The sequence below is a fragment of the Paenibacillus sp. TSA_86.1 genome (assembly GCF_052691815.1).
Genome location: NZ_JBQZGE010000002.1, coordinates 346,029 through 403,699 on the forward strand (window position 1 = coordinate 346,029; position 57,671 = coordinate 403,699).

General features: G+C 43.4%; 45 protein-coding genes and 2 pseudogenes (1 of these 47 only partly in view). 13 read left to right on the top strand and 34 right to left on the bottom strand.

What is annotated here, in order from left to right:
- Positions 1-171, bottom strand: the 5' portion of a protein-coding gene (locus tag ACUTVW_RS07650) for a winged helix-turn-helix transcriptional regulator (RefSeq protein ID WP_445645216.1). The gene continues 150 nt to the left of window position 1, outside the view; 171 of the gene's 321 nt are visible here — the first part of the coding sequence; the start codon lies at positions 169-171; the stop codon falls past the left edge of the window.
- Between the two features lie 296 nt (positions 172-467).
- On the opposite strand from ACUTVW_RS07650, the gene ACUTVW_RS07655 reads away from it, so the two are divergent.
- The 3 genes from ACUTVW_RS07655 to ACUTVW_RS07665 all read left to right on the top strand — a co-directional run bounded on the left by ACUTVW_RS07655 (position 468) and on the right by ACUTVW_RS07665 (position 2,748).
- Positions 468-1,394 carry an NADP-dependent oxidoreductase gene (locus ACUTVW_RS07655; protein ID WP_445645217.1) on the top strand — a complete coding sequence of 309 codons (927 nt, stop codon included), beginning with the start codon at positions 468-470 and terminating at the stop codon, positions 1,392-1,394.
- 278 nt (positions 1,395-1,672) lie between these two features.
- Positions 1,673-2,113 (top strand): GNAT family N-acetyltransferase, encoded by a 441-nt coding sequence (locus ACUTVW_RS07660; protein WP_445645218.1) that lies wholly within the window; start codon positions 1,673-1,675, stop codon positions 2,111-2,113.
- Complete coding sequence (locus tag ACUTVW_RS07665; protein WP_445645219.1) at positions 2,110-2,748, top strand: YczE/YyaS/YitT family protein; 639 nt, start codon at positions 2,110-2,112, stop codon at positions 2,746-2,748. Before ACUTVW_RS07660 ends, ACUTVW_RS07665 begins: the two co-directional genes overlap by 4 nt.
- Before the next feature lie 175 nt (positions 2,749-2,923).
- On the opposite strand, the gene ACUTVW_RS07670 is transcribed toward ACUTVW_RS07665, so the two are convergent.
- The 10 genes from ACUTVW_RS07670 to ACUTVW_RS07715 all read right to left on the bottom strand — a co-directional run bounded on the left by ACUTVW_RS07670 (position 2,924) and on the right by ACUTVW_RS07715 (position 16,769).
- Positions 2,924-4,255, bottom strand: coding sequence for an extracellular solute-binding protein (locus tag ACUTVW_RS07670; protein WP_445645220.1), 1,332 nt, complete (start codon positions 4,253-4,255; stop codon positions 2,924-2,926).
- A 39-nt stretch (positions 4,256-4,294) separates the two neighbouring features.
- A complete protein-coding gene (locus ACUTVW_RS07675; protein WP_445645221.1) occupies positions 4,295-5,464 on the bottom strand; it encodes an efflux RND transporter periplasmic adaptor subunit in 1,170 nt (389 codons plus the stop codon).
- 38 nt (positions 5,465-5,502) lie between these two features.
- On the bottom strand, positions 5,503-6,390 hold the full coding sequence (locus tag ACUTVW_RS07680) for a carbohydrate ABC transporter permease (protein WP_445645222.1): 888 nt from the start codon (positions 6,388-6,390) through the stop codon (positions 5,503-5,505).
- Positions 6,391-6,398: 8 nt separating this feature from the next.
- Positions 6,399-7,265, bottom strand: coding sequence for a carbohydrate ABC transporter permease (locus ACUTVW_RS07685; protein WP_445645223.1), 867 nt, complete (start codon positions 7,263-7,265; stop codon positions 6,399-6,401).
- 500 nt (positions 7,266-7,765) lie between these two features.
- Positions 7,766-8,761: a glycoside hydrolase family 43 protein gene (locus tag ACUTVW_RS07690; protein WP_445645224.1), complete on the bottom strand. Its 996-nt coding sequence runs from the start codon at positions 8,759-8,761 to the stop codon at positions 7,766-7,768.
- 665 nt (positions 8,762-9,426) lie between these two features.
- Positions 9,427-11,118 (bottom strand): dihydroxy-acid dehydratase, encoded by a 1,692-nt coding sequence (gene ilvD / locus ACUTVW_RS07695; RefSeq protein ID WP_445645225.1) that lies wholly within the window; start codon positions 11,116-11,118, stop codon positions 9,427-9,429.
- 18 nt (positions 11,119-11,136) lie between these two features.
- Positions 11,137-11,802 (bottom strand): GntR family transcriptional regulator, encoded by a 666-nt coding sequence (locus ACUTVW_RS07700; protein WP_445645226.1) that lies wholly within the window; start codon positions 11,800-11,802, stop codon positions 11,137-11,139.
- A gap of 223 nt (positions 11,803-12,025) precedes the next feature.
- The gene (locus tag ACUTVW_RS07705; protein ID WP_445645227.1) at positions 12,026-12,985 is read right to left on the bottom strand and encodes an L-threonine 3-dehydrogenase; all 960 of its coding nucleotides are present in this window, start codon (positions 12,983-12,985) and stop codon (positions 12,026-12,028) included.
- Between the two features lie 37 nt (positions 12,986-13,022).
- Positions 13,023-14,213: a glycine C-acetyltransferase gene (locus ACUTVW_RS07710; protein WP_445645228.1), complete on the bottom strand. Its 1,191-nt coding sequence runs from the start codon at positions 14,211-14,213 to the stop codon at positions 13,023-13,025.
- 258 nt (positions 14,214-14,471) lie between these two features.
- Positions 14,472-16,769, bottom strand: a complete 2,298-nt coding sequence (locus tag ACUTVW_RS07715) for a PAS domain S-box protein (protein ID WP_445645229.1) — start codon at positions 16,767-16,769, stop codon at positions 14,472-14,474.
- 254 nt (positions 16,770-17,023) lie between these two features.
- Between ACUTVW_RS07715 and ACUTVW_RS07720 the strand changes: the two genes are divergently transcribed.
- Together ACUTVW_RS07720 and ACUTVW_RS07725 are read left to right on the top strand one after the other, a co-directional pair.
- The gene (locus ACUTVW_RS07720; protein WP_445645230.1) at positions 17,024-18,787 is read left to right on the top strand and encodes a methyl-accepting chemotaxis protein; all 1,764 of its coding nucleotides are present in this window, start codon (positions 17,024-17,026) and stop codon (positions 18,785-18,787) included.
- Between the two features lie 237 nt (positions 18,788-19,024).
- Complete coding sequence (locus tag ACUTVW_RS07725) at positions 19,025-20,581, top strand: glycine betaine uptake BCCT transporter (protein WP_445645231.1); 1,557 nt, start codon at positions 19,025-19,027, stop codon at positions 20,579-20,581.
- A gap of 350 nt (positions 20,582-20,931) precedes the next feature.
- Here ACUTVW_RS07725 and ACUTVW_RS07730 read toward each other — a convergent pair whose 3' ends face one another.
- A complete protein-coding gene (locus ACUTVW_RS07730) occupies positions 20,932-21,093 on the bottom strand; it encodes a hypothetical protein (RefSeq protein WP_445645232.1) in 162 nt (53 codons plus the stop codon).
- Between the two features lie 196 nt (positions 21,094-21,289).
- Positions 21,290-23,998, bottom strand: a complete 2,709-nt coding sequence (locus ACUTVW_RS07735) for a glycosyl hydrolase family 95 catalytic domain-containing protein (RefSeq protein ID WP_445645233.1) — start codon at positions 23,996-23,998, stop codon at positions 21,290-21,292.
- Between the two features lie 129 nt (positions 23,999-24,127).
- Here ACUTVW_RS07735 and ACUTVW_RS07740 point away from each other — a divergent pair, with 129 nt between their 5' ends.
- Entirely contained in the window at positions 24,128-25,027 is a 900-nt protein-coding gene (locus ACUTVW_RS07740; protein WP_445645234.1) for an AraC family transcriptional regulator, read from the top strand.
- Between the two features lie 95 nt (positions 25,028-25,122).
- Here ACUTVW_RS07740 and ACUTVW_RS07745 read toward each other — a convergent pair whose 3' ends face one another.
- The gene (locus ACUTVW_RS07745; protein WP_445645235.1) at positions 25,123-25,686 is read right to left on the bottom strand and encodes a GNAT family N-acetyltransferase; all 564 of its coding nucleotides are present in this window, start codon (positions 25,684-25,686) and stop codon (positions 25,123-25,125) included.
- Positions 25,687-25,824: 138 nt separating this feature from the next.
- Positions 25,825-27,333, bottom strand: coding sequence for an MFS transporter (locus ACUTVW_RS07750; RefSeq protein WP_445645236.1), 1,509 nt, complete (start codon positions 27,331-27,333; stop codon positions 25,825-25,827).
- Between the two features lie 132 nt (positions 27,334-27,465).
- Here ACUTVW_RS07750 and ACUTVW_RS07755 point away from each other — a divergent pair, with 132 nt between their 5' ends.
- Complete coding sequence (locus tag ACUTVW_RS07755) at positions 27,466-28,287, top strand: MerR family transcriptional regulator (protein WP_445645237.1); 822 nt, start codon at positions 27,466-27,468, stop codon at positions 28,285-28,287.
- Positions 28,288-28,408: 121 nt separating this feature from the next.
- Here the strand turns inward: ACUTVW_RS07755 and ACUTVW_RS07760 are convergent, their stop codons facing one another.
- From ACUTVW_RS07760 to ACUTVW_RS07790, 7 genes and pseudogenes are all read right to left on the bottom strand, one after another.
- On the bottom strand, positions 28,409-30,034 hold the full coding sequence (locus ACUTVW_RS07760; RefSeq protein ID WP_445645238.1) for a hypothetical protein: 1,626 nt from the start codon (positions 30,032-30,034) through the stop codon (positions 28,409-28,411).
- On the bottom strand, positions 30,018-30,764 hold the full coding sequence (locus ACUTVW_RS07765; protein WP_445645239.1) for an ABC transporter ATP-binding protein: 747 nt from the start codon (positions 30,762-30,764) through the stop codon (positions 30,018-30,020). The genes ACUTVW_RS07760 and ACUTVW_RS07765 overlap by 17 nt, the downstream gene beginning before the upstream one ends.
- Before the next feature lie 378 nt (positions 30,765-31,142).
- A pseudogene (locus tag ACUTVW_RS07770) lies at positions 31,143-31,232 on the bottom strand (SDR family NAD(P)-dependent oxidoreductase); the annotation flags it as partial.
- A gap of 226 nt (positions 31,233-31,458) precedes the next feature.
- Positions 31,459-32,421 (bottom strand): threonine ammonia-lyase, encoded by a 963-nt coding sequence (locus ACUTVW_RS07775; protein ID WP_445645240.1) that lies wholly within the window; start codon positions 32,419-32,421, stop codon positions 31,459-31,461.
- A gap of 13 nt (positions 32,422-32,434) precedes the next feature.
- On the bottom strand, positions 32,435-33,439 hold the full coding sequence (locus tag ACUTVW_RS07780; RefSeq protein ID WP_445645241.1) for an ornithine cyclodeaminase family protein: 1,005 nt from the start codon (positions 33,437-33,439) through the stop codon (positions 32,435-32,437).
- Between the two features lie 520 nt (positions 33,440-33,959).
- Positions 33,960-34,088, bottom strand: coding sequence for a DUF6254 family protein (locus ACUTVW_RS07785; protein ID WP_445645242.1), 129 nt, complete (start codon positions 34,086-34,088; stop codon positions 33,960-33,962).
- Between the two features lie 129 nt (positions 34,089-34,217).
- Positions 34,218-35,144, bottom strand: coding sequence for a ketopantoate reductase family protein (locus ACUTVW_RS07790; RefSeq protein ID WP_445645243.1), 927 nt, complete (start codon positions 35,142-35,144; stop codon positions 34,218-34,220).
- 163 nt (positions 35,145-35,307) lie between these two features.
- Between ACUTVW_RS07790 and ACUTVW_RS07795 the strand changes: the two genes are divergently transcribed.
- Positions 35,308-35,859 (top strand): TetR/AcrR family transcriptional regulator, encoded by a 552-nt coding sequence (locus ACUTVW_RS07795; RefSeq protein ID WP_445645244.1) that lies wholly within the window; start codon positions 35,308-35,310, stop codon positions 35,857-35,859.
- Positions 35,860-36,119: 260 nt separating this feature from the next.
- Here the strand turns inward: ACUTVW_RS07795 and ACUTVW_RS07800 are convergent, their stop codons facing one another.
- Positions 36,120-37,028 carry a LysR family transcriptional regulator gene (locus tag ACUTVW_RS07800; protein ID WP_445645245.1) on the bottom strand — a complete coding sequence of 303 codons (909 nt, stop codon included), beginning with the start codon at positions 37,026-37,028 and terminating at the stop codon, positions 36,120-36,122.
- 87 nt (positions 37,029-37,115) lie between these two features.
- On the opposite strand from ACUTVW_RS07800, the pseudogene ACUTVW_RS07805 reads away from it, so the two are divergent.
- Positions 37,116-38,012, top strand: a pseudogene (locus tag ACUTVW_RS07805) (alpha/beta hydrolase fold domain-containing protein); the annotation flags it as partial.
- Between the two features lie 181 nt (positions 38,013-38,193).
- On the opposite strand, the gene ACUTVW_RS07810 reads toward ACUTVW_RS07805, so the two are convergent.
- From ACUTVW_RS07810 to ACUTVW_RS07825, 4 genes are all read right to left on the bottom strand, one after another.
- Positions 38,194-39,579 (bottom strand): erythromycin esterase family protein, encoded by a 1,386-nt coding sequence (locus ACUTVW_RS07810; protein ID WP_445645246.1) that lies wholly within the window; start codon positions 39,577-39,579, stop codon positions 38,194-38,196.
- Between the two features lie 204 nt (positions 39,580-39,783).
- Positions 39,784-40,278, bottom strand: coding sequence for an SMI1/KNR4 family protein (locus ACUTVW_RS07815; RefSeq protein ID WP_445645247.1), 495 nt, complete (start codon positions 40,276-40,278; stop codon positions 39,784-39,786).
- A 352-nt stretch (positions 40,279-40,630) separates the two neighbouring features.
- Positions 40,631-42,223 (bottom strand): xylulokinase, encoded by a 1,593-nt coding sequence (locus ACUTVW_RS07820; RefSeq protein WP_445645248.1) that lies wholly within the window; start codon positions 42,221-42,223, stop codon positions 40,631-40,633.
- A 371-nt stretch (positions 42,224-42,594) separates the two neighbouring features.
- Positions 42,595-43,773: an MFS transporter gene (locus ACUTVW_RS07825; protein WP_445645249.1), complete on the bottom strand. Its 1,179-nt coding sequence runs from the start codon at positions 43,771-43,773 to the stop codon at positions 42,595-42,597.
- A gap of 124 nt (positions 43,774-43,897) precedes the next feature.
- On the opposite strand from ACUTVW_RS07825, the gene ACUTVW_RS07830 reads away from it, so the two are divergent.
- On the top strand, positions 43,898-44,788 hold the full coding sequence (locus tag ACUTVW_RS07830; RefSeq protein ID WP_445645250.1) for a LysR family transcriptional regulator: 891 nt from the start codon (positions 43,898-43,900) through the stop codon (positions 44,786-44,788).
- A 93-nt stretch (positions 44,789-44,881) separates the two neighbouring features.
- Here the strand turns inward: ACUTVW_RS07830 and ACUTVW_RS07835 are convergent, their stop codons facing one another.
- Together ACUTVW_RS07835 and ACUTVW_RS07840 are read right to left on the bottom strand one after the other, a co-directional pair.
- Positions 44,882-45,235, bottom strand: coding sequence for an SH3 domain-containing protein (locus tag ACUTVW_RS07835; RefSeq protein ID WP_445645251.1), 354 nt, complete (start codon positions 45,233-45,235; stop codon positions 44,882-44,884).
- A gap of 46 nt (positions 45,236-45,281) precedes the next feature.
- On the bottom strand, positions 45,282-45,941 hold the full coding sequence (locus tag ACUTVW_RS07840; protein WP_445645252.1) for a TetR/AcrR family transcriptional regulator: 660 nt from the start codon (positions 45,939-45,941) through the stop codon (positions 45,282-45,284).
- 121 nt (positions 45,942-46,062) lie between these two features.
- Here ACUTVW_RS07840 and ACUTVW_RS07845 point away from each other — a divergent pair, with 121 nt between their 5' ends.
- Complete coding sequence (locus ACUTVW_RS07845) at positions 46,063-47,631, top strand: FAD-dependent monooxygenase (RefSeq protein ID WP_445645253.1); 1,569 nt, start codon at positions 46,063-46,065, stop codon at positions 47,629-47,631.
- 70 nt (positions 47,632-47,701) lie between these two features.
- On the opposite strand, the gene ACUTVW_RS07850 is transcribed toward ACUTVW_RS07845, so the two are convergent.
- From ACUTVW_RS07850 to ACUTVW_RS07865, 4 genes are all read right to left on the bottom strand, one after another.
- Positions 47,702-49,288, bottom strand: coding sequence for a glycoside hydrolase family 43 protein (locus ACUTVW_RS07850; protein WP_445645254.1), 1,587 nt, complete (start codon positions 49,286-49,288; stop codon positions 47,702-47,704).
- A gap of 81 nt (positions 49,289-49,369) precedes the next feature.
- On the bottom strand, positions 49,370-51,430 hold the full coding sequence (locus ACUTVW_RS07855; protein ID WP_445645255.1) for a YjhG/YagF family D-xylonate dehydratase: 2,061 nt from the start codon (positions 51,428-51,430) through the stop codon (positions 49,370-49,372).
- A 17-nt stretch (positions 51,431-51,447) separates the two neighbouring features.
- A complete protein-coding gene (gene gucD / locus ACUTVW_RS07860; RefSeq protein WP_445645256.1) occupies positions 51,448-52,914 on the bottom strand; it encodes an alpha-ketoglutaric semialdehyde dehydrogenase GucD in 1,467 nt (488 codons plus the stop codon).
- A 46-nt stretch (positions 52,915-52,960) separates the two neighbouring features.
- Positions 52,961-53,836, bottom strand: a complete 876-nt coding sequence (locus ACUTVW_RS07865; protein ID WP_445645257.1) for a fumarylacetoacetate hydrolase family protein — start codon at positions 53,834-53,836, stop codon at positions 52,961-52,963.
- 171 nt (positions 53,837-54,007) lie between these two features.
- On the opposite strand from ACUTVW_RS07865, the gene ACUTVW_RS07870 reads away from it, so the two are divergent.
- The gene (locus ACUTVW_RS07870) at positions 54,008-54,931 is read left to right on the top strand and encodes an AraC family transcriptional regulator (protein WP_445645258.1); all 924 of its coding nucleotides are present in this window, start codon (positions 54,008-54,010) and stop codon (positions 54,929-54,931) included.
- A 166-nt stretch (positions 54,932-55,097) separates the two neighbouring features.
- Here the strand turns inward: ACUTVW_RS07870 and ACUTVW_RS07875 are convergent, their stop codons facing one another.
- A complete protein-coding gene (locus ACUTVW_RS07875; protein WP_445645259.1) occupies positions 55,098-56,519 on the bottom strand; it encodes a family 43 glycosylhydrolase in 1,422 nt (473 codons plus the stop codon).
- 57 nt (positions 56,520-56,576) lie between these two features.
- Between ACUTVW_RS07875 and ACUTVW_RS07880 the strand changes: the two genes are divergently transcribed.
- The gene (locus tag ACUTVW_RS07880; RefSeq protein ID WP_445645260.1) at positions 56,577-57,344 is read left to right on the top strand and encodes a helix-turn-helix transcriptional regulator; all 768 of its coding nucleotides are present in this window, start codon (positions 56,577-56,579) and stop codon (positions 57,342-57,344) included.
- The last annotated feature ends 327 nt before the right edge of the window (positions 57,345-57,671 follow it).

Here is a 57,671-nt window from a genome sequence, read left to right on the forward strand (position 1 = left end):
CAGGGCATCAGTGAGAGATTTTGTGCTTATCTCTGTACTCCTTCTTAATTCATTAAAACGTTTAGGTTTTGAGTTTAACTCTCCCATGATCACAAATGACCACTTGCTGCTAAAGATATCTGTAATTGTTTTTATAGATATAAGACAGATATCATCTGAATTATGGTTCATCTTGTTTACCTCACAAAGATAGTATAGTTTTATAAGTTTACAATCCACATTTAGTAACAAAATGTTTGTAGGTATAATATTTAAACTAACATTCTATTAAAAGCTTGTCAATGTAGAGTTTTAGTTCGAAATTTTATAGAAATAGACATGTGTAGATACCCGTAAATTAGAACCAATTGATCGTATATAGGTTTAAAAAAGTACACCTAGTTTAAAAAAATTGCGTACTTTACTAAACTGAAATACCCCAATAGAATGATTCTGTACTTAAAACGATATAAAGGGAGTGAAAGTCGATGCGTGTAGTGGGAATGAATGATTTTGGAGGACCTGACAAGTTAAAAGTCTTTGATATAAAAGAGGTACATCCTGGTCCCGGAGAAGTACGAATTCGAGTGTATGCTGCGTCTGTTAACCCTGTAGACATTGCTTTTCGATCTGGACAAATGGGAGGATTCGCTGGAAGAGTACGTCCTTTAATTCCTGGAAAAGAGGCAGCAGGTGTTATCAGTGAAGTGGGAAGTGGAGTCAAATGGCAGGTTGGTGATCGTGTGATGGCAATCGCAGCTCCATTCAGCCCCTATGGCGGTGCCTATGCTGATGAGGTTGTGGTTCCTGCTGAGCATGTATCCCGCATGCCTGAAGGTTTAGATTTTGCAGCGGCAAGCACATTACCAATGAATGGTGTTACAGCTCATACGACAATGGATCAACTTAATCTTGCACCAGGACAGACTTTGGCAGTGACCGGTGCGGCTGGAATCGTGGGTGGGTATATCATTCAACTTGCCAAAAAACGGGGTTTACGTGTTATCGCTGATGCTACCGCTGAAGACGAACAACTTGTTCGTGACCTTGGAGCCGATGAGGTTGTTCGTCGCGGCGAAGAGATCGGTCATAATATTCGAAAAATTGTTCCTGGTGGTGTAGACGGTCTCGCAGACTCCGCTGCTCAGATGGGAGCGGTCGTTCCAGCCGTCCGGGATAATGGACGGATTGCGTTTCTAAGACCTTGGCCAGGGCAACCGGGTCGAGGAATTGTTGGAGAATATGTGTCTTTAACCAGTTACTATTCGTTACGTTATATTAGTGAAGAAGTTGAAAAGGGAATTTTGACTCCCCGAGTGGCAGACATCTTTCCAGCAGAGCAAGCTTACAATGCACACCGTCGCTTTGAAGCCAAGGGCGTTCGGGGTCGTCTCGTGCTTGATTTCAGTAAGTAGTCGATAGTGGCGCAGGAAAGCCCGCAGCGATATAAATGTTACAATGATCTTTTCCATTTTGGCAATGGTGCAGTGTTCTTGTACCGCGACATCCCACGTAAAGACTGTCCCAATCCATCTATTGGTTACATGGATTGGGACAGTCTTTCGTAATCGTAGTCCTTCAGTTTCTCTTTTTTTGTTGTATTTACAACAAAAATATTATCATTTATAATCATTTAAAAGAACGTTTAATTTGTTTATGATTACAAAATGAATTTCTGAAAGGAATATAAGAAATGAAATCAAAAAAAATTGACTCCATTGAGGAGCTCAACATCGCTTTTCAAATAAGAGAAGAAGTGTTTGTGAAAGAACAAAATGTACCACTTGAAGATGAGTTTGATGATTATGATAATTTAGGTGGACAGTGTGAGCACATCCTGGTCTGTTTTAATGAACTACCCGCCGGAACAGGCAGAATTATTTTTCGAGACGGCGTAGGTAAATTAGATCGAATATGTATCTTAAAACCTTATCGCCAATATGGTCTAGGTAAATTAATCGTTACATCACTGGAGGAAATTGCAGAAAATAAAGGAATATTCAAAGTTAAATTACACGGACAGACACATGCAGAGGGATTTTATCACAAGCTAGGATACCAGACTACCTCCAATATATTTATGGAAGATGGAATTCCGCATTATCTAATGGTAAAAAATTTATTATCGAAATGATGCCGTTATCACGTGTAAATCAATATTTAATTTATGCAATAGGTATCTTTATTCTAACTCTTGGCATTACGTTGACCATACAATCAGAGCTTGGAAGCTCTCCATTCGACGCTCTTCTGGTCGGATTGTCCCTAAACGTAGGTCTAACTGTTGGCAGCTGGGAGATTATCATTGCTCTAGTTATGATATTTTTTAATTCGTTGCTACAAAAACAGAACCCTGAATATTTGGGCTTAGTAACTGCCCTTATAACAGGTATTTGTATTGATTTCTGGCTGTTATTGTTACGGGCTTGGGTGGCACCTGATCTATTGTTTTTCAAATTTTTGTGTTTCGGCTGCGGTTTGGTTGTTGCAGGATTAGGAACGGCCATGTATCTACAGACCAATTTTGCACCGATTCCGATCGATCGGTTAACACTCTCACTACAAAAAATAACTCGAACGAATATATTTTTTGCGAGAACTCTGATTAACGTTGTGCTCCTGTTCATGGCATTCATTTTTAATGGGCCCATAGGTATAGGAACTGCACTGGCTGTCTGCTTCAGTGGGGCCATTTTAAATGTTTTTATGCCATGTATTGCTAAGATGATAGAAAAATGGAGTTCAACAGAACCAGGAAGTAATGCTTAGTTATAAATTAAATAACAAAGAAAGCAGCCGATCACACGGGTCAGCTGCTTTCTTGTTTTAAGAAGTGATATTTTCCGTTAGGTTGGAGGAACAAACAGTAGACTGAGCGTTAATAACTTTTCAATGGATTTTCTGCTCGGGTCAATCACCCCCATGATCAGTCCATGGCGTTCAGCTATTCGTTTAGATATGTGGTGACCCGGTTTTGGATCAGCTTGGCTACTTCTTCTGCCGTTTTCTGTCCGCCAAAGAATGCGAGAGACTCTTCTCCGGCAATACTTAACACTTTAACGTCCAGATCTACATATTGATCGGCGGATTGAACAACTTGTTCAAACACGGTGAACTGTTCATCCGGTACTTTTGCTATCTCCGCATTCGAAAGCTTGTATTCGCCATTTTTTACTTTTTCCTGGAGCTCCTCGATCTTCTTTTCATTCACGGATTTTAGCATCGAGAATCCTTGTCGATCTTGCAGCATCTGCACTTCTTCCGACAATAAGAAGCTAATGAACTTCCAGGCTTCATCTTTTACGGGTGATTTGGCATGAATTGCGAATTGTGTCATGATAGAAACTCGTGAGCCTTTGCGATTTACGTTTTCTCCTGCTTGTGGTGATTGCAACAGCTTGGGTTGATCAAATAGCATGTAGGGCCCTTCAATCAAATCCATTGGCGAAGTAATCGACGTTGAACTAAATATTTGGTTGCCCCGCTTTGCCTCTTCCGATGTCATAATCTTATCCTGGTACATTTGTTTAACTTGCTCCAACATATTCACAAATTCAGGAGAATCAAATGTTGCTTTTTGGGCTGAGGGATTGACGAATGCCGCATAGTTCTCAAAAAGCATCTCTTGAAAAAGGAACTCCGGCGGGTAGGATGCTAATGCATAAATCTTATCCTGGCCGCTTTTCTTTTGAATAATATCCTTTGAAACCTTCTCGAATTCCTTCCAGTTCCAGGTCTTATCATCAAATTTAGCATCGGCTTTATTCAGCATCGCCTCATCTCCTACAAATACTCGTAACATGTACCCCAAAGGAAGGGTATACAATCCATCATTCATCTTCAAACCGTTCAAGATATTCATTTGCACATTGTTTTTATCCAATGTCTGATCTTGCTTGAGCAAATCGTTCATGTTGAGAAGAAAACCTTTGCTCACATATTCTTTAAGTGGCAGGTTGTCAATTTCAATGATATCCATGCTTTTTCCCGATAACATGGCTGTATTCATTGAATTCCGGTATTTTTCGAATTCGCCTTGGCCCCATTGCTCGCCCGTTTTATAAGCATTGATCTGCAAATCGATATCCGGGTATTTCTCTTCGAATTTTTTCTCCACCGTTTGATAAAATGGACTTGACTCTGTCAAGGACAGCGTAAGTACTGTTCTGCCATCTTTGGATTTCACTTTATCCGCTGTAGTGCTTTCCTCTGAACCGCATGCGGTTAAACTCGTAATGATTGTCCCCATAGCAAGGATCAAAAGCCACTTTTTCATTCTAAATTCCTCCTGATTTCTTTTTATAATTACGTCTCCCTATTCCAAGCGAATACGGTCGCCATCCTGCATCGGCTCGCTGCTGTTCAAAATAATTTTGTCCTCTGCATAGATGCTGTCGGTCTGGATCATCGTTTCTTTGTCATTCTTCTCGCTGGACTTAATGTCAACTTTACGGACAACAAATACATTACCAAGTGCACCAGGTCTCTGGTCCACTACAAAAACATAAGTGCCTTGCCGGTCCTGATGAATAGCTCCATTGGAAACAAGCAGACCTTGATCAAGAGAACTTTTCTCGATTCTGATCCGAGCCTGCTCACCTCCTTTCAGTTTGGGATCAAGGAGCTTAATGCGGAGAATCTTTTGAGGCATGGTTATCATCCCCGCTCCTTCATTAGATTCCGATTCCGATGCCCCCTCTATAAGTGGCTTCTCATTATTGATTTCTTCAATGAGGCCATCCATGCTTCTGGCTTGCTGCTCTTGATCTGTATCTACCTCTACCTTGATCCGTTCTCCGATGGATATGCCTAAGGTAGATAGACGCTTTGCATCCGCTCTAACCTCGAATCTGTACCCTTGGCTGCTTTTCGAGACAATGATATCCGGCTCGCCTGCGGAACCCAGTCCTTCTACCGCGTTCAACTTCGTTATAATACCTTCGAACGGAGCGGTCAGCACCTGATTTTTGGACACATGCGCTCTCATTTCGTTGATCTTGCGCTCCTGTGCGGCAATATCCAGTTTGCCTTTTTCAATATCACGTTGTGCACTGCGCCGCTTGAGTTCATCTTCTTCAAAAGACGCCAGGATAAACTGGTCCTGATAACTCTGCTGCTCGATCTTCTGCTTTTCCAGATTCGTTACTTCAACTTCAATATCTTGTTTTGCCGGTTTACTGTCATAAGTGATAAGCTTCTGTCCTTTCTTGACACGATCCCCTTCTTTCACATGAATCTGCTGAGTTTTCCAGTTGGTCGAGCCGGATAACTTCGCTTCAGCGATCGGCTGAAGGACTCCACTACCTTCGACAACTAACGGGATACCTCCCTTTTTCGGCTGCTCCGTGGTCACTTTCGGTAAGGTCAGGGATTGCAGCGTGTTGCTGAACAATGTGAAAAACAACAACAATCCCATAAAACCGATGAACACGACTACAATGATTCGCTTTCGTCTCTGCTCGGCAGTCCTTGAACCTAACTCCATGTCCTTTCTTCTCTCCTCCCAAAACCTGCTTTGAAAAGTTAACCTTTAACGCCGGATAATTGAATACCCTCAATGAAATACGATTCCGCATACAGAAATACCATCACCATTGGGGCCATATAGAGCATCGATGCAGCAAAAGCCATCCCCCGCTCACTTTGATTAATGGTGGATAAAAAGACGGATAGCGGCTGTTTGAACGGGTCATCCAAAAAAATAAGCGGCTGTTCCACCATATTCCAATAATCAACGAAGAGCAGGATCACAAGAGCCGCTAACCCTGGCTTGATCATTGGAATAATCATCGTAACAAAAATCCGTAAATGACCCGCTCCGTCCATTTTGGCAGCTTCAATATAAGCGTAGGGAATGTCCAGCATGAATTGTCTGAGCATAAATACACCAAAAGCTGCAAAGATGCCAGGAACAATGATGGCACTTATACTATTCAGCATCCCAAGCCGATCTACCATAATATAATTCGGCACCAGCGTGACCTGGAATGGCATGAGCATCGTCATGACATATACCAAAAACATGGAGTCTCGGCCGCGAAATTTTAGCTTGGAGAAAGCATAGGCAGCCAGAGCCGCGACAAGAGTCTGACCTGCAATAATCGGCACCACCATGAACACCGAATTCCAGAACATCATCAGATATTTTGGATTGTCGATAAATAGCTTCCCGTACTGTGCCAAGGACACCTTATCCGGAATCAGTTTCAGGTTCGCAAATATACTATCTCTACCGACTGCTGCTTCCGTCATTTGCCCAATCGAGCTATAGTTGATTCCAATTTCCTGCTCTGTCATCAGTGAATTTGTGAATATAATCACAATAGGTGATATTAAGATGAGGGCAATAATAATCAGACCGAATGTTAATACACCATTTTTCAATATGTACACTACTCGCACAGACTTCATTTCACCTCCTATTCCATGTACTGCCGATGCCGACGCTCCATCGCAAACAGCACCAGAACGATCAGTAGTATACTGACAAACATCAAGGTTGCCGCTGCCGTTAGTTTCTGAATGTCAAGTGATATGAACATGTTGTTCATATAGTGCTGCAGCATGTAAATACTGTCATGGGGATAATCGCCTGCAATCAGATATGTTTCCCGAAACACTTTAAATGAGTTGATAATCGACATAATCACAACAAAAAACATGGTCGAGGTGATGTAAACCAGTGTAACACTCCGGAATTGCCGTAAACGACCAGCACCTTCAATTCGTGCCGTTTCGTAGTAATCCTTTGGGATTTGCTGCAGTCCGGCAAGGAATAGAGTGACGTTATATCCTATGTTCTTCCATATATACACGATAATCACGACTGTGCGTGCCGACTCGGACTTCATCCAATCCACCCGATTGTATCCGAAACTGTGCAGCCAAGCGTTCAGGGAGCCGTTCCAATCAAAAAGGATCTGCCAAATCATGATGATCGAAGCGGTGGGCACAACAAGGGGCATAACATATGCTGTTCGAAGCCATTTTTGGATATAGACATTTTTGTGCAAAAGCATCGCGAGTCCCAATGACAGTATGATCATAAGTGGAACACTGATCGCGCTGAAATATAACGTGTTGGAAGCTGCTTTAAGGAAAGAAGCACTTCCGAGTAGCTCACGATAATTATTGAGACCCACAAAATGACCATCTACCGAATGGCTCATAAACGAATAATACACACCCATGGCGAACGGAATAAGGTAAAAGAGAGCAAATCCGATGCCGCTTGGCACAAGGAAGAACATGGCCGCCGATGCATCCTTACGGAGCCATTTTTTCATGGTTTTCTAGATTCATCCTTTCACTGTCAATTTGTTTTTCATTCGGGTTTCTGTTTCGCCTCCCTCTGGATTCAATTTTAGAAAAGATTGCTTAAGAAAATAGTGGTAAAGTATTAAGGATTTCTAAAGTTTCTTACTGATTGTGCAGTTTCTTAAACACCGATTCTACATCCGAGAGTGACTTTCAGTCACTTTCTATTGTCTTTGATCAGATCCATCTATTAAACCGACAAGGTTTCATCCCATTTCTTTACTTCTCTTCCCTACCGTCTCCATCCAAACACTGAAGAAATTCTTACTGAACTCTGTAAGACCCGTTTTTCATGAATCCAGGAAAGCTCGGGAATTCAGCTTGTTCATCTGTTTTTTGAGTTCCATTAGTTGAGAAATACAATGTCTATGTTCATCCAAAACCTGCTATCAAAAAAGCAGCCCCGTAAGGAGCTGCTTCATATTATACCTTTTCTTGTAATCTGATCTGTTTCCGCTAACCCGTCAGCTTACTCGGCATCCGGATAAGGATTGATCTTCTGGATCGTTCCGTCTTCGTTGTATTGTAGCTCGGAATATTTAACGCAACGCTTGTGGTTGACGCCCTCCGACATGGAGCTGTCGTGATAGAACAGATACCACTTGTCTTCAACTTGCACAATGGAGTGATGGGTTGTCCAGCCGATAACCGGAGAGAGAATCTCGCCCTTGAACGTGAATGGTCCCATCGGGTTCTTGCCAATCGCATATACGAGCTTATGCGTGCTTCCTGTAGAGTAGGACAGGTAGTAATAACCGTTATATTTATGCATCCATGGGCCTTCAAAATATCTTCGGTCCTCATCCCCGGCCAGAATCGGATTCCCGTCTTCATCGACAATCGATATCTCGGCAGGCTTGCCCTGGAAGGACAGCATGTCGTCACTAAGCAGTGCAACTTGCGGTCCAAGCGCAGGCTGGTCAGGAGCCGGTCCTTCCGCATCTGGCACGAAGCTGCCAGTCTGCCATTTCTCCAGCTGACCACCCCAGAGTCCGCCGAAATAGATGTATGACTGATTGTCGTCATCCACCAGCACGGCCGGATCGATACTGAAACTGCCTTCCATATAATTCGGCTGCGGTGTGAACGGTCCTGCCGGAGACTCTGATGTTGCCACACCCAGACGGAAGATACCGTCATGGTCCCGTGCTGGGAAGAACAGGTAATAGGTATTGTTCTTATAAGCTGCATCCGGTGCCCAGAGCTGCTTGGAGGCCCACGGAATATCTCTCAGATGCAGCGCTTCGCCGTGATCGATCACCGGGGAATCGAAGTTGTCCATCGAGAGGACATGATAGTCTTCCATTTTATACTGGTCGCCATTATCGTTGCTCGGCTCGTCATGATCGAGGTCATGGGAAGGATAGATGTAGATTTTGCCCTCGTAGACATGGGCGGACGGGTCCGCAGTGAAGATGTGGGTTACGAGCGGCTGGTGGGGTTTAGGTGGTTGTTGTTGATTCATAAGGCATCTCCTTTGGTATTGTAATAAGTGAATTCCTCATAATAAGTGGGGTTGGCGTTCTTTGTACCGTTGCCCGCCCCTTAATCTGAAATCAAAGCAAGCGTTTACAATCTCTAATGTAATTGTACAAGTCCCGCTTGTACTTTCCTATACGCATACTAAAGATCTTACCCCTAAAAAATGTACTATTCCTACCTATCCGATATGACCTTCAAATTCAGAATATAGGACAAGAACTCCAACGGCACGTACACATATCCATTTCTGGTACCACACCGAGCTTGCGTGGAGTTTTTTTTCAAGAAAATAGCTGTTCTTGTTCAAAAGGCGATACCAAGTACAATCCATCATTATTTTCCTAACCTAGATCACGTTGGTCTTATCTACCCACACTTATAATACCATATAATGGAACACCCTGCCTGTTAGCATAATGAAAAAGTTGTAAACTTCAATTAGGTATCCATCTAATTGGTAATTGGGAACATGTTCTTGTCCCTCGATAATTTCTAGACATACACATCATCATTTCATTTCCATCCTGGTCAACAAAAACCCGCTAATCTTTTCTGATTAGCGGGTTTTTAAACTTTAATCTTTTTATATACGACTGTTGTAGCAGCCTCTACCGTCCCATTTTATATGCAGTATCGATGGTTATTTGTCTACTCCATCCAATCGGTTACTGCCCCTTTGGAAGCGGAGGAAACTAATTTGGCGTATTTGGCAAGTACACCGGATTTTACTTTCAGTGGAGGTTGTACCCAGGCTTTCGCTCGAGCGGCTAACTCTTCTTCTGACACTTCAACCTTCATCTCTTGGATGTCACTATCAATCGTGATAATATCCCCATTTCTAAGCAAACCGATCGGTCCACCGACTTGTGCTTCAGGTGATACATGCCCGACTACAAATCCATGTGAACCACCCGAGAATCGACCATCTGTGATGAGGGCGACTTTCCCACCGAGTCCTTTTCCTACGATAAGTGCTGTAACAGAAAGCATCTCAGGCATACCAGGTCCCCCCTTCGGACCACAATAACGTATGACCACGACGTCTCCTTCTTTAATTTCATCATTCATAATCGCTACTGTCGCTTCATCCTCGCTGTCGTATACCTTTGTGGGACCGGAAAACTTCTGTATCTTCATGCCTGACATTTTGGCAACAGCGCCTTCAGGAGCCAGATTTCCTCGAAGTACAACCAGAGGCCCATTTGGCTTAAGCGGATTATTGAGTGGTCGTATAATCTCTTGATCACTTTCAAGTGGATCGGATTCCGCTAAATTCTCCGCTAACGTTTTACCTGTTACCGTGAGGCAATCTCCATGTAGTAATCCCTCAGCGAGCAACAGTTTCATTACTCCTGAAACGCCGCCGATATCATTCAAATCCTGCATCACATATTGACCACTTGGCTTCAGATCTGCCAAATGAGGAACACGCAAGCGAATACGCTCAAAATCATCCAGGGTTAGATCTACTTCAACCGAGTGCGCAATAGCTAGCAGATGGAGAAACGCATTGGTTGACCCACCTAGAGCCATAACAACCGTGATCGCATTCTCAAATGCTTTCTTCGTCATAATGTCTCTTGGGTAGATTTCCTGTTCAAGAAGTGAGATGACCTGTTTACCGGCTGCTTCACATTCCAAAGCTTTATCCGCTGAAATCGCTGATGTCGAAGAAGAACCGGGTAAACACATGCCCATTGCTTCTGCAGCTGCTGCCATCGTATTAGCGGTATACATGCCTCCGCAAGCGCCTGGACCTGGACATACGCTACATTCGACCTTATGCAACTGTTCATCTGTTATTTTTCCATCCTGATATTGACCCACAGCTTCAAAAGCCGAAACGATATCTACATTTTTACCATCGAGATTACCAGGTTGAATCGTTCCTCCATATACATAAACGGAAGGAATGTTCATCCGTCCAATAGCCATCAGACATGCAGGCGTATTCTTGTCACAACCGCCGATTGCAACAACGCCGTCAAAACGCTCGGCTCCGGTCACAATTTCGATCGAATCAGCTATAGCTTCCCGACTTGGCAGCGAGAACAACATCCCGCCATGCCCCATCGAAATCCCGTCCGAAACGGTAATCGTATTAAAAATTAGTGGAGCACCGCCATTATCGCGTGCACCCTGCTTGGCTTGCACTGCTAAATCATTGATGTGCATATTACATGGTGTTACTTCACTCCACGTACTCGCTATGCCGATCATTGGCTTTTTAAAATCCTCATCTTGAAAACCAACTGCACGCAGCATCGCTCTGTTCGGTACCCGGTTAGCACCTTCACTGATTACCTTGCTTCGAATACGAAGATCTTTTTTATTTCCCATGTTCTTTTACTCCTCATTTCAAAATATTTCATTCAGTTCCTGCATTGGTCGGATAAAATTTTGTTTCATTAGTTTATGGGCATCGTCGCTATTTTTTCCTTCAAAGGCTTTAATAATCAAATCATGCTCTTCGACTGAAGCTAGTGTAGCCGTAATAGGTTGTTTTAAAAACACATATTTAAATCGCCTAATGTGAATCTGGAGAGATGCATTAAATGTGGCCACATAAGGATTATCGGAGAGCTCCACAATATAATTATGAAATTGCTCATCCACCTCCATAGCTTGATAAACTTGTCCATTTTTAATAGAATTTGCAAAATCCAAATTGATGGATCTTAGTTTCTCGATCTGTTCTGGAACAATCATTTGGGCGGTGATTTCAGCAGCTAAAGCCTGAAGGGCGGCCATGGTTGAATACATCTTAAAAATATCGTTTTTCTCAATATTCGTTACTTTTGTTTCTTTTCCAGGATGCATAGATACGAGACCTTGAACTTCGAGTAACTGGAGTGCCTCTCGGATCGGTGTCCGGCTGACTCCAAGCGATTCAGCCATTTCTGCATCAATAAGCTTTTCACCGGGTTGCAGTGTTCCATCAATAATCCACCGCTGAATTTGAGAAAACGCTCTTTCTTTTGCTGACATACGGACGGGTAAGGCAAAATCTTTTGGAATTGGCATGGCTTTCATCCTCATTACAATTATTCTTATTATGCAATATATCGCATACACGCTTGAGAAGCAATTATTATTTCATTTTATTATTTACTGCATTAAGTTTATCCAGAAAACTAGCGGACTGATGAAAAAAGAAGCTGCAACAAAAGGTCGTGGTAACGCCAAACCTCTTGATGAAGCTTCTTTTGTATTTTGACTCGCTTTACACAGCGAATTCAACATAACATTAAGCTTTGCGAAGCATTTGTCTATCGCTTAGGTGTGAAAGCATATCCTTCGTCATGGCCTTCAAGTCGTAGCGGGCATGAAATCCCCATTCTGTCTTTGCTGCTGTTGCATCCATGGAATGCGGCCAGCTATCGGCAATGGCCTGTCTCTTCGGATCAACATCATAATCCAGGAGAAAGCCGGGGATCTCTTCCCGAATCGCGGTAGCGATCGCCTCTGGATCGACGCTCATTGCGGTGACATTAAATGAGTTTCGATGTATCAACCGGGATGAATCCGCTTCCATTAAATCAATGATAGCGTTCAGGGCATCCGGCATATACATCATGTCCATGTTAGAGTTTTTGGCGATATAAGATGTATACCGACCGGTCGTCACAGCTGCATAGTAAATTTCCACCGCGTAATCCGTCGTTCCTCCACCGGGAGGCGTCATATAAGATATCAATCCGGGGAATCGTAACCCCCTCGTATCCAGACCGTACTTATAAAAATAATAATCACAAAGCAGTTCGCCGGACACCTTGTTCACGCCGTACATCGTATTGGGCCTCTGGATCGTATCCTGCGGTGTATTGTCTCTCGGAGTCGAAGGGCCAAAAGATCCAATGGAGCTTGGAGTGAAAAATTGGCAACCGAGCTCCCTGGATATTTCAAGTGCATTCATCAGTCCGCCCATATTCAAGTTCCAGGCAAGCAGGGGCTTCTCCTCTGCCGTAGCCGACAGTAGCGCAGCCAAATGGATGACGGTATCTACTTCGTACCGCTTGGCGATTTCAAACATCGCCTTATCATTTGTCACATCCAGCAGTTCGAATGGCCCGGATCGGGTAATTTCGTGGGATGATGACCTGAGATCCGTAGCAACGACGTGATCCTCACCATAGTTTTCACGTAATTTAACAACTAACTCAGAACCGATCTGGCCCAGTGCTCCGGTCACCAATATCTTCTTCATAAGACATTCCTCCCGAAATAGACTCCCGTAGGTGCAACTAAATCAGCTTCATTTCTTTGCCAACTTTCTCATAAACGGAGATCACCTGATCCAGCATCTCCTTGGAATGGGCAGCTGTCGGCATGTTGCGTATTCTTCCGGTTCCTTTCGGAACCGTAGGGAACAGGATTGCCTTGGCGTAAACGCCTTCTTCATAAAGCCGTTTGCTAAACTGTTGGGTGGTTACTTCATCGCCAATGATACATGGTGTGATCGGCGTTTCGCTTTGGCCTACATCATATCCAAGCCGGCTCAAGCCATTTTTCAAATGATTGCCGTTCTCCCACAGCTTCTCGATTAGTTCTTTGTCATTCATCAAAATGTCGACAGAAGCACTACAAGAAGCAATTACAGCCGGAGGCAGCGATGTCGAGAACAAAAACGGACGGCTTCTCAGCTTCAACCATTCGATCAGTTGTTTTTTACCCGCGACATAACCGCCGACAACGCCGATTGCCTTGGAAAGAGTACCTATTTGAAAGTCGATGCGGTCGGACAATCCAAAATGATTCACGGTTCCCGCACCTGCTCCGAGAACGCCCGAACCGTGGGCATCATCCACATAAGTGATCAGATTGAATTCTTCTGCTATTTTCACGATTTCCGGCAGCTTTGCTATATCACCATCCATGGAGAAAACCCCGTCGGTGATGACCATGATTTTATGATACCGACCGGATTCCTTGGCCTCTTTCGCTTGCTGTCGTAAATCATTCATATCCGAATGCTTAAAGCGAATCACCTTGGCCCTCGACAGGCGGCAACCATCAATAATTGATGCGTGATTCAGCTCATCTGATAAAATTGCATCATGCTGGTCCATGACCGCGGATATAGCAGCCATATTGCAGTTAAATCCCGATTGATAGACGATAACGGCTTCCGTTTTTTTGAAGCGGGCCAGTTTTTCTTCTAGCTCGATATGAAGATCCATCGTACCATTAATGGTTCTCACAGCTCCTGCGCCTGCCCCGTATGCCTGCGATGCTTTAATTGAAGCATCAATCAGGCGGTGATCTGTTGCCAGTCCTAAATAGTTATTAGAAGACATATTGATTAAGGTCTTTCCATCGATACGAATAACAGGTCCATTTGCACCCTGCAACGTATCGATGACATTATATAGACCGTTAGTCTTTAGATCTTCAATGTTCGAATTTAAAAATTGGTCCAATGCTTGACTTGACATTTCATTCCCTCCTTAATATACGCATGTCCTCGTACAGGAGACAAAATATTTTTGGGAAAAACCTTATTATAAAAGGATTTATTCTGATTTCAATGTAGCATCTTTTCCACTCATTGTACACATGTGGAGGACGGAAAATGAAAATATCCGCAAATATACATAGCGATTGCTTCACCCGTTTCCGGAAGCAATCGCTACTAATGATCCAGTGAGGTACAGAATAAATTTGTTTATTCTTCATTACATTAACTTTAATATTTACGAATGATTCATCTGTTTTTTGTTATAGTACGTCTCCATCACTTGATAAATAGATTCACTTTTGAAGGGTTTACTAATGTATTCATCCATTCCTGCCTTCAAGCATTGATCCCTATCCCCTGTTAGAGCATTTGCAGTCACTGCAACGATATAAGGACAGTCATCAGAAGATAAATTCTCTTTGATGGCTTGAGTCACTTCAAATCCATTTAATTCTGGCATCTGCACATCCATAAATACAATATCGTATGCATTTCTCTTGACAGCCTCTAAAGCTTCTTTTCCGTCCACGACATGATCTACGAAGTGTCCCTTTTTTTCAATCATTTTACTGAGGACAAGTTGATTCATTTCATTATCCTCTGCAATCAGAATATGGAGAGAGGTATCTCTGTTCTTTTTTGGGGAGAGCTCTAAGCGTTGGCTGACGTCCTCATTGTTTATTTTAAAACAGGCTGTGAATATAAACGTTGTACCAGGATCATCTGAATCTTCAATCCATATATCTCCATGCATGAGTTCTATCAATTTTTTGCTGATCGCCAGTCCCAATCCCGTTCCTTGCGTTTTGCGGGTCATAAAGTTATCCAACTGGTAGAATGGCTCAAATAATTGTTGTCTTTTCTCTACTGCAATCCCCACTCCCGTATCTTTGACTTTAAACTCGAGATACACGTTCTCCTCACATTGCTCTTTAACCCGTACTTCAATTTCAACGCTACCTTCGAGCGTAAACTTCACAGCATTACCGATGAGATTAGTAAGTACTTGTTTTAAACGAGACGCATCACCATAAAGCGGAATTGGAAGCGTCTCATCTAAACAAATATGAATGTCTAACTTCTTTTCACGGATCAAAGGTTTTACGATTTGCACCGTTTCTGTCACGATTTCCTGAAGATCAAAAGGATCAACCGCTAAATCGGTTTTCCCTGACTCGATCTTAGAAAAATCAAGGATATCATTGATAATAGTAAGCAAGGAGTCCCCGCTTTTTTGGATGATCTGAATATATTCTGTTTGCTCCTGGGTCAGTCCCGGGGTATCAAGAAGAAGATCTGTCATTCCGATCACACCATTCATAGGTGTGCGTATTTCATGGCTCATCATGGCCAGAAAATCGCTTTTCGCCTGATTCATCCTTTCAGCTGTTTCTTTGGCAATGAGAAGCTTTTTCTGTTCGGTAATATCCTTGGCTATTAAATAGTAGCCGACATTGACATTATTAATAATAATTGGAGCGAGCGTTACCAACACTTCCGTTTCACGGCCATCCTTGTGCAAAACAGTGTTCATTTTCTTCTCAGCCAAACTATAGTGACTCCGCAAAATGAGGCCTAGATTACTAGCTCCAATAAATCTTCCTATACTTTTTCCAATCATTTCGTTTACTGCGTAACCTGTCATCTTTACGGCTGCAGGATTAGCGTTAATAATGTTTCCACTCATGTCAAATGAAATAATAGCATCATGATTATACTTTTTGAGCGAGGTGTAACGTTCAATGGTTTCTTGAAGCCTGAATTCGATCTGTTTCTGTTCGGTAATATCCTGAAGTACACCTTTTAACTCTATGGGCTGTTGATGTTTGTCATAAATAATTAACCCACGTAATTGAATATACTTTACTCTAGCTTCGGAGCGAGCGTATTTAAATTCAAAAACAAATGGATCTCTTTGTTCTGCATCTCTTATTTTTTCTCGTAAAGATGCAACATCAGCAGTGCTCATTACCTTATAGATATCTTTTGCGCAATAATATTGGTTTGTGCGGTCAAGTTCAAAGATTTCCAGTACCTGTTCAGAAATGGTGATGTGATCATGAACTATAGCCCACTCCCAGCTTCCAATCTTCGCCAAGCGTTCGGCATTTGCGCTAATGCCTTCCCTGTGGGAAAGTTTCCGTTCAAATCGGATACGATCAGTGATATCTATAATAAAGCAAATAAAGTAATGGAGTTCATTCGTTACATCGTCGCTGACTGGAGTTACATGAAATGAACACCATAATTCTTCGCCATTCTTTTTAATACAGCGCCTTTCATATATATCATCTTTTACTTTGTTATCAAAAAGTCCAGCTTCTTCAATATTATATTTCGAGGAATCCTCCGAATGCGTTAAATCCTGGCAACGGAGCTCCATTAGTTCTTCCCAAGTGAAACCGGTCATATGGCAAAAAGCAGGATTCACTTTCAGCCAATTTCCCGTCGGAGCTATGAGAGCAACTCCAATCGGTATTTGGTTATATATTTGCTCAAAGAATTCATGATGATTAACCTTCTGAACCTGCATTGAAAGCTCTCCCCTTCTTCATTTTATGATTTAGAATCATTTTCCCAAAAACATTATTCTTTGTAAATCAAATTAAAACGAGATAAAACGTTTTTAAAATAGTAGCCTTTATCATATATCCGATTTGACTTCCAGTAACGGACAAGATGAAACTGAATTTAGCATTGGACTACATTCTACTCCTCAAGTTTACGATAAAATACTATAGGTTCATATATAAATATGCTTTATTTACTTCCGAGGGGGAACATAACGTGAAACACACGCGCAACAAAAGAATGGATTTAAGATTAAAACTATATTCGATCATCCTTGTCCCACTACTGGCTATGGGCGGCCTGATTCTGTGGGCAACGAACTACTCCAGTGAAAATTCATCCTTGATGACAATGCAACATAACAACCAGAAGCTTGCAGTGAACATCGCTTCTGAGATGGGTAAGGAATCAGCGTTAATCAACTCGTTATACGCTTCAGGTTCGGAGGAAAGCTCCGAATACAAAACACTTAGAGAACAGCTTGTTAAGGCTCGCCTTCAATCGGGGGCCCTTTATGTTTATATGTATAATAAAACACCGAATGGATGGGTCTACACCGTGGATGGCGCGGATTGGGAAGATGCGGAATACAGTCCTTACGGAACTACGTTTGAGCTGAACTCTCAAACTCTAGAACGTTTGGCAAGCGGTGAAGTTGTAACTACTGGGCTTGTCGAAGATCCTGTCTGGGGACTGCTTATGTCCTCTTTCACACCAATTAAAGATTCGCAAGGAAATATTATTGGTTATTTGGGTATGGACCAGTCTGCAGCAGAAGTTGAAGGCGTTTCTGCAATAACGTTGAATAATACGTATGGTAAAGTTATCCCGATTTTTGCAGTGGTTTTAATTTTATCGTTCATCATTATGCTGCTTGTCGTAAGGGGGATTCTTCGTCAAGTATCTGACATTAAGTCTAGCCTAGGACAGGTCTCTTCCGGGAATCTCCAAGTTGTATCCACTCGGATGACAAACGATCAACTCGGGGACATCAGTAACCTAATTAATACTATGGTTGTGCAATTAACGAACATTATGAAGGGAATACAACAAGGTTCGGCTACACTGCAGCAGTCTTCGAAAAATATTGCCGAAACGTCTCTTACAAATCAGCGTCAGTCTGAAGAGCTTTCCAGAGCAATCGAGGAAATCGCCATAGGCTCCATGAAACAAGCTGAAGAGACAGAACGCTCTGTCCAGCATTCTGAAAATTTAGGCAGTATTATGAATGAAGTAGGTTCTTATGTGGAACAGTTCACCCGTACTTCTGATCAGTTATCTGCATTGCAAATACAAGTTACACGCCAACATGAAGTTCTGCTGGAAAAGGGCCGTGAGAACGCCAAGCTTGTCGAGGATCAACAAAATATTTCCAAGTCGCTGACGACACGCTCGGAACTTGCTTCTTCCATCAGTGGACAGATTCACAACATATTAAAACAAACTCAAATTTTATCTTTAAATGCTTCGATCGAAGCAGCCCGTGTGGGTGAAGCAGGTAAAGGTTTTGGAGTTGTTGCTAATGAGATGGGACATCTCGCTCAGGAATCCGAACGTTCGATCCAGGAGATTGATGAAATTCTAAGTTCATTTGTTCAAGAAATTCACCATATGGGAACACATCTGGATTCAAATATACTGGCTGCGAAGGAGCAGGAAGAACAGATCGCTGAATGTCTTCAAAGTTTCAAACAAGTGAGCCACTTATCCTCTGAAGTGCATGAGCTTGCTCAACGTTTGGAAAATCGGACAATCCATATGCAATCCATTCGCCAAGAGGTGGAGCAGCATTTGAGTTACATTGCTTCCGCAACCGAAGAAACATCAGCCATGTCCGAAGAAGTTTCCGCCAGTGCTGTAGAGCAGCAACGTTCGGCCAATGAACTATCAGACATTTCCGGAGAGCTAACCCTCCTTGCTGACAACCTCAAATCGTATTCAGATCAATTTCAAATCGAAATCCACGATTTGGATAAATAATAAGTAAAGACCGATGCTTGATTCAATAAGTGTCGGGCTTTTTTTTATGTTTTTGACTCTTTTTTTTCTCCATAGTTTATGTTACGGTTCTCTGTAACTAAATTTCAACTGACAGGTGTTTCAATACTGGACGGTTTGTTTTATTTAATCAACAGCTGGCTTTCCGAAATATTACAAGGTAGATTAGTACATACTAAGGAAAAGTTGGATGAAGATTACATAACGGAGGTTTACTTCATGGTATTTATAATCACAATTATCATCGTTGCACTGTTTGCCATATGGGGTGCTGTCGCTCCAGATCAACTGGCGGATGTAGCTAACGTTGCCTACAACTTCTCTATTCAGAATTTTGGGTGGTTTTATTTGTTAGCAACACTGTTCTTCCTGATCTTCGCTTTTTATCTGGCGTTTAGCCGATTTGGTGGTATAAGGCTGGGAGATGACGATGATGAACCGGAATATTCTACGATCTCTTGGCTGTCCATGCTGTTTAGCGCTGGTATGGGCATTGGACTGGTTTTCTGGGGAGTGGCTGAGCCTTTGTCGCACTATTTATCTGCGCCAGAAGGAGCAGAGGCCGGGACAAGCCAGGCAGCAAGACTTTCAATGCGTTATTCCTTTTTCCACTGGGGATTGCATCCGTGGGCGATCTATACCGTCATTGGTTTAGCCCTTGCTTACTTCCAATTCCGGAAAGGATACAAAGGATTGATTAGTTCCACCTTTATCCCTTTAATCGGTGAGCGGCTTGCAGCGGGTTGGCTTGGGAAGGCCATTGATATTCTGGCGGTCATCTCTACCATTTTCGGGGTTGCGACCTCACTTGGTTTGGGTGCACTGCAGATTGGTGGCGGGCTGAATCATTTATTCGGTATCCCTAACTCGACAATAGTCCAAGTTATCATTATCACAGTTGTGACCGTACTATTTTTAATCTCGGCAACTTCCGGTTTGGATAGAGGAATTAAAATTCTAAGTAACACCAACCTTGTTATCGCTGTGTTATTAATGCTTTTTGTATTGGTGACTGGACCGACTACTTTTATATTTGACACGTTTACAACAACTTTGGGTAGTTACATGCAGAATATTATTAATATGAGTTTGAGATTGACGCCATTCTCAAAAGAAACCTGGATTGGAGCATGGACATTATTTTACTGGGCATGGTGGATCGCGTGGGCTCCCTTTGTCGGTACTTTTATCGCTAGGGTGTCCAGAGGAAGAACCATTAAGGAATTTGTAATCTACGTCTTGCTTATCCCGAGCCTTTTCGGGTTTATCTGGTTCTCCGTCTTTGGCGGTACAGGAATTTATATGGAATTGTTCAATGGCGCCCATCTGGCGGAGGCTGTCCAGGCAGACACGACAACTGCCCTATTCCTTATGCTGGAGCAGTTGCCTTTGGGCACGATCGTAGCATCCATCGCCACACTTCTGATCATGATCTTCTTTATTACGTCGGCTGATTCTGCTACCTTTGTGCTGGGCATGCTGACTTCAGATGGCAATTTGAACCCGAGTGCACGAGTGAAACTGACTTGGGGAATTATGCAGTCTGCCATCGCTGTTGTACTATTGATCAGTGGAGGCTTGAATGGCCTCCAGACAGCCTCCATTGTGGCCGCTTTGCCGTTCGCTGTTGTCCTTATTGGTATGTGCGTCTCCCTACTGAGGGCTTTGCAGGCTGAAGACAAAGAGCGACGAAAGAAGGAAAAACAACAGCGTAAGAAGCTGAAACAACTGCTGGAGGAACAAGAACATTCGCAAAAAGAAATTATCGGAGGATAATGTATATTGAATCTCTATAGAAAAGGTACCTGCTTTTTTTTAAAGGCGGGTGCTTTTTTTGTAAACGGTATGACGGCGACCCGCTGCGATGGTAGAGTTGCGAAGCCGTACCGTATCAAACCATGCTTTTTCACCTGAATTGTAGTCCATATCATTCCTCCTTCATTAGAAATCCAAATGCTGTTTTCTTTTTCATTCATTTTTTAAATCATCTTTCCTCAATGATTTTCAAGCAGATTATTTGCATTAACGAAAAAACCTCAGATGATTACTATCCTGAGGTTAATCCATTAACTATTTTTTGAAAATTCCTATCCTGTTGCAGTCTTTGATTCTGGGTGAATGTCGCGTCAGTTGTTTTCAATACCTTTGATAACTTCAACCTTCTTATCCCCTGCTGTTTTCGCTACTTCTAATGCCGTTTTACCTTGGATTGAAACAATTATACCAGTAGCTAGCATAGAAACGATTAAAGTTGCAGTCAGGACTTTAGAAATTTTCTTCTTGACCATAACGATACCTCCCATATTTTTTATGAAATTGTTCTGTTAGCCTAAATGAGTTATGAATCAGACTTCACTGAAGAATAACAATATTTCACTTTATTGTTGGGTAATGCATCCAGTGATTGTATTATAACCTACTGATAATATTTGTAAAAGGTTTTTGCTGATGTTCGAATATAGCCATATTCCACTTAGTCCACGCTTAAGCCCTACTGAAAACAATTGAAGTCTCCTGATTTTCTTGCAGTGTTAAGTGCACATATTTCTGGTTGCCATTCATGTGCACTTGTGTCTCCACGCCATCAACCAGAACGGTTGTCCATGGCAACCCCGAACTCAGGCGAATGGTGTTATCTGGTTTAAATGAAGAAAGCACTACATGTGTCATACCCGTGGATTGAATCCATGATAAATGGTCTACTTTCACTTGCGTTCTTGCCATTAGTCCGTCGATGCTGCCGGATACCCAGTCTGAAGCAAGCGCTGGTAAGACTTCAATCTCTCCCGTGTTGGAAAAGAGCAATGCTTCCTGTACCGCACCCACGACACCGAAAGCAGTATCCGTACAATAACAGTGATTTCTGCGATTCGTATCGTGATCGGTCATTAAAGAATCATAATAACCACCTTCGATCATCATTGGCAGGAGTGATTGAAGGACACCATCCGCATTTTTCAAGCGTGCATGTACGAGTGCTTTATGCATCCAGCCATGTCCTGCTGTAGCGTCTGTAGTGTTAAACTTGTCTCTGTTTGCCAGAGCTATGGCAGAAGCCGCCGCGAGTTCAGTGTCACTATGGGTTTCATAAGCAGGCCAGGCAGCATATAAATGACTCAAATGCCGATGATTGTTGTTTTCAATATATTCGGCCATCGCCCACTCGCACAGCGCACCATCTTTATCGTAACGATAAGCAGGTAACTGACCCATCAGCTTTTTCCACTTTTCTACGGCTTGCTCATATCCCGGGCGCTTCAAAGCCTCCTCTGCTTGAATAACCATATTTAATCCATCTCGGGCTGCAGAGATGTCCATCGTAGCGTTTGCAGTGAGGGTGCTGTTATAACCGATTGGATGATTTTCAGGAGAATACGTAGGAATAATCATATAATGCTCACCGGGAAGTAATGAGCTTTTGCCTGGTTCATAACATGAACGTCCTGTAACGTCTGTAAAATATTCTGGTGTGCAGATCTGTTCCCAGAAGTTTGCCTGCTTGGTGAGCAGGGGCAGCAAAATATCCTGAAGCAGATTCAGCGTACCTCGTTCCTTCAAACTTACCAATGCCTCATCGGATAAGCCGTTGTCATCGACAGATAACAGCGATTGCAGAAGGTCGATGTTTATCTCCTCTACAATGGGAATATCACGATTGCCGAAACATTGCCAGTATTCGAAAATAGGCAGTAAACACCAGCTCGCTCCGGCATTCCAATATTCAAAAGGATAGTCGTTATCATATTCAACATGCATGGCACGGTCTCCATCTGAGTTAACACTTACTTGAATCGCATCATTCATGCCGTAGGCCATACGGGCATTGGCTTCGAAATCCGGAGCATTTCTCAGGAAAAATGTAATATATCCAAGCTGAGCTTGTGTTAAATTTCCCGTATTCATCGCTGCAACTTGCAGATTCACATTGGCATCAAGTGTGTAAATCCCTCTCCATCCCGGATTCCATTCACCCGTCCACATCCCGTATAAGCGAGGGGCACTGCTTCCGCTGCAACAGATCATAGCGTATCGCCCCTGGCCATATACCTGTTCCATAAAGGCATGATTAATTCGGTTTGTGGATCCCTGCTGCAACTCAATAAGCTTCAGATTATTCGCTTCTTTATGCTCCTCATCACCATCCAGAGCAAAACGTACAGCATTGAATTCATGGGAATGCCATTCGGCATGTAACGATAGAGCCTGATCATAGTCAAATACACATTCTGCATGACAATACTTCTGCGCGACAGACTGGGTATGCTGTAACAACTCATTTACAAGGGAATAGTTTGAACCGTCAGCAAAAGTCTCCATGCTCCCCATGTCATGAGTTCGTCCCGAAGTTGTAATCAGGTATACAGCGTCCGCATCCTTAATCTGAATTGCAGGGTTCTGTTCAAGTCCTACATTCATCTCCTCGTCCGTATTTTCCAGCACAATCCGTTCCTTCGTACCATTAACAACAATAACTTGAGTGACCCCTGCATATCCTCCATGAGACAACTCACTGTCTGCATAAGACGGATAATGTGCCACTTGAGCAAGATAATGAGCGTCGGAATCCACCAGTTTCTTGTATCGAAGCGCGCGTACCTCTGACTCCCCGTTATGTGCTCCGCTCATATATGAAATATCATCAAGCTGTAACACCATATTGATCTTTCGGCCAAAATCGGAATGCTCCAGCTTGGTGATGGACACGTCATCTATTCTGGATGTAAATGAAGTGCGCACCCACAGCCCGTCGTTATTACGATATCTTACGCCTGTCTCAGCAGTCTCATAGTTCGTCCACCGTTCATAGTCCGAAACTTGCCCTCTGTTCAGCATGTTCAGACGCAGCTGATGACCTGGATGATAACTGTAATAGAACGTCCTCACGCGGGTCTGACCATTGTCATGCTTGATTTTCCACTGATCATTCTGTTCAAATACATTTTGTCTGGCTTCCTGTAATTGACCAGTAAGTTCTTCCGGAATCTCTCTAGGGTCTGCCGAAGGAAAGTTAAACCACATATGTTGAAAAATAAAGCTGTCCGAATACGGTGAACCTGACGTAACATAGCCATTTCTTCCATTACCGCTTACCATGCCGTCTCTCCAGGCCTGCCCCGGATTTACAGTAGGTAATTCGGTATAATGCAAAGCGTGATTGCCTTTGTGATATAGATGTGATGTCTTTTTTCCCAACTTCTTCTCCCCCGTTTCCTAATCATTCATGGATAGATATAATTATAGAGGTGAGAGATAAAATAGGTTATCTCAAGAACTGACCAAGTTTCGTTCAGGATGTCGCATTATGACAGAGGAGAATAAATCATGAATCTACCCCCCATTGATATTGAGGACATGGATATCAAGTTAAATTTAGATCATCTTGTCCTTAACGTACTTTATGTAAAATTCGGTTATTTTCATCAAACGATGCCCAAACACAGCCACAGTCATGGAAGCTATGAGCTACATTATATTCCCAGTGGAAAGGGTCTTCTTATTGCTGACGGTCAGCATTATTCGTTGACACCTGGCACGTTGTTTGTGACTGGTCCTGAGGTCGAGCATGAGCAAATTCCAGATGAGACCGATCCCATGGCCGAGTACTGTGTGTTCTTCGAGGTTGTGTTTGGGCCACTCCAGCTTCAACCGAACCATCGTGATCTTTCAAGGGAAGGGCTTCTATCCGAGTGGCTACTGAATACTCCTTTTTGGATCGGACCCGATCAGGAAAATATGATGTCTTTATTTGAGATGCTTGCTCGGGAGGTGTCTCTTAAACATATTGGTTATCATCAAATGGCAACAAACATACTTGAGCTGATTGTGACCCGATCCATCAGACACTATCACCAAGGTCCTAATGTGTTAAATGCACCGGTTAAAACACTAAACGACAGCAGACTTGTGATCATTGAGAACACTTTCTTGTATAATTATCAATCTATAACGTTGAAACAGCTTGCAGACAAAATTGGATTAAGTACAAGGCAGACAGAAAGGACAGTACAGAAGCAATACGGAATGTCGTTTCAGGATAAAAAATGGCAAGCGCGCATGGGGGCTGCAGCGCAGCTTCTACTGACGACCGATTTAACAATTCGAGATGTAGCTAATGCTGCTGGTTTCTCCACACCCGAACGATTTAGTCATTCGTTTAAAAAATATTACAACCAGTCTCCCTCCAAATATCGCAGTGAGCATCGTGTAAACGACTTGAAATAAAACCTCTCAAGATCTTGCTTAATCGTGAAGGCCATAAGTAACCGGGACAAGCTCTTGTCCCTTGACGGATATGCTGCAGTTACCATAATTGCGGTCTAACTCTTCCGGTAAGCAACCTTATGAAAAGCATTGATATAACGAAATAGTGCTTTACCATCATCGGGCACATGCGCGCTTCCATCGAGTGGCAGCATCATTGCCTGATACGGCTCAGGCACCATTCTATAATGATGAACATAGGAGGTCAGAACGAACCCGTTCCGTTGCCAGAACTGAATGCGTTCCAGATGAGCCTCCGTTGTCCCGGACTCCGCCTCGATAATCATACCTTTGATCCCATGTTCCCTTATTGCCCAAGCTCTAAGCTGTTTCAGCATCCATGTCCCTATACCCGACCCACGCAACTTCTGTTCAACCGCCAAATAGTCGATGATCAGGAGGCGTTCTTCACCCTTTCCCCCGAGTCCAGTAACAGCCATTGCAACCACTTCCCCATGATGCACGCCCGTGTGTAAATAACCAATCCCCCGATCCAGCATACTGCGCAGAATCACTTTTGTCTTGGCGCCGCTTGGAAAAGCCTCATGATAGATCGGTTCCATCCTCGTCCATAATGCTTCATCCCACGTCTTTATCGTAGTAAACTCTAACTCCAGCACTTTATTCGCCTCCAGATGGTTATCACAATTCCTGTCTCATGTTGTCGATCAACAGCGAGTTCTATTAATTATACTATACAGGTTTTTACTTGCTTATAATGTTCATAAACAACATTCAGAGTTTGTTCCTCCCGCAGCTTATCCTAAGCGCCGCGGTTCTTCTACTTTATTTATTGATCGTGATCCAATCCATAGCATACTTAATGAAGCAACTATGAATAACACAATAATGGCTACAATAACAGCGAAAAAGGACTGATCAAATGCAAATCGTGCGGCCTGTTTCAATGTTTCCGAGGCTGATGCAGGAAGCCCTTCTGCTACGATTAAAGCTTCATCCAAACTATCTTTCACCTTTACTGAAACATTCAATCCTGTTGAAATTTTCATGGTTAACGTGTACACAAGACCTGATAGGCTTCCGATTATAGCTATTCCTGTAGCTCCACCAACTTCATATCCCACACTTTCCATCGATGCAGCCATACCTGCTTTTTCATACGGAGCACTGCTCATTATAGAATGAGATGCTACCGTCATCCCGCCACCTAAGCCTGCACCGAAAAGTGCTAATCCAAGAATCTGCCCAGCAATGCCTGAATCAAATTGTACAAGATAGATTCCCAACCCTGCTGCTGCAATGAATAGTACAGCACTCTTGATATAAATAACATTGAAGCGATTCAAGAGCATTCCGGTCACTGGGGCTGCAATGACAGATGCAAAAGGGATCGTTAATGTGTACACTCCAGCTATTAGTGGACTGAAACCCTCTACCAATTGAAGCCGTTGCGTCACAATATATTGGATTCCCGTCATACCAAATAAACCTACCAATGCCGTAATAAATCCTGTGGTAAACAGAGGTATCTTAAATAATGAAAGGTCAATAAGTGGATCAGAACTTCTGTTCTGACGACGTATAAAGATAACAAGTGCCACAATGCCGACAGCAGCTCCAATTATTGCAAAAGTTACCGAACCTTCGCGGCGAGTAAACTCCTTGATCGCATAAATTAGAGTCACCAAGGCAATCATAATTTGGATTGAACTGGTTAAGTCAAACTTTTTACTTCTATCACCTTCATGTTTTGGAACGAGCAATATGGTTAGTACAAATGCTAGTATTGCGATGGGTAAATTAATTAAGAATACAGATCCCCACGAGAAATACTCGAGAAGAAGTCCGCCTACAATAGGTCCAAGTCCTGCACCTCCTGAGGCAACAGCACCCCAAATGCCAATAGCCAAGCCTAACTCACGTGGATCTGTAAAAGTAACTCTGACGATTGCCATGGTAGCAGGCATCATAATCGATGCTCCAACAGCAAGAAGTACCCTTGCTGCTATCAAAACATAGGGGTTGGGAGCAAAAGCCGCAGTAAGTGAAGCTATTGAAAATATAATCAAACCTATTAAGAAAACCCGTTTATAACCAAGGCGGTCTCCTAATGTTCCCATTGCGGGAAGCAGACCCGCCATAACAAGTGAGTAACCATTTAAAATCCATAATTTTTGTGAAGCAGTCGCACCTAATTCATGTGTTAACGTTGGCATAGCCGTGTAAAGAATCGTCATATCCATGACGATGAGTAAGAGTGCACTGGATACAATGATTAAAATCATCCAGCGTTTGAATGTTGACATAAGTAATCTTCCTCCGTACGATTTATTTTAAACTTTTAACATATTGAACTATAATGTATAGGGTAACCCTATAGTCAACAAACAATCTCAGCGTAACTAATAAATAGCTATAGAGGCATGGAGGATAGATAAATGTCGAAAATATCAAACGAATATTTCACAACCAGCGAACTAGCTAAAACTTGCGGAGTGACTAAACACACCCTTTTTCATTACGATGATATTGGACTGTTAAAACCTGAATTTGTCAATGCTAAAGGCTACCGTTATTATTCCGTTCAACAATGTCTTGTACTTGATTTGATTATTGTGCTCAAAAAAGCCGGGAGTTCACTAGAGGAAATCAAGGTGTTTCTTCAGAAGCAAAATACGCCTCTATTAATAAATATGTTAAAAGAAAAACAGGTGGAGTTGGAAAGAGAACAACGTAGAATTACTCAAATGCAAAATATTCTGACAAGTGCCATCAAGATGACTGAGGAAGCAACAGTAGAATTACGAAACTCACCAAAGATTCTGGAATGCCTGGAGGAATATTTTATAACTACCCAACTGGATGTAGGTGATGGTGATAAGGAGTTTGCCAAAAAATTAACCGAACATCGAGACTATTGTGAAACAAACTATATCGATCATGAATTTCCGATTTGGACGATTATAAGTAAAGACCGATTTGAATCTCGGGACTATTATCCTGAATACATAGCTAACCAAATAAAGACCTCCATTCCTGAAGAAAAGATGTTGATCAAACCTGCAGGTTTATATGCAGTTATAGATCACAAAGGGTCCTACGATAGCATGCCACAAACGTATTCTGTCATTACAAAGTTCATTGCACGTAAAGGAATGAATATAAGCGGAGCTGTATATGCATTGGAACTGCACACCTATTGGACAGAAAAGAATCCAGACGACTATAAAATACGAATATTTGTGCAGGTATCCCGTTAATCTCTCCCTCATTTTAAAGCCGGATGAATAACAAAATCCCCCCTTCTTTTCAAAAGGGAGGATGCACTCTAGCGTTTAAATGAAGATCGTTTTACGAAGATCGATGAACCTATACTCTCCTTCATTTTACTCTAAAATGGTTTGGAGCATATTTGCTGACAAGGGGTATAGCACTGAACAAATAACCTACAGTCAATACAATTAGAGCAGCAGATAATACCCAAAGTGTAGGTCCTAAAAACATCCCTATAACAATGCCTAATGAGGTAAGACTGTTCGCAATTGTAAACAAAGGATTATTCGTTTCCAACTCCGTTGTGTAAGGCTGAAACACATAGTACAACAACAGATGATGTAATGAGAAGAAAACGGCCAGCGTAATAATCAAAATCCAGATCGCAAGGAGTGAACCTGAATTCCGTCCCTCCGTTAATATGAGTATGGGTACGCTCATTACAGCTGCGGACAACAAACCCAATTGTAGATTCATGCTTAGTAAACTTTTAAATCTTAGAAGGAAATGCATCTTCGAATGCTTGCGGTAAAATGCATAGCGCATAAGTGGCCTGTCGCAATGGAAGAATAGAACCTTGCAGATTTGACTACCTACTGTCAGGTTTAGCATAACCAGAATGAGTAAAGGGCTGAATCTTGCAATGTAATCCAGAGAGATGTGATCATTGAAGATGAATGCCAATAAAGAGAATACTAAACCAATGATCAAAATAGCTATTAAACGTCTTCGAAACGGTGCCCGAAGGAGATGAACATGCCTCGTAACGAATAGCTGGTGAATTTGCTTGTATCCCTTTGGGCTTGAGATACTCTGCTCGCTGACATAAGGTATAGAGGATGAAATCTCGCTCTGATCCTTGTCTTTGGACTGGATCATTCGTTGTTGAAGATCAGCCAACATGATTTCTGTGTTTAACAATGGATCAGCACAGTTTGTTACTGCGCGCACAGCGGCTGAATAATCCGTATGTTTTAACAGAACATACCCAGCGACAGCGCCTGACAACATTATCAATGTCATAATCCATCCTTGATCCAGTATCCGAGCCCCAAATAAAGGGATACCCCATGGGGTTAAGGGAAGGTAAGCAAGAGTCAGTGCGATGAACATCGTTAAACTCATAACCCATGTTTTCTGTACAAGGACTATGCCCATCCGTTGAAATACTGCCAAATGAAATAATTCGCATAGCACTCGCCATAAGGTAATGATCCCCACGACCAGCAAAGCATGAACGATTGAAAAGTTGAAATAAACGGAAACCAAAGAAAATGAAATCCCTTGATATAAGATGAAAGTTGTATAGCGGTGAAGCAGAACAGCTCGCATAAATCGGGTTGGAACGATTCGCATCAGCCTGGTCGCAGTGTATTTCATCTTGTTGGATTCCAACACTTTTGCACTAGTTATGCCTCCCATTAGGCCACTGATGCAAAAATACATATGAAGAAGAAGCGCCAATCGATCCGTAGAATGATCTTCCGTCCATAATAAGACGGGAAGTGCGAGCATGCCCCAGAAGTAGAGTAAACTTTCTAATAATCCCGCGCCAAACATGAGAATTACGGCTACTGCACCTAATATGCGTTTCGTCCGGAAAGCAGCATACGTTTGATCACGAATTAAAATGCCTACGACCGGTAACCTTTGCATGAAATATATTAAACGGTTGACTAACGTAATCACCTGCAGCTGCCACATGCGAGAAATCGTACTAAAGATTCTCTGCATCGGCATTCTCCTCCCCCATACCAAGTTCGTTTTCATTTCGCAATAACTTGATAATTTGTTCTTCAAAGTCGGGTTGAGTGAGAATTTCAGGTGAGATCGAAGTCAAACTCCCATGATTTAAAATCATTAACTCATCACACAGATCCGTTGCCAATTGCAAAATATGAGTGGAGAAAATGAGGATATGATCCTTTTTCATATCACGCAACAGCTGTTTCATCTCGCTGGCAACGACAACATCAAAGGAAGTAAGCGGTTCGTCCAGCAGGATCACTGTAGGTTTGATGAGTAAAAATAACAACATTTGAACTTTATTTTTCATTCCATGTGAATAGTGTTTAATGAGCTTGTGGCGGTCTTCATGTGACATGTGCATCATATCGAATAAACGATCCATATCCTTTCCTTGCTCTTCGATCACATCACTATTAACTTCAATAAAAAAACGTACAAACTCATATCCTGTAAGAAATTCCGGTAATATGGGCAGAGAATATACGTAACCTACATCATCCATCTCTAAATCACGTGATGTAGATTCACTCACCAGTTTCATCGTGCCGTTATCCGCTTGAATCTCTCCACCCAAACAATTAAATAATGTTGTTTTTCCGGCACCATTTCGTCCAAGAAGGCCATAAATCTTACCCTTTTCCAAATAAAAATTTATATCGGTTAAAACCTTATTCTCACCAAAACTCTTCCTTAAATCCTTTAATACTAATTTCATTAATTAGCTCCTCGCTTTCACAGCTTTTCTTTTTTTGTGAATCTAAGACTCCAATAATCAAACCATTCGTGCCATCTTTCTCGTACGTATACAAATTGATTAATTGTTTAGTTTTCATACTTATCAATCCCTTCAAATTATTTTCATAAAAGGACAGCCATGAACATCCCTTTAGAAGGTAAATCTTCTTAATGGTACCCCAATAGCTAATATTGGAAATTAGAGAGTTACTTAATCTTGTATTCGATCTTGATTTATATTATTCCTGTTGTATCCGCGAATTAAAGTAAACGAACTATCGAATGATAGTCCGCTAGGATGTTTTTATAATCTCTTGTTAGTTCCTGTCCATGTAAACCACTTATGGATGTAACTTCACTAGTAAATTGTTGGAACCATTCCCCCGTCCATACGGATCGGTGAACCTTTAAATGGCGTTGCATAAGGGCTGCATACAAATTCAAGCAGTACTTACTCCCTCCTGTATCTGAAATCAGCTATACAAGAGAGCAGTGAAACTCCCCATACTGCACCTCCAACATTTGATATGACTCAGTTTGTGATAAATTTCCTATTTCAAGACAGCGGTCCGGGGAGCTGGCTCCTCAAAACTTGCCGAAGCGGAGGCACAGGTTATATCACAGCCTAGGGATGATAGCGGTCTCTTCGAAATTGCATTTCAGATTTTTAAAGGTCAATATTTGGACAAAATGTTCAGGAGTACATTCCCATCAATGTTGCCACCGCTTAACACAAGTGCGATATTTTGCCCTCCAATTCGTTCTCTGTGTTCCATAATTGCGGCAACCACAGTAGCGCTTCCTGCTTCAATAATGTATTTTTCTTCTTTCGCCAGAAAACTTACGGCTTGGCCAATCGAATGCTCAGACACGGCAATAAAATCATCAACATAATCTTTAGCCATCTCGTAACTCAGTTTTCCAATCCCACCAAGGAGTGCATCGCAGAGGGATTCCTCGCTAGGATACTGTTCATACAAGGTTTGATCTTCGTAAGATTTGATCATGGCCGGGCAAGCTTCGGTTTGTACTCCAATTATTCGGATGGACGGCTTGATCGATTTGGCAGCAACCGCAATCCCTGTAATCAGGCCCCCACCCCCTACCGGAACGACGATCGTATCAATATCTTGGTTTTGTTCTAAAATTTCAATGCCTATCGTCCCTTGTCCACCATAAATTTCAGGATCATCGTAGTATGGATCAATATAAGTTAAATGATGTTCATGAATGTACTTCATGCCGAGTGTATGAGCCTCGTCAAAATCTTTGCCTAACTTCATCGCTTCTGCCCCAAAATAGTTCATTTTATCAATCTTGCTTTGTGCTGCCGTTTCTGGAACGATCACCTTGACGTGATGAATTCCGAGAATGGAAGCCGCGTAGCTCACAGCACTACCGTGGTTACCTGAAGAGATGGCGGCAACGCCTCTTTTCGTTTCTTCCTCAGATAGTGTCATCATTTTGTTTAAAGCGCCTCGGATTTTAAAACTCTTTGCCCGTTGGAAGGATTCCAGTTTGAAAAAGTATCTTCTGTTCAGATCACCTAGATAGAACGATTCTTCAAGTGGTGTTTTTTTGAGGTGTTGCTTGATTCGATCATACGCTTGTACCACATGTTCATAGCTAAAAGTCATTTCTTTTTCTCCCCTAGATGTCAATTTTAATTCCTAAATTTCCGTCCTCTGCAGTCCGTAACGCCATTTTCGCTGCATATATATCCAGAATTGCCATACCTGTCGCATCAAATATAGTGATTTGTTCGTTTGAGGTTCTTCCCTCTATCTTCCCTAAAATTAAATCGCCGATCTCACCGCATATATGGTTTTCCGCAATCTTGCCTTCTTTTAGCGGTATTTCAATCTCGCCCACTTGTATACAGTGTTCCCGGTCATCTACATAGAGGCGTGCTTGTGACATCAGGTTGGAATCAATCTCCTGTTTCCCTACCATATCTGCACCTATGCAAGAAAGGTGTGTACCTTCCTTGACCCACTCCTTCTTAATGATCGGGGTTCTCGATGAGGTTACGGTGATGATAATATCACTGTTTTTTACTGCTTGTTCCAGTGATTCGGCTGCTTCAAATGTAACGTTCTCTATGTTCATACCAAATTCAGATTGAAGTCTGTGTGGTATTGCGTTTACAAAAGAGTTCAGCTTTTCTTGGTCCCTGGCGGCAACACATACCGTACTCAAGTTTGGAAACGCGCACAAGACACAGGCTATTTGGAAGATCGCCTGATTTCCTGATCCTACGACAAGCAGAGTTTCAGAATCCTGTCTTGCTAGATATTTTGCTCCGATCGCTCCCGAAGCACCTGTACGTATGCCTGTAATAAAGGATGCCTCGGTTATTCCTAAGGGTCTGCCTGTTTCGGCATCAAATACGTTTATGAGCCCCGTCAACGTGGGGAGCTGCTTCGCTTCATTCTCGGCAAACCATGTGATCGTTTTATGTCCAAAAACCTTTTCGCCCTTCAGATATCCTGATTTGATGTCCATATCTGCCTTGCCTGGATCAAAATCATAAAAGATCGTTGGCCAACTCTCGGTGTTATTTTCACTTTTGGCTCTGTATACCGTTTCAACGAGATGGATGACTTTGGGGACATTCAACCCTTGTCTGACATCGTTATCACTTAAAAATCGCATAAGTTATACCTCCTTCATCATCAAAAAAGCATTGAATCTCATCCCTCCTATATACATAGGCCCTAGTGGGGATTGAGACTCAATGCTTTATATCGTTTTTACCCGGGGATAAAAACAAGCATAATATCAAATTTGTAGCTTTATTTTAGCTGAATTTTGTGTAGAATACAACGATAACTCTCAGCTGCATGGAATGCTGTTTTTCACTCGGCACTAAACAAAATTCCTGTGGGGATATCAGCCTAAGTACTCGTTTTAGAGTTATAGTTTACATAACTTTAACTATGGAATCTTTTGTGGATTTCACTCGCCCAAAGTAAAACGTATACGCTTTTCAATGCTCGTGGCATGTGTACTTATATTCTATCAAGGTACCGTCCATGATAAAGTGCTTGCCATTTTATGGATCATCTGTCGCAATTACGGTCGTATAATCAGGCCACTGACTCTGTTCTCAGGAGCTACTTTTTAATGTAAATGTTAAAATGACTGTCGGCAAATAACGCCGACAGTCATGCTCTTACTCCGTAGTATGTTTCTCTTCATATTCGCTTGATATTTCTTTGAGCGATCTGATTTTACCATGAGGGTGCTGTTCTTGCTTCCGAGACTTCCAAGCAGCTTCCTGCCTTTTTTTCTGGCGAGCCATACAAGATCTCCTCCTCAGGAAATGAGAATGATACTACTTCTGTAGGATGTCATTAACAAGTTGCTTTCATTCGTATTAAACGGATGAAAATGCATATTCATTCTTTCATTATGAGGGTGGCGAGATGGATTAGGATTGATTTAGCCACTCTGTCTCCAATGCATCCCAGTTTGGCGTAGGCACATCCGACCTTGCCCTCCATTCAGCAAAGGCCTCATTCAAGGCAGCGAGTTCCGTTGCCGTTCCATCAATCAACCTGCTAACCGGAAGCATGAAGAACAGCTTCAATGCCCAGCGAATAAGGTTTGGATAACGTGTAATCCACGACGCCTGCCCCACAGGGATCAACGGATACCCCGATGAATCAAGCACACGGAAGCCCTCGCCCATCGCCGCTACGAACTGACGCATTCGTTTGTCATCACGTGCAACCTTTCTCATCTCGAAACCATGGTATAGTATGACCATGTTCGCGGGAACTATCAGCACCATATGGTTTTTCAGCCATGCATCGATTTGATCATGATAGCTGAGTTTGTACTTGGTTCGCTCGAAAACTTGCTCTAGCAAGGGACGAAACGGAATATTTCCTTCCAGGCTCCCGATAACCATCTTTCCATGACCGCCACGAATGCAAATGACTCGACCGTCCATACGTGTCCCTGCGGTAGCTTGGAATCCAAAAGCGATCTCTTTAGGTGACCGCCCATTTTTACTTAAATAGTCCTGCATAGCATAGGTATCCATATTATTACCAACCAATACGATATGGGAACTGATATTGCCTGCGAGGATCGGCAGTACTGCCTCAAAGTCCGAATATTTCATCATGACAAAAATGAGGTCATATGTGTCGTCTTGCTCTAGTTTCCGAGTTACACGAACCGGATCGGTAGTTGTTTTGCGCTGAAGGTAATGCCGGATGACCAATCCCGTCTCCTCCAAGTCTTCCGCTCGTTGTCCTCTTGCTAACATGGTCACGTCATGACCACCACGTATCAAGACATGCGCCAGATAACTTCCTTGCACACCTGCTCCGTAAATAAGAATATTCAATTTCTTCCCCTCCCTAAATAATCAACATTTGTTGTATATCTAACAGCTGTGCACTACAATTAAAGTATCATTGAAGCAGATATAACAACAATAGCTAATCTCTTTTGCTTCTGTTGAGAAATGAACAATAGATAAGGAATGTGTTCAAGAAGGAGGTAAAATCATGGATCGACGCATTGTACGAACAAGGCAAATGATTATGCAAGCGTTCATTGGGCTGCTTGGGGAACAAGATTTCGAGAAGATTACGATTCAAGGTGTCGCGGATCGGGCGAATGTGAACCGGGGAACCGTTTATTTACATTTTACTGATAAATATGACCTACTCGAACAGAGCGTGGAGACGTACCTGCTGATGCTTGTTAATAGCTGTTTATCAGAGGAAGGGTCTGGCGCTGAACTGTCACGAGATCTACTGATCGGTGCATTTGCGTATCTGAAAGAGAATGCTTCAATCTATCGCGTGCTGATCACGAGCAAAGGCACTCCAACATTTAGACATCGTATGACACAGATGATTAAGGGCAATATCACCGTGATAGTGAACGAGATGAAACTGGAAAAAGAGATTCATAGAGATGTGCTTGTACAATTTTTATCCATTTCCATTACAGGTTTGATTGAGTGGTGGGTGGCTGAGTCCATGCCTTATTCTCCAGAAGAGATGGTTGAACAGATGAATAAAATATTACAAGCCAAGCTAGAACTATGGTGAATTCCTAGCTGATTGCTACCCAGATCATCGTTTAAAAGAGGAATTTCACCCTGGTCGAATTTCCTCTAAATGAGCGAAAAATACTTGTCCTTTTGGAATAAGACAAGTTGTTAAACGATTCAGCTCCCTCTTTTTCTAGACACTCTCAACAAAATTCTTTCAATTGAACACTGAAGGCATATTGAATAAGCTCCGCTAAAATTAAACTTGTTTCTTACAAAAACCAAAAACAATAATAAAAGGCTCGCGCTGGATCACTCCTACGATGAGCCTTTTGTGTTTTGCACGAGATTTGTCAGCTTGGTTGTAAATTCTCCCACCATTTTAGAAATTGGTTCATCTGTTCGTGTGATTCTTCCTAGAACGGCTTTCTCTGCGCTGAATTGTTGCAAAGGAACCGTAACTAATTGTTCCAGATAGATCGAAGATAACGCATTTAATATAAAATCGGGAGCAATCGTTATGGTATTCCCATAAACAATCATTTGACATAATGCATCCATATTATTAGTGATCAAGGCGATACGGTTGGTATGATTGGTGCACATTAATGTGTGTGCGATAGTTTCGATCTGTTCATCTTTATATAGGACAAATACTTCATTATGTAAGTCTTCAGGCGATATCGTTTTAAAAAAACGTAAAGGTGAACGGGTGTTCATGATCAATACTGCGTCACCTTCAACAATTGGGACCCAATCAAATAAAGTGTTCCGTTGGCTTTTAGGGTACGATAGCAAGCCCATATTTGCATGACCCTCTTGAACGTCCTTCATTACTTTCTGAGTATCCCCTTCGATCATCTGAACTCTAAGTGTCGGATAGGTTTTCATCAGTTCCAGCATCGTCTGCACCACTTGAGGAACAAAACCCGGAATGCTGGAGATTGTAATACTCTCTAAGGATTCTTCTTTTAGAGTAAGTAATGCACCTTGCATCTGTTCAATATTTTTGAGAACGGCTGCCGCATGCTGGAGAATCAGCTCCCCTTCTGCTGTTAGAAAGACACCCTTTTTTGTTCGGTGGAAAATAACAGTATTCAGCTCATCTTCCAATTGTTTGATCGACTGACTAATGGTTGGTACGGTAAGATGATGTACATTCGCAGCTTTCGTAAATGAACCCCATTGTGCGGCGGAAATCAAATATTGTAACTGTGAAATATTCATGTTCATTCCTCTTATTCTTAAATATATATTTATGATACTAAGTTATATTTAAATATCTTTTATGTTTAAAATCAAGTATTCTCATTACAGGAGGACGATATAATGCGGAGTATACGAAGTTTTCTTGTAGAAGTATTGCTGAGAATCACGAAAAAAAAGCTGGACGTAAATGAATTTATGGAGAAACGCAGTCAGATCAATAGCGAATCCTATCAGGTCCCTGCTAAACTTAAACAGAAGTACAATATCACTAAAGACGGTAACCTGCCTTTGGATACGTATATACTAAAATCAAATTCTCGTTCCGACGAACGAATTGTGTTGTATTTGCCTGGCGGAGGATATGTTGAGCAACCACTAACTTGGCACTGGCATTTCTTACACAACTTAACGGAGCAATTGAATTGCACGGTTTTTGTGCCAATCTACCCGAAAGCTCCAGACAATCAATATACGGCTGCAATAGAAAGTGTCCTTAAGGTGTACCAGTATCTATTAAAAATAGCGAAACCTGAAAATATGGTCATCATGGGTGATTCTGCCGGAGGTGGTCTCTCTTTAGCCTTTGCACAATATTTATTAGAGCAAGAATTGCCACAGCCTAAGGACATTATTCTACTCTCTCCGTGGCTGGATATCACCCTAAATAGCCCGCAAGTCCTTGCCATGATTGATAAAGAGCCCATGTTGGATTGGGACATGCTGGTTGAAGCTGGAAAGAGATACGCTGGTGAAACATCTCGTTCACATTATTTAGTGAGTCCGATTCATGGAGAAATTAAAAATCTGGGTAAGATTTCCCTGTTTATTGGTACACATGAACTTTTCCTTCCGGATGCTCGAAAATTCAGAGAAAAAGCTGTCCGTCAGTCGGTTGACATAAACTATTTTGAGTATCCAAAAATGAATCATGTCTTCCCCGTATTTCCGATACCTGAAGCGAAAAAGGCGCTTAAACAGATTGTAGACATTATCCAAAAATAAGCAGAAGTATCGATAACTTTTAGCAAAAAGATATTTTGAAAAATGACATTGTAAAAAAGTCTAATCTAAACCAAAATTAAAAAAAGCCGCTATTGAGCGGCTTTTTTAAACTTCCTGAGTACTTCCTCTAAATACTCGGTTCGCTCAGTTCGTTTAGGTATCATTAGATTTTTTGCTAATTCTACTTTGTTGAAGGATGAATGTCGCGAATCAACAAGATTCCGTCATATTGATCGCGAGGAATCATCTTTTCATCCAATACGCCCCATGCTTTGGCTATGCGCGGTGTAAACATCCATTCCGTCGCTGGGCTTAATGCTTGGTCTCTAATGTTAATAAATCGGGCTGCACCCATGTCCGTTCCTAGAATATCTTCCAGGCTACCCTTGTCATGAGATTGAACCGGTTCCTCTTCGCCATTATTTTTGGATGAGCTTCCTTGGTAAGCAAATAAACCGATTACATAATTAGCTTGTTTCAGTGAATAAGGCAGAAGCTCCCCCATTGTTGGATATGGATTCTCGTCAAAATCATAACCGTTATGCTCTGTGATCATCGTAGAATTATGTTTACGAATGTGATAGTTATGTCCCCATACGATCATTTTTTCATTGGGATATACCGTTTTGGCAAGCCAAGTCAGGTTATCGGCCATAACGCGATCACGTTCATAACTCGCCATTTGTAACTGCTTCTCGGGGTCAATTCCAGCAAACATGTTTATGATGTGTGGATGATAGTTATCCAGCATATCCAAACGGTTTTGCAATACACGTTCAATCAAGGGTACCAATTCGGATTGTTTTGGCTGCGCTTGATGTAATTCATCTTGATTTTCGCTTACGAATTGTTGAAGAGCTAGATATTTTTCTTTGATCTTCTTTTTCTGCTTGTTGAATTCTTCCATGTCGGTAATCGTGTTCATTGTCAAATACCATTGTTCCGTTTGAACAAAACCTTTGGCTTTACTTGGATCGACTTGGGCGAACCAATCTTTGATCAAAGTAATGAAAGATTCCTTTGGGCCTTGTGCGTCAAATCCGGTTAAAATCAATGGATGATCGGTCTTGCTCTGCGCTGCAATGTATTCAAACAAAGGCAAGTTTTCTTTAACCTGCCACACACCAAAAATAGATTTTTTCATCAATTGTTCCGGCGTCGTCTGATGTACCTGTGAATACGCAGTAGCTGTATCCGAAAGATTAGACTCGAATGCGATAACGTTAAATCCTAATTCCTCATGCAAGAATTGAACTAACCGCACTTTCATCGAATTGTACTCAGATGCACCATGCGAAGCTTCGCCCAAGCTAACGATTTGTTTATCTGCTAAAACAGATTTCAGAAACTTCAAATCATTGTATGCATCCTCTTCTTCCGGTTTGACCGATGTGATCGTTTTGGCATTTGTACGAACGTGTTCTTTCCAGATTAGATCAGGAGAAATAAAGCTCTCTTGTCCCGCTTTAGAAGAACCTGCCATATACGCCGATGCACTCACAGACACCATACTTAAGCTGCAGATTACTGCTGTGGATAATAAAACCTTTTTGTACCATGGATTCATTAGGCTGACACTCCTTCTGCTGTGATGAAGTTCAGCTTAACATTCTCTGTTTAAAACCAGTCCACGTCATGTTTAAGGTTTGTTTAAAAATGGTAATGATACAAAGTGGAAACTCAAAAAAGCAGCTTCTCTTAAAGAAGACTGCTCTTCCATGTTTACACAAGTGGTATAACTTGTGGACGTATTTCTACGGGTTACTGCTTATTAAAGTTTAATTGAATCGGACATTATTTGTCGTAAAAAATGATGCAAATTGTCTGCGACTTTGTTAACCTCTTCAAACTCAGGTTCTTCTCCCCGTACTATAGAACCAATCTCGTTGTTTAAATCAATGGCATAAAAAGAATATCCATCACGAACAGACATCATAATCGGCAGATACTTATCCCACCATGTCGTAACTTCTGATCGCCACGCCTCATCGTCCACTGCTGCATCCAGGCTGATTAATTCAAATTCATTCCAGTGAAAGTCCGAATCAGAGCTATTGTTATAGTCAGCCTCACACAGGAACCACGTCTGCTCGCTAGGTGTCATACATTCGTTGACCACACGCAAAAACGCTGTATACTCCGCGGGAATATCCGTGTATCTATTAAGTAAACGAGGATCCAGATGGAGGTCACGTTCGGATTTAAGAGTTACAATCCATCCGTTTGACTCAGCCCAGGTCACAAATTCCAGAATCGTTTTATTCATAACGTACATCGCCCCTATCTTACAATATTTTCCTCCAGAACGTTTGAGCATAGTCTAGTCCATCTGAAAAATAAGAGCTATAGTCAACCTTCATCCTTAAAATGGAAATGTTCGTGATGGATTGAATCCATTCCTGTCAGCTTCCCCGTTTTTTTGTGGTAAAACGCAAAGTTATGATTCAGCGGCAATCGCAGCAATTGATAATTGTGATCTCGGGGTAAAGTGTCGATTTCTTTCACGGCCTCCTCCCTCGTGCTGTACATGCCAATGGGAAAAAAGTTAGGAAAGTGTGCAGAGGCATCTACTGCGAATATTCCCCAAACGAATTCAGTCAATGGATTTCATCTCTTTTCTATAAATGATCGGCCGCTGCTTGCTCAATGGCTATTCCTTTCGTGTACCTTTCCATAAACCGGTTGAACCCGCTCACATCAGAAATGTCCGGATCAATCTTCAGGGCTTCGACGTCTTTAAATACTTTCAGATGGAGGTAATCTGTCAAACTTTCGTTGTTCTCCTTACAAACCATATAGGAAGCTAGTATGGCTATACCCCATGCACCACCCTCACCAGCAGTCGGCATGACAGATACGGGAACGTTAAGTGCAGCCGCACACATTTTCTGGCCAACGAAGGGCGTCTTGAATAGTCCGCCATGTGCCAAGATCTGGTCAACCTTTACATTCTCCCTCTGCGTTAAAATGTCCATCCCGAGCCTTAATGTACCAAACGCACTGAACAGATGCGTCCTCATAAAATTAGCGAGTGTAAAGCGGCTCTCTGGAGAACGAACAAATAACGGACGCCCTTGAGTCATACCGGTAATTTTCTCTCCCGAATAGTAACCGTAACTTAGCAAACCGCCGCCATCCGGGTCTGCTTCGAGCGCTTTATTAAACAGAACATGGAACAAGTGACTGGCGTCAGCTTTATATCCCAATGCTTCATAAAACTCATGAAAAATTCTGATCCATGCATTGATATCACTAGTGCAATTGTTGGCAAGAACCATACCAACAGGACTTCCATCCGGTGTAGTCACAATGTCAATCTCGGGATACACCCCTATATCGTTATCCAGAACAATCATAGCAAAAATAGATGTTCCTGCGGATAGACTGCCGCTACTTGTATGGATACTATTCGTAGCTACCATGCCTGTTCCCGCATCCCCTTCCGGAGGGCAGAACGGAATACCGGCTTGTAGTTCGCCAGACGGGTCGATGAGACGTGCACCGGCTTCATGAAGATAGCCTGCACGTTCACCAGCCGAATAAACAGAAGGTAAAAGATCTTCAAGTTTCCATGGATAATCTTTATGGCTAATGAATTCGTTGAACTGCTCAATCATCTCTTCATTGTATCCTCTGGTCATCCTATTGATCGGAAATATCCCCGAAGCATCCCCTACACCAAGCGCTTTATTGCCTGTTAGAAGAAAATGCATATAACCCGACAAGGTTGTCATATAGTTAATCTTCCTTACATGTTCTTCATTGTTTAAGACGGCTTGGTACAGATGCGCAATACTCCATCGCTCCGGAATTTTATATTGGAACTCCCTGGTTAAGAATGCTGCTGCAGGACTCGTTGCGATATTACGCCAAGTACGAAATGGAACTAACAATTCTCCCATGCTGTCCAAAACAAGATAACCCTGCATCATGCCGGATAGTCCGATGGAGCCTATGCTGCTCAGCGTTACTTCATAATGCATCATAACCTGCTGTTTCAGTTTGGCGTACACTTCTTGCAACCCTTGAATCATCTCATCAAGATGATAAGTCCAGTATTGATTGTTCCATTGATTTTCCCATTCGTAGCTGCTGGAAGCAATGATGTCAAATTTGTTATTGATCAGAACAGCCTTGATCCGGGTTGATCCAAATTCAATGCCAAGCGAGGTTTCTCCGCTGACAATCGCTCGTTTGAGATATTGATCCATTATGGCTCTGCACCACCTTTTACTTGAACTTGGTGTGATAATAACATGTTTACAACACTTTGTATATTGGATAAACTAAGTATCGCCAATGAGAAGCAAAAAGACATCCCCAGTTCTCACCTGCCTAAAATGGATAGAAAGCAGCATTTTGGGCAAATCAAACTAAGAAATGTCTCATAAAATTCGATTATTTTTAATTTATGGAGTAATCATGAACAGGCACGGATGAGCCTAATCCTGCACCCTTCTTTTCTGATAACAGAGATTCAAGATTCGTTCTGCGGCGATTTGTATTGTGAATTTGTGTAGGATTGGTAACAACTTAAGCGTTCTTGCTGAATGATCTGACCTGGCTTTGGTCACTTCGCTTATCAGCTTTTTCGCGCTTCATTCCCCTTAGGAGCTCCAACAGCTTTTCTTCCCAAGTTCATGGACAGCTGTACACTAATCATTAGCAGTACAATGATCAGCATGGCAATAATGGATACGTTAAACCGTCCGCTGAGATCAAAGATCCATCCAATAACAAGTGGACCGAAGGCTCCCATGATATAACCTCCCATCTGTGACATCGCTGACCACGATCCTGCTTCCTCGGCCGTATTTGTTGCCATAATGGGTAGCATCAATGCTAGCGGAAACAATCCACCAGCCCCGATACCGAGAAAAATCACGGCTGGAAGCATGGGTACAGGAGACAAGAGTAACACTAAACCGATGAGTTCAGAAACACTACACAAGACAAGCCATAGTTTGATCTTGCCTGAACGGTTTACAAGATTCGGAATCAGTAATGCGACAGGAACTTGAATCAATGTAAACACGGTCAGAAGCAACGCTGCGTTTGGTGCGCTGTATCCGAAGCTAAGAGCGATTGGCGAAATCCAAGCTGTCAAGCTATAGAACATGCTGGCCATGAAGCCAAAAAACAAAGTGAATTGAATCGCTTTTTTATTACCCAGAGGCAGTTTAACGCGTTGTGATCTGCTGCTGGAGGGTTTGTTTTTTCGAATCAGTCCAATCCAGAAGAATACAGCAACGATCCCCAAAATAGCCCAACAGGACAAAGCAAATGAAAGATTATGCTGACGTTGTGTGTAAATCGGAATGGTCAACCCCGATGCCAGGGCCGCTCCAATTGTCATGGATACGGAGTAAATACTTACTATGCCGGGGTTTGCCGGGAAATACTTTTTAATAAAGCTGGACAACAATGGCCCGGCAAGACTAATACCCATCCCACCTACCAACGCGGTAACGATCAAAATAGTAACAGACGGATCTACACTGCGGAGTGCAGTCGCGAGTGTAATGAGAAGAAGCGAAATAAAAATAGTTCGCTCCAAACCGAGACGCTGACTTAACGTGGTGGCGATGGGAGCAAACAATCCCATACACAGGACAGGCAGTGTGGTCAGAAGGCTTGCTGTTAATGCGCTTATACCTAACTCGGTTTGAATCATGCTCATCATGGATGCTACGGAAGTAATGATGGGTCGTAGGTTCAATGCCGCAATAAATAGAGCGAATAAATATAATGTTTTTTTCATGGTTCTTTTCCTCCTGAATCTTGTTGAATTAAATATGAGTATAAAGCTGCTCTATTCATTGATCAATCCAATAATTCGTATTATTATGATAGTAAAATACTATCATTTATGCGGAGGAGAAAAGATGGATACTCGAAATATAACGTATTTTATGACGGTCTTTGAGCATCTTCACTTCACAAAAGCCGCAGAGATTCTAGGCATTTCGCAGCCTACGCTTAGTCAGCAGATCCGTCTGCTGGAGGCGGAAGTGGGTATGCCTCTTTTTGATAGAATTGGCAAAAAAGTCGTCGCAACCGAGGCTGGAAGGTTGCTCCATCAATACGGCATGAAAATGATTCAGGCTGAAATGGATGCAAAAAGTGCGATTCAAGAGCTGCGATCGGAGAAGCGCGGAACGGTTCGACTCGCTGTGTTACCCTCTGATCTTGATTTTCAACTCGTTCCGCTGTTTGTAGAATTTAAGACAAGGTACCCGGACACCAAACTGCAGGCTTTCTCAACGATCTATGTACGAGACGAAGTATTAACACATAAAGTGGATCTTGGCATTGGGCTACGTGGGCCTAAGGATAAACGGCTGGTGCAGATCCCTTTGGGGAGCGAGCCTTATGAACTGTTTGTTCATTCATCGAGTGATCTTGCGAAAAGACATGAAATAACCCTCGAAGAATTGACGCAGCTTGCGCTGGTCATGTACCCCAAAGGCTATATAGGCAGAGATTTGGTGGATGAGGTTTTCCGGGAACAAGGCTTGGAGTTAACTACAGTTATGGAAGCTGGTTCCGCATCCTCCCTACTGCAGCTCGTAGCGGCTGGCATTGGTGCGACAATCCAGCCGAAAGAACTGTTAAAGCAGCATTCGGGTTGGGAAGATATTGTAACGATACCTATTGCGGGGGACGCACCTGTTCGGCACATGGAGCTGACATATTACGCTGATCGGTTCATCAGTAAAGCGCAGCAGCAGCTAGCGGAATGGTTGATCGAGTTTTTTAAATCAAAAACGAACTGAGGTTTATTTATGAGTTTCAATACACGATTTTGCAATCAGAATGGTTAAATATGCGTCAGTAATCCATTCTAATCATAGAAAAGAAGCTGATTGTCACTGTTTTAATGGGGTGATGACTTTATTAGGTACCCACCCCTTCTCACCTTCAGTCGTGTGCACAAGACTCCATTCGTTCAGCTCAAGTTCTTTCTGGACGATCATACCAGGAGTCACGTTCAATTCGTATGCAACGTAGTCCTCCTTTACTTTTGCCATTCGTTCTTCATTCGGTGTGCTCAGTATTTGCTTCGGCACCCAACCACGCTTTTTAGATTCAATAGATTCACAAAAAATCCAGTTCGGAAATTCAGTATCTTCCTCTCCGTAATGAACAATATCTCCCTTAGCCAATACAATAGGGTCTGGATAATTCGACTGATGCGGGTGAATTACCTTGTATTGCTTCATATGTAATCCCTCCAGAATGTAGTTCTTGAAGAAGTGAAACCAACGATCAGGACAATTCTTCATTTTTGTGATAAATGGCGCGTTGTCCATAGGCGCGAAGGAAAGCACGTACCCCTTCGGTGATGATTCGTTTGGTTTGTTCATTGTGCAAATTTCCGATCTTTGTCGGTTGATTAAATACCATTAAAAACGTTAATGCGGCGAAATGCTTTGTAGCCAGTTCAGGATCGGGCACATTAAGCAGTCCGTTTTCTCCAAACTCGGTAAATCTCCTGATCAGCCTCTCTTCTGTTGAGTTGTCTAAATTTTCTAAAAAAGAGATGGGTAGGTTGGCTTCTTCCATCGTAACCAGACGGATCAAAGCACTGTAATCAGAAGAACCGTTCGCAGAAACTACGAATTGTTCACAGAACAAAATAAGAGCCTGCTCCAAATCCTCGAACTCCGAGAGGTAGTCTGATATCCCTTGTTTGATCATGTCCAAAACGGCCCCGCTGGTTTCTTCTACAACAGCAAGCAGTAAGTTCTGTTTGTCACCATAATAATCATAAACGGTCCGTTTGGAAACGCCCGCTTTAGCTGCGACCGCATCAACACTGGAACGATCAAACCCTTCCGAGAGAAACAAATCTCGTGCCGCCGCCATAATTTTAGCTCTTTTGTCAGAAGAGCCTTTGCGGACTTTTTTGATTTCCGTCGTATTCATCCTTAAGCTTCCCCCCTATGACTATACTATCAAAAATGAGTTCCTCTTTACAAACTACACTGCACGGTATAGTTTAGTTTATGTAACCTATCCAAATCCATGATCAAGGAGGAATTAACTTATGAACACGCCACAGTCTTTGGTTGATGTTCTTATTGTCGGGGCTGGGCCTACAGGGCTGACACTTGCCTGCGACCTTGCCCGTCGAAACGTAGAACATCGGATTATCGAACGAAGCACGTCGTATAACGTAGCATCTCGTGCCAAAGGAATTCAGCCCCGTTCGCTTGAAGTCGTTGATGATTTGGAAGCCGTTCGTTACATTATGGACACAGGTGTCGTGGATTTACCCGTGCGCTATTATACTGAGGATGGCAAAAGTATGGTTAAGCCTTCTATTACCATTACGGCCAGCGCTGAACTGGGATCCCCCTATCCAGATCCGGTCTGGATTGCTCAATTTGATGTGGAAAAGGCATTACGTGACCAATATACAATGTTTGGTGGTAAAGTTGAGCTGGATATGGAAGCAGTAGGACTTGTTCAAGACTTGGAGGGTGTAAAGGTAACGGTGAATACACCAGAAGGAAAAGAGCAAATTCATGCCCGTTATGTGGTTGGCGCTGATGGTGGAAAAAGTAATATTCGCAAGTTTATCCAACTTCCGTTGGTTGGGAAGACACACGATCATGAACGGTGGTATCTTGGCGATGTGCGTTTGGAAGGATTGGATCGTGATCATATCCATATCTGGACTTCTCCGGAGGGGATGGTCGGAGTGACACCATTACCTAAATCCGACATTTGGCAACTGCAAGCTACCATTCCGTCCGATATCAAGGAACCGGAAAAGCCGTCTTTAGAGGTGTATCAGGAGTTGTTTAACCGACGGGCAAGTGCTGGTTATGTTCGGATTATGGATGCCTCCTGGCTATCTATCTACCGGATCAACGTGCGAATGGTTGAATCTTACCGCAGCGGTCGGGTTTTTCTTGCCGGCGATGCCGCGCATGTTCACTCACCAGCCGGAGGGCAAGGCATGAATACCGGGATACAGGACGCTTACAACCTAGGATGGAAACTAGAATCCGTCATACGCGGAGCAAATCCCACCCTGCTGGACACCTATGATGAAGAACGTCGTCCCGTGGCTCAAGTGGTGCTTGAGGATAGCACAAAAAAAATGGGAGCAATCTTAGGGACAGCGACTGAACGTGGAGCATTATCCCAATCTTTGAGCAACGTATCCGATGATCTAACGAGCGGGCTTCTTATTTCTTATCACTCAAGTTCTCTTACCCGCCCCTCTCTTCAACCCAATGTTACCCGTTTAATGCCCGGAGATCGTGCTCCTAATGCCGAGGGCCTGCAAGGTGCTGAGTTCACAGGAGATGTCTTTGACCTGTTGCGCGGCCCGCACTGGACTCTTTTAGCTTTTGTAAACGGTACAGATCACCTTTCTCTCCTAGACTTCACTTTTGATAAACTCCACACGCATTGCATTGTGCCGTCACCTGTGGAAGGAGAAGAATGTATCATTGACACGGCAGGTAATGCCTATCAAATGTACGATGTTACGAGCGAAACGCTTATATTGGTTCGTCCCGACGGATACATCGCATTACGTACTTCCATGGAGGACAGCGCATTGATTCTACAATACCTGAACTCTATTTATCGCGCGAACTAATTAAAACTAGGTTATATGTCGGAAGCTTAAAGATGGCCCCCGTGAAAACAGGAGCCATCTTCATCATTTTTTATGATGTGGAATAACGAAAATAGTCAAAGTCAGCATGCCTACGGGTACCGCCGAGATCCTGCACACAGAGACCAATATAGGTTCCGGTGAACCGGATGTATTCCGGGGATTCATCACATAGATGGGTAATATCTGTCCACTCCCCTACCTGAATCCATGACGAATCACCGTTTATCGCATAATAAAAGCAAGCACGATCATGCTGAATCACGGCTTTTAAGCGAATACGACTCCCGGATTGCAATGGAATATCCTCCACAAGTTCATCATATACCCCATACTTGGAATGGATGATGCCAAGGCACAATCCCTTTTCTTCATGAAACGTTACTCTTAGGTAGAGATAGTCCTGCGTGTCGTAATAGAGAATCAGTCCTGCCATCTGCTGTGGATGATCCGGTGCGAATTCCAGGCACGTTTCGGCTTCACACTCAAAATCCTGCAGTCTGCGAGCAAGCATGCTTTGTCTATGAGTTGAACTCATAGATTCCATGCCATATAAACGTAAATAACCAGGACGTTCTGTCAGTGTAAGCCAAGATGCGTCTGGTGGGATACGAAGGGTGTTCCAGTCGTTACCAAGCTCGGCTTGATCAAAGTGATCTATTTCCCCTGCCAGTTCAAACGGTTGAGGTTTAATTTTCGGCGCAGTCACCTGAAGCTCCGGATATCGCGCCCCGCTGGCAAGTCTCAACCATCCGTCTTCACTCCAGATGCAATGCTGGAGAGCCGTCTCACGTCCAAGGATACAGTGTTTCTCCTGAACAGGTCTGCCTAGCAGATGTGCCATATACCATTCGCCCGTATGCGTCTCAACGAGACTTCCGTGTCCCGCCTTTTGCAGCGCTAAATCCGGCCTGCCTTCTGAAGTGAGCATCGGATTGCTCGGATCAACCTCATATGGACCTTGTAATGTACGTGAACGGGCAACCGTCACCGCATGCTCATAACCCGTTCCGCCTTCAGCTGTAACTAAATAATAATAATCGTTGTGTTTATACAGATGTGGTGCCTCTGTCAGTCCCAGTTCTGTTCCTTTAAAAATGTTGATAGCAGTTCCGACCAGCTTTTGCTCCTGAACCGAATACTCCTGAAGTACAATACCTGCAAAGCGGTTTTTGCCCTTACGGTGATCCCAAATCATGTTTACCAGCCACTTACGTCCATCTTCATCATGAAACAGAGAAGGATCAAAGCCGCTGCTATTCAGATAGATTGGTTCAGACCATGGGCCTTCGATATTTGTTGCAGCCACGAGGTAGTTGTGAGTATCTTTAAAAGCACCGATCCTACTCTTCACATCGGTATATATCAGATAAAACACACCGTTATCATAACTTAGACAAGGCGCCCAGACGCCTCCGGAGTTAATATTGCCCTCCATGTTTAACTGGGATATTCGAGTCAATGGTGAAGGTACCGCACGCCAATGAACCAAATCTTTGGAGTGGTGAATGCGTACTCCTGGGAACCACTCGAAGGTGGAAGTAGCGATATAATAATCTTCTCCTGCCCGGCATATGGAAGGATCGGGATGAAAGCCGGTTAGAATGGGATTGGTAATCATGGTTGTGGTTGTATTCATGAAAGCAACCTCCGGTAAAATTAATAGCTATAAAACATTGCTGGCTAGCACATCGTAAAAGTACAGGTTGATTTCAGGGCCTCAGTTCCAACCAAGCGCCTTTTTTCCAGCCTCAAGTGCAGTTATGATGCGGTCAACATCATATATGTTCCCTCTCCAGGTGCCTCCACTGACGGATTGCAGCGCTGCCCATAAGCGTGTATCATCCGGCAGAGCTTCATCTGGACGCATGTCTGGATGAAAAGATCTCTGTGCCAAGATGAGAGCCCCCTCTTCAGGAGAAACCTCCATCCCTTCTTTTCCGACAAAATTAACACTTCCCTCCAGCGTACTCCGATCCACGATAATGTTAATCAAATCCCCATCTCGCAACTTGCCGATCGGTCCGCCAGCCAGCGCTTCGGGGCCAACATGACCTATGCATGCACCGGTGGATACACCAGAGAAGCGGGCATCAGTAATGAGCGAAACATATTTTCCAAAAGACAGATGTTTAAGTGCAGAGGTAAGCTGATACGTTTCCTCCATCCCCGTCCCGGATGGCCCACGTCCGAGGAGGACGATGATGTCACCGGCGAGGATCCCCCCTGTTTTGATCGCTCGAATCGCTTCACGTTCGGTAGTAAACACCTTGGCTGTCCCCCGGTGACGATATATGCCATTTTCATCGAGTACATCCGGATCAATGGATGTTGATTTGATAACAGAGCCTTCCGGAGCAATATTGCCCGTTGGAAATGTGACGGTGGAGGAAATACCCAGGCGCTGGGAGTGCTCTGCACTCATAATGACACTATCCGGATCGATTCCGTCCCTCTCCTGCAATTGTTTTCGCATAACCTGCCGGCGCTCCGATGACTCCCACCAATCCAGTACGTGAGCCAAAGTTGTGCCGGTTACTGTCTTCACAGTCTCATCCAACAAACCAAGACGTCGGAGGTGAAGCATCACTTCTGGCACACCGCCAGCTTGAAACACCCGAATCGTTGGATAAAAGATAGGACCGTTCGGCAGCGCACTCACGAGTCTCGGGACATTTTTATTGACCTGAATCCAGTCCTGTACATTGGGCAGTGTTAAACCTGCCGCATGGGCAATGGCCGGGATATGAAGAAGCAGATTGGTAGATCCACCGAAGGCCGCATGTACAACCATGGCATTGCGAATCGACGCATCGGTGATAATGTCGGCCATTCTCATCCCTTGAGTCTCCATTTGAATCAGTGCACGCGAGGATTGACGTGCCATCTCGATCCAAATCGGTTGCCCCGAAGGTGCCAGAGCAGCATGAGGAACGGTCATGCCTAGCGCCTCAGCTACAACCTGCGCGGTTGCCGCTGTCCCCAGAAACTGACAGCCTCCACCTGGTGTCGCACACGCGCGGCAACCTAACTCCGATGCCATTTCCAGGGAAAGCTCTCCATTCGAGTACCTTGCACCAATGGTCTGAATCTTGCCTGCATCTTCCCCATCCGTAGGCGGAAGAGTGACACCGCCGGGAACAATAACGCCTGGCAACTGCGGCATACCTGCGAGGGCAAGCATCATGGCGGGCAGTCCCTTGTCACATGTTGCAACACCAAGCACACCTTTGCGGGTGGGCAAAGAACGAATCAATCTGCGGAAAACCATCGCCGCATCGTTTCTGTACGGTAACGAGTCGAACATGCCGGTTGTTCCTTGCGATCTGCCGTCACAGGGGTCGCTGACATAACCGGCAAACGGAATTCCCCCACGGCTGGATAACTCATCTGCCGCAGCTTTCATCAGGAGTCCCACCTCCCAGTGACCCGTATGATAACCGAGCGCAGTGGGACTGCCGTCCTCGTTACGAATGCCGCCTTGCGTACTTAAGATCAGATACTGCTTTCCGTTTAATTCTCCAGGCTTCCAACCCATACCGACATTCTGGGACATACCGAACAAATCGCCACTTGGCGCATTTCGCAGCAAATCATCGGTTAACGGCAGACGTCCTTCTACCCCGGGAGCATGGGCTTTGATCTCGAAGAGATTAGACTGCCTTTGTCCATGATCAGAAGTCCATTCCTTCGGACCAGCTACCTTGTCCCCTGATTTAGACGCTTTGTTGCTCATATCAGGCGAATTTTCACCCATAATGGTTAAGATCTGTTCGTACATGACACCCTCCACGCAGTTTATGACTTCACGAAGACTGTTTTGATTGCGGTGAAAAATTCAATAGCTGCCTGTCCTTGCTCTCTGGAATGAGAACTGGACATTTTCATTCCGCCAAACGGAGCCTGCAGTTCTACACCAGCAGTTTCCGCGTTAATTCTCACAAGTCCGGCATCCATATCCCGGATAAACGAAAGCATAGAACCCACATTTTGCGTATAGATCGAAGCACTCAATCCATAGTCACTGTCATTGGCCAGCGCTATAGCTTCTTCAATGGAATCTACAGGCATCAAGGCCAGAACAGGGCCAAATATTTCTTCCCGAGCTATGGCCATATGCGGTTCGACACCTTCAAATACCGTCGGCTGTACATAAAATCCTTCTGCAAGCTCAGCACTGTCCGGTCTGTTTCCTCCAGCTAGCAGCACGGCACCTTCGTCATGTCCCTTTTGAATGTAACTCAGCACGGTATTAAGTTGTGATTCACTAGCGCATGGGCCCATCCAGCTGCCCGCAGACATACCATCGCCCAAACGAATTTCCTGAACCTGTGACAGGAGCTTTTCTTTGAAAGCATCATATACGTTTCGTTCAATAATTACGCGGCTGGTAGCTGTACATTTCTGCCCCGTTGATTTCAGACCACCGCTGATCGTTCCCTCAACAGCCAAATCTAAGTCAGCATCCGCAGCAATAATGACCGGATTTTTGCCACCCATCTCAAGCTGATACTTCGCTCCTCGAGCGAGTACCGCCGCACCGACACGTTTACCAACTTCATTGGAACCCGTGAAGGTAATTCCGTTCACATCTGGATGTTCAGCCAGTGCCGAACCGATCACCGAGCCTTTGCCGCACACAAGATTGAGAACCCCTGCCGGGAGACCTGCCTCTTCAAAACATTCGAATACCTTGGCTGCCGTTACCGCTGTTTCCTGAGCAGGTTTCAATACAACTGTGTTCCCGTAGATCAACGCTGGTGCAGCTTTCCAGATCGGAATAGCTACCGGGAAGTTCCACGGTGCAATAACGCCCACAACACCTAGCGGTACACGCGTGGTGAACATCAAAGCTTCACTGTCTGTTGACGGAATGACATCACCCGTTTTACGCATGCCTTCACCTGCGTAATATCTCAAGATAGCGACGCCGCGCATCGTTTCTCCTTTAGCTTCCGGGAAGGTTTTGCCCATTTCTCTCGTCATGGCCTCCGCTACCTCTTCGGCCCTGCGTTCCAGTACATTGGCTGCCTGAAAAAGATAATTACCTCGTTCTGCGCCAGTTAATTTCCGCCAAGTCTTCGCGGCTGCTTTAGCCGCTGCTACAGCTTGATTTAGATCCTCTATGCCTGAGGCGGGTACATTGCCCACGACCTCTTTTCGATTTGCCGGATTGATGCTGGATTCAGTTTCGCCGGTTGCGGCCTTCACCCATTCTCCGTTAATAAAGTTGTTATAGGTCTGCTCTACCTGAAAAGCGCTCATCTTCTTCATCCTCTCTACATAAATCATTTGGAAATTTAGATTGACTTTAGTTGGATATAACAGGATTAATGAGTGTGCCGATCCCGCTGATTGATATTTCAATGCGATCTCCTGGCTTCAATGTAAAATCATTCGGCGGTACAATGTTGGTACCCGTCAGGAGCACGGTTCCGTCAAACAAATCATTGTCTCTTGCCAAAAAGGAAACCAGGTCATCCAGCTTACGATTTAAATCACTCGTACTGGCATCACTTCTCACCACGACCTCTCCATTGCGGTATATTTCGCAAACAATGTTAAGGTCATATGGATTCTGAACCGTTTCTGCCAATCGAATTGCTGGTCCGATAGAGCAGGAATTACGCCATATTTTGGCCTGCGGCAGATACAGCGGGTTTTCCCCCTCGATATCCCGGCAGCTCATATCATTGCCTGCGATGTATCCTACAATGCTACCATCTGCGGCAATTACGAGGCCAAGCTCAGGCTCCGGAATCTGCCATGTGGAATCGCTGCGGAGCGTGACCGCTTCATTCGGGCCAATCGTACGTGCAGCTGTGGATTTGAAGAAGATCTCCGGACGCTCTGCATCATAAACCTTATCGTAAAAAGTAGTTGCATCCAGCTTGCCATCCGTTGCTTCGTAATTACGCGCTTCCCGGCTTCGCTGATAAGTCACACCTGCTGCCCAGACTTCCGGGGCTTCGATGGGATTGACAATATGCAGGGTTGTCCAATCATCCGTCAGTTTATTCGTTGGTTTAAAAGCGCTTTCAACAAGTTGAACCGGCGTAATGTCCTGCTCTCTTGCTTGGTAGATCAAGGTCATGAAATCGGCCTGCGGCAAACGATAGGCTTGTTCATCATCCGTAACGGCTGCCAGCCACTTCTGTTCTCCATCCAGAAATCGAATAATTCGCATGTAAGCGTGCCCCCTGTTTCCCCTATCGGGTTGATATTTCTACATTAGCATCAGCGATGTCTCATGACGATGTTCTAATCACTCTAATGATTTACCCTTTTCACGCATTGATTTTCTGTTAAGATGAGTTTATACGTTTCACAGAATCGTTCAAAAAGGGGTTGAGCTGCTGTGACAAATCATTCAGAAGCCATGTATTTAGGCCGTTTGCCTGATGTTCGTCTGTCGTTTCAATTAATGGGATTGCATGCCAGAAAAGCAGATTCGAACTGGACGTATCCCTCCCATGAGCATTCGATGTATGAGATTCACTGGATGATGGAGGGGCAGATGAGCATGGTGATCAATGGAAAGCTGCATCAGCAGTCCAAGGGAGATCTTCTGTTCATTCGTCCGGGGATGACCCATTCCTGCACAGGAGCGGGGCCGGAAGGGTTTACATATTTTTCGGTTCACTTCAGCGTACATGATACTTCCTTCTGTCGGGAACTCAATCGCTGCAAAGATACCTATTATCCGGCGAATTCGAATCTGGCACTGGCAATATCCCCTATCCTCTCTACCTTATATGAGCTGTCCAAAGAGAATTTGTCCGATTCATTGTCCTCCTCCAAACAAATGAAGGTGCATGCCGCCGTATTTGAGCTGCTCGGTTCACTGGTAGGACAATTATCTCATAACGCATCCGTTACTCTTTCCAGAAAAGAGAGCGTAGCCCATCAGATCGCTGAGCACATTGAGGACTCGGTACGATATATTCATTTACATAGTGAAATTCAGGATAATAACCGTACCTGGATTCAGGATATTGCGAAATCATTAAACTTGAGTACGTCACAGGTCAACCGGATTTTTCGAGAAGTATATGGTCAGGCACCACGCAAATATTTATCGGAAACGTTACTGAATGAAGCGCAGCGGCTATTAAAACAAACGGATCTGAACGTGGATCACATTGCGATGATGCTCGGGTACAAAACGAATGCGCATTTCAGCCGTCAGTTTAAACGGTGGACAGGTATCGCGCCAAGCGAATTTCGCACTCATGCCCAGTTGGGCGCTATGAACTATGCGCAAGATGGAGAACAAGTGTAGGTTTGCGATAAAATACGATGGAAACATAAAAAGCAGCTCAAAGATGAGTGGCCTCACCAGTGGCTGCTTGGTCTTTGCGTAGAGGGAATCTGTACATCATTTTATACCGCTTATGATGCGGTGTTATGAAGGAATGAAATATGGCCAATTTTTATAAGTGCCTAAGTTAATCCAGTATAAATGAAGCCAGGCTTGCGCCTCCCGTTCCACGGTATGTAAAATATAAGGCCATCTTACCGTCAGGAATGTTTATTGCAGCCGTGTACGGTTTCCATTCATTGGTGAAGTGTACCGGGATTGTTCCTAGAACCGGACCATCCCATGCGGTTTTCACCTCAAAGTGTCCGTTGCAATATCCACGTACCTTGATTGTGACCTGGCTGATGCCGTTACAGTCGAAGTATTTAAAACCCGCTGTCGCTGATTCCGTCATATTTGTAATATATCCGGTTTCTTCATCGCCGTCTCGGCCATCCTGTGTAATTTTCGGGAAACGGCTGTCCAACCAAGCGCCTGCACCGAAACCGCCGGTGTACACTTGATCATCTTGGGTAAAAAGGTTGCATGCAATATAAGCGGGGTACTCCCCTTTACCTTGTAGCAGTCTCTCGTTCAGGCCCAATGAGGTCATTTCGACTTGAGGGATGGAACCGTCTTTTTCAATAACAATCTTTTCAATACATCCTTGTCGGTTGAATGCATCTCCATTCGTATGCCTGTGGTAGAAAATATACCAGTCCGTGTTGATCTCAACGATGCTGCCGTGGTTGTTGCCTCCATAATACATCGGTTTGTCGGCTGGCTTGTACGTATCGATATGGAGATCACAGTTGCTCACAATGACGCCTCCGTACTTGAATCCTGTGGTTGGAGACGTACTGGTTGCATAACAGAGTTCATGCATTACGACCGAGGAATACACCAGATAGTAGAGGTCTCCTCTTTTGCGAATGGAAGGTGCTTCAAAAAATTCATGTCCTTCATATCCGCTGCCCTCGCTATACGGTTGACTCGGTGCCACAAATACGGGTTCTTCCACAATCGTGAGCATGTCCGGACCGAGCACCGTTGCCATTGCGCCATGTCTGGAGTGGTCGCCCGGTCCACAGAAACCGGTATACAGATAAGTAAAATCTCCTTCTGTCATCACGCCAGGGTCGAATTGCGGCTCATCCCCTTCTCGTTCGCCGAGCCGGGTGCCGTCTGTATATTTTACATATCCATAGAATTCATATTTACCTGCGGGTGTATCGCATACAGCAACCGAAACCACCGGCACTTTATCGAGTACATAATATAAATAATAGCGACCGTCTGGTCCCGATGTTACATCGGGTGCATAAAGACACATATGACCGTCCTTGTTCAGCGGATCATCTGTTTTTTGATAAATAACACCCTCATTACGCCAATTCCCTAGGTCATCGACCGGTGCCGACCAGCATACATAATCATTCAGGCAAAAAACATGTCCGTTAAAGCGGTCATGTGATCCGTAGACATATACTCTGTCGTTAAACACGTAGGGCTCTCCGTCAGGGACGTATTCCCAGGATGGAAGATAGGGATTGAAACCTTGTTTTTTCATTTTAAAAGCACCCCTTGTCAAAGTAATGTTGTTATGAAGAAAGGTGAAGAATGAAAAATGAATACTATTTTTTATGTTGAATATGATGCTGCTCATCACAGTCCGTTTGTATTTGATATACCCGAAGGTCATGATTGCTGGCTGTTGGTCATTACGCAGACTCCAGCACAGTTCTGGGTGAATGGTAAGCTGGAAGAATATCCGCCCCATTGTGCTGTTCTGTATCCGCCGTATCAGAAAATATACTACCGCGCTTGTTCAGAGCAATATATGAACGATTGGATTCGTTTTGCTAGTGATGAGTTGTATGTAACCGATACTTCTCTGCCGCTGGGGGAGCCTTTTCCATTAGATGACCACGAATATTGTCATAAGCTGTTTCAATTGCTTGTCGCGGAGCACTCCTTTCAGAAAGATTACCGGGAATCATCCATAGATTATTTGCTTCGAACGTTGTTTAACAAGTTGCTGGAATCTTGTGGTCAAGAGAACATTGGCCCGCAACATTATCCTCTGATGAAACTTCGGACAGAAATTCACAACAATCCAAGTCATCCATGGACTGTGGCTACAATGGCCAAAACCATGAATATCAGTCCGGGATACTTGCAACTTATTTATAAGAAATCATTTGGTTTGTCGTGTATAGATGATGTCATCCATAGCCGAATTCGCTTGGCTAAAGAGTACCTTAGATACCATCCCTATACGGTTGCAGAGATTGCGGACAGGTGTGGGTACCGTAATGTCGAACATTTCTGCCGGCAATTCAAACAATTGACAGGTGTATCGCCTAAGCGATTCAACACAATCAGTGAGTCGTAATGAGCATCTGCATTTCAGAAACAGACGTATTTGTTTCCCAGTTTTTCTGCGTAAAATGGGTAGCGCTTTCTTATTATTAAGATAAGGTTTTGACCACATGCATACAATGACTTATCCTGACCGATTATTGATCAATCCTCATATGAGAGTAGTTTTTAACATCAGATTTTCTCTAACGATCTCCAGAAACGCTATTTGAGTGATTTTATTCGTTTTTATTCTCTAACGATCACAGGAGAGCTTATTTTCGGAAATTACTGTGAAATGCCACGTTTATTTTGTGTTTTGAGTGAAATAGGGTTTCTGGTGATCGTTACAATTCCAACA

Coding starts and splice junctions, on each gene's coding strand:
- ACUTVW_RS07700 (WP_445645226.1), bottom strand. CDS start 11,802: ATGCCAATTCCAAAAGATTTTGCCTTACCCGTCCGTATGTCAGCAAAA.
- ACUTVW_RS07760 (WP_445645238.1), bottom strand. CDS start 30,034: ATGCAGAGAATCTTTAGTACGATTTCTCGCATGTGGCAGCTGCAGGTG.
- ACUTVW_RS07680 (WP_445645222.1), bottom strand. CDS start 6,390: ATGAAGTCTGTGCGAGTAGTGTACATATTGAAAAATGGTGTATTAACA.
- ACUTVW_RS07810 (WP_445645246.1), bottom strand. CDS start 39,579: ATGAATCCATGGTACAAAAAGGTTTTATTATCCACAGCAGTAATCTGC.
- ACUTVW_RS07665 (WP_445645219.1), top strand. CDS start 2,110: ATGATGCCGTTATCACGTGTAAATCAATATTTAATTTATGCAATAGGT.
- ACUTVW_RS07655 (WP_445645217.1), top strand. CDS start 468: ATGCGTGTAGTGGGAATGAATGATTTTGGAGGACCTGACAAGTTAAAA.
- ACUTVW_RS07710 (WP_445645228.1), bottom strand. CDS start 14,213: ATGTCAAGTCAAGCATTGGACCAATTTTTAAATTCGAACATTGAAGAT.
- ACUTVW_RS07730 (WP_445645232.1), bottom strand. CDS start 21,093: ATGGTCAAGAAGAAAATTTCTAAAGTCCTGACTGCAACTTTAATCGTT.
- ACUTVW_RS07775 (WP_445645240.1), bottom strand. CDS start 32,421: ATGACTTTTAGCTATGAACATGTGGTACAAGCGTATGATCGAATCAAG.
- ACUTVW_RS07660 (WP_445645218.1), top strand. CDS start 1,673: ATGAAATCAAAAAAAATTGACTCCATTGAGGAGCTCAACATCGCTTTT.
- ACUTVW_RS07675 (WP_445645221.1), bottom strand. CDS start 5,464: ATGGAGTTAGGTTCAAGGACTGCCGAGCAGAGACGAAAGCGAATCATT.
- ACUTVW_RS07835 (WP_445645251.1), bottom strand. CDS start 45,235: ATGAAGCAATACAAGGTAATTCACCCGCATCAGTCGAATTATCCAGAC.
- ACUTVW_RS07765 (WP_445645239.1), bottom strand. CDS start 30,764: ATGAAATTAGTATTAAAGGATTTAAGGAAGAGTTTTGGTGAGAATAAG.
- ACUTVW_RS07875 (WP_445645259.1), bottom strand. CDS start 56,519: ATGAAAAAACAAGGTTTCAATCCCTATCTTCCATCCTGGGAATACGTC.
- ACUTVW_RS07795 (WP_445645244.1), top strand. CDS start 35,308: ATGGATCGACGCATTGTACGAACAAGGCAAATGATTATGCAAGCGTTC.
- ACUTVW_RS07800 (WP_445645245.1), bottom strand. CDS start 37,028: ATGAATATTTCACAGTTACAATATTTGATTTCCGCCGCACAATGGGGT.
- ACUTVW_RS07840 (WP_445645252.1), bottom strand. CDS start 45,941: ATGAATACGACGGAAATCAAAAAAGTCCGCAAAGGCTCTTCTGACAAA.
- ilvD (WP_445645225.1), bottom strand. CDS start 11,118: ATGGGAAATAAAAAAGATCTTCGTATTCGAAGCAAGGTAATCAGTGAA.
- ACUTVW_RS07780 (WP_445645241.1), bottom strand. CDS start 33,439: ATGCGATTTTTAAGTGATAACGATGTCAGACAAGGGTTGAATGTCCCC.
- ACUTVW_RS07725 (WP_445645231.1), top strand. CDS start 19,025: ATGGTATTTATAATCACAATTATCATCGTTGCACTGTTTGCCATATGG.
- ACUTVW_RS07705 (WP_445645227.1), bottom strand. CDS start 12,985: ATGAAGAAGATATTGGTGACCGGAGCACTGGGCCAGATCGGTTCTGAG.
- ACUTVW_RS07670 (WP_445645220.1), bottom strand. CDS start 4,255: ATGAAAAAGTGGCTTTTGATCCTTGCTATGGGGACAATCATTACGAGT.
- ACUTVW_RS07750 (WP_445645236.1), bottom strand. CDS start 27,333: ATGTCAACATTCAAACGCTGGATGATTTTAATCATTGTATCCAGTGCA.
- gucD (WP_445645256.1), bottom strand. CDS start 52,914: ATGAGCGCTTTTCAGGTAGAGCAGACCTATAACAACTTTATTAACGGA.
- ACUTVW_RS07850 (WP_445645254.1), bottom strand. CDS start 49,288: ATGAATACAACCACAACCATGATTACCAATCCCATTCTAACCGGCTTT.
- ACUTVW_RS07825 (WP_445645249.1), bottom strand. CDS start 43,773: ATGAAAAAAACATTATATTTATTCGCTCTATTTATTGCGGCATTGAAC.
- ACUTVW_RS07845 (WP_445645253.1), top strand. CDS start 46,063: ATGAACACGCCACAGTCTTTGGTTGATGTTCTTATTGTCGGGGCTGGG.
- ACUTVW_RS07855 (WP_445645255.1), bottom strand. CDS start 51,430: ATGTACGAACAGATCTTAACCATTATGGGTGAAAATTCGCCTGATATG.
- ACUTVW_RS07785 (WP_445645242.1), bottom strand. CDS start 34,088: ATGGCTCGCCAGAAAAAAAGGCAGGAAGCTGCTTGGAAGTCTCGGAAG.
- ACUTVW_RS07815 (WP_445645247.1), bottom strand. CDS start 40,278: ATGAATAAAACGATTCTGGAATTTGTGACCTGGGCTGAGTCAAACGGA.
- ACUTVW_RS07740 (WP_445645234.1), top strand. CDS start 24,128: ATGAATCTACCCCCCATTGATATTGAGGACATGGATATCAAGTTAAAT.
- ACUTVW_RS07690 (WP_445645224.1), bottom strand. CDS start 8,761: ATGAATCAACAACAACCACCTAAACCCCACCAGCCGCTCGTAACCCAC.
- ACUTVW_RS07830 (WP_445645250.1), top strand. CDS start 43,898: ATGGATACTCGAAATATAACGTATTTTATGACGGTCTTTGAGCATCTT.
- ACUTVW_RS07755 (WP_445645237.1), top strand. CDS start 27,466: ATGTCGAAAATATCAAACGAATATTTCACAACCAGCGAACTAGCTAAA.
- ACUTVW_RS07865 (WP_445645257.1), bottom strand. CDS start 53,836: ATGCGAATTATTCGATTTCTGGATGGAGAACAGAAGTGGCTGGCAGCC.
- ACUTVW_RS07685 (WP_445645223.1), bottom strand. CDS start 7,265: ATGAAAAAATGGCTCCGTAAGGATGCATCGGCGGCCATGTTCTTCCTT.
- ACUTVW_RS07715 (WP_445645229.1), bottom strand. CDS start 16,769: ATGCAGGTTCAGAAGGTTAATCATCATGAATTCTTTGAGCAAATATAT.
- ACUTVW_RS07820 (WP_445645248.1), bottom strand. CDS start 42,223: ATGGATCAATATCTCAAACGAGCGATTGTCAGCGGAGAAACCTCGCTT.
- ACUTVW_RS07880 (WP_445645260.1), top strand. CDS start 56,577: ATGAATACTATTTTTTATGTTGAATATGATGCTGCTCATCACAGTCCG.